Source organism: Pseudomonas sp. HLT2-19-2 (assembly GCF_054898005.1).
Genome location: NZ_CM142712.1, coordinates 4,352,136 through 4,409,004, shown reverse-complemented (window position 1 = coordinate 4,409,004; position 56,869 = coordinate 4,352,136). Strand labels below are relative to the sequence as shown.

Genomic DNA, 56,869 nt, shown 5'->3' with positions numbered 1-56,869 from the left:
CGGATATGTACCCAACCTAAGGTCTCTGATCACCCGTCGCGGGCAGCCTGGTTCATCGCCAGGTTGACCCGAATCCCTCGCGCTGCTGTCACATGCGCCAGCAAAGAAACTGTCATAAAACCAGTGTGTTAACGCAAACCGTTGATTTTGCTTGTGGTCTGTCGCATTGTGCGGTCAGCTTCACGGGTATAAACTTCGCAAACTTTACACAGAGGCCACTAACGGTTCCTTTGGAACTGTTCAGTCAGCATGAAACCGATTCAGCTGCCCCTAGGTGTGCGTCTGCGTGATGACGCTACCTTTATCAATTACTACCCAGGCGCCAATGCCGCTGCACTCGGCTATGTCGAGCGGCTATGCGAAGCCGACGCCGGCTGGACCGAAAGCCTGATTTATCTCTGGGGCAAGGACGGGGTAGGGCGTACGCACCTGTTGCAGGCGGCCTGCCTGCGCTTCGAACAACTGGGGGAGCCCGCGGTGTATTTGCCGTTGGCCGAGCTGCTTGATCGTGGCATCGCCATCCTCGACAACCTCGAACAGTATGAACTGGTCTGCCTGGATGATTTGCAGGCGGTAGCCGGTCGGGCGGATTGGGAGGAGGCGCTGTTCCATCTGTTCAATCGTCTGCGTGACAGCGGTCGACGCCTGCTGATCGCCGCTTCGACGTCCCCGCGCGAACTGCCGGTGAAGCTGGCGGACCTCAAATCCCGTCTGACGTTGGCGTTGATCTTTCAGATGCGTCCGCTCTCCGACGAAGATAAATTGCGTGCTTTGCAACTGCGCGCATCGCGTCGAGGTCTGCACTTGACCGATGAAGTCGGGCATTTCATTTTGACCCGCGGTACCCGCAGCATGAGCGCGCTTTTCGAGCTGCTTGAACGCCTCGATCAGGCCTCCCTTCAAGCTCAGCGCAAGCTGACGATCCCCTTTCTGAAAGAAACGTTAGGCTGGTAAAGCCCAAGCCTGTCGCGGGTTTTGGCATATTTCAGGCGTCAACAATTGCGCTTTCCTGCAGGGCTGCAGGCTGTGCGAACGTCTAAAACGGGCTTAAGCGCTTAGATGTAAACGAGAAACCGATAAGTCACATCAAGATCGATTGAATTTGCAAATGAGATTGATAGTGGGCATAGTCTCGCCTTCTTTAAAACTATCAGACACGGTCGTGCCCATGCTAAATCGCTTTGCACCCCTCGTGCCCCTCGCATTCGTCACCCTGTTGTTCGGTTGCGCTGCTCACTCTCCAGTGTCCCAGCAAGAGCAGCAACAGCAGGCTAAAAATTCTGTTTCTGCCCAATCTTCCGTTCTTTATCAGCAAGCGCTTGAACAGGAAGAGGCGGCCACCGAAAAAGAATTGGTAGACTTCGCCGGCGGCAAGTCGTACCAGCTTCCGGTTCTGGCCGACAGCATCCTCGAACGTGGCATGTCCCTGATCGGTACCCGTTACCGTTTCGGCGGCACCTCCGAAGCCGGCTTTGATTGCAGTGGCTTCATCGGTTACCTGTTTCGTGAAGAAGCCGGCCTGAACTTGCCACGCTCCACTCGCGAAATGATCAACGTGGACGCTCCGTTGGTTTCGCGCAGCAAACTGAAGCCTGGCGACTTGCTGTTTTTCGCCACCAATGGCCGTCGCGGCCGCGTCAGTCACGCCGGGATCTACCTGGGTGACAACCAGTTCATCCATTCCAGCAGCCGCCGCAGCGGTGGTGTCCGGATCGATAGCCTGGGCGACAGCTACTGGAGCAAGACCTTCATCGAAGCCAAGCGCGCACTGGCGATGACGCCAACTGCAGCCCCGTCTATCGTCACGGCACGCAAGTAAGCGGACATTTTGTAAGGTGAACTTAAAGTCTTACTTGAAGTTTGCCGCGTAGCCGCTAGAATCCTGATCTATTATTGATGGCAAACCGCCTGCGTCCTGCGCAGGCGGTTTTCTTTTCTGTCCTCCCGGCAGAAAAAGCCGCAGCCAGATCAGGATGTTCTGCATATGTCGACGTCGGCCCGCCTCGCAATCATGTTCTTCGCAGCGCTGCTCAGCGCCTGCGCCAGCCGTACACCGCCTCCTGCGCCGGTGGTTCGCGCGCCCATTGTTTTCGGTTCCTCCCAAGCATTCTCCCCTGAGGCAGAAGACGTGTTGTTCCGCGCGCTCGGCCTGGTGGGCACCCCGTACCGTTGGGGTGGCAACACGCCGGCTTCGGGTTTCGATTGCAGCGGGCTGATCGGTTACGTCTACCATGACGTCGCCGGCATTTCCCTGCCGCGTACCACCCGCGAGATGATCAGCATGCAGGCGGCCAGTGTGGGCAAGGAAGGTCTGCAAACTGGTGACCTGATCTTCTTCGCCACCAATGGCGGCTCCCAGGTCAGCCACGCCGGGATCTACGTCGGCGAAGGTCGCTTCGTCCATGCGCCCGCCACCGGCGGCACGGTGAAGCTCGACAGCTTGTCCAAAGCTTACTGGCAGAAAGCCTATCTGAGTGCCAAGCGCGTCTTGCAACCTGAGCACTTGGCACGCAACCCCTAAATTGCAGAGGTTGTCATGACCGCTCGCACACTCAATCTCGACGATTCCCTGTATCAATACCTGCTCGACGTTTCCCTGCGCGAAACGCTGCTGCTCAAGCGTTTGCGTGACGAAACCCAGGCGCTGCCCATGGCTCGCTGGCAAGTGGCGCCGGAGCAGGGCCAGTTCCTCGCGCTACTGGTGAAACTCACCGGCGCCAAGCGTCTCTTGGAAGTCGGCACCTTCACCGGTTACAGCGCCTTGTGCATGGCGGCTGCATTGCCGGATGACGGCTCGCTGATCTGCTGCGACATTCCTGGCGACTACAATGCCACCGCGCGCCGTTACTGGCAGGAGGCGGGGTTAACCGAACGAATTGACCTACGCTTGGCACCTGCGCTGGAAACCCTCGCTCAGATGGACCAGCAAGAGCCGTTCGACCTGATCTTCATCGATGCCGATAAAGCCAACTATCCACGCTATCTGGAGCACGCCCTGCGTCTGCTGCGAGTCGGCGGTCTGGCGGTGTTTGATAACACGCTGTGGAGCGCACGGGTGCTTGAGGGCAATCCCGAGAGCGAGGACACCCGAGCCATCCAGGCGCTCAATCGCGCCTTGAAAGATGACTCGCGTGTGGATCTGTCATTGTTGCCGTTGGGCGATGGATTGACGCTGTGCCGCAAGCGCTAAGCGCTTACTTGGTCGCCGATACGCGCCACACCTTGTTGCCCACGTCATCCGCCACCAACAAATCACCCTGCTGATCAATCACCACGCCTACCGGACGGCCCATGGCTTTTTCCTCGTCATTGAGGAAACCGGTGAGCACATCAACCGGCTGCCCGGTCGGTTTCCCTGCGCTGAACGGTACGAAAATCACTTTGTAGCCACTGTGCGGCTTACGGTTCCACGAGCCATGCTGGCCGATGAATGCGCCTTCCTTGAACTGCGCCGGCAGCGTGTTGCCCTCAGCGAACGTCAGGCCCAGCGATGCGGTATGCGGGCCGACCGCGTAGTCCGGAGCAATGGCCTTGGCCACGAGGTCGGGGTTTTGCGGTTCGACGCGAATGTCGACGTGTTGACCGTAATAACTGTAAGGCCAGCCGTAGAACCCGCCGTCTTTCACTGAAGTGATGTAGTCCGGCACCAGGTCGCTGCCGATTTCGTCGCGCTCGTTGACCGCCGTCCACAGTGCGCCGCTCTGAGGTTCCCAAGCCAGGCCGTTTGGATTACGAATCCCCGAGGCGAAGATTCGATGGTTGCCGGTGGCGCGATCTACTTCCCAAATCGCCGCGCGACCTTCTTCCTTGTCCATGCCGTTTTCGGCGACGTTGCTGTTGGAGCCCACCGTCACGTACAGCTTGTGGCCGTCCTTGCTGGCGATGACGTTTTTGGTCCAGTGGTGATTCAGCGTACCGCCCGGCAGGTCGATCACCTTCATTGGCTGTGATTTGATCGCCGTCTCGCCGTTTTCATAGTGGAAGCGCAGCAAGCGGTCGGTGTCGGCGACGTACAGGTCATTGCCGACCAGGGTCATGCCGAAGGGCGAGTTGAGGTTTTCCAGAAACACCGTGCGGGTTTCGGCGATGCCGTCGTGGTCCTTGTCCCGCAGCAGCGTGATGCGGTTCGGGCTCGGTACTGTGGCGCCGGCACGGCCCATGACTTTGCCCATGACCCAGCCACGAATGCCTTTGCCGTCATCGGGTTTGGGCGGTGCATTGGTTTCGGCGACCAGCACGTCGCCGTTGGGCAACACGTAGAGCCAGCGCGGGTGATCGAGACCTTCAGCAAAGGCCGCCACTTGAGTCCCTGTCGCAGCGATGGGTTTAGCGCCGTCCGGCCAGCCGATCGCCGGGGCGATGTTCACCGTCGGGATCAGGGTTTTGTTTGGTTCTGGCAGCTTGGGAGAGGGGCCGGTGCCGTCGGAGATTTGCAGCCTGGAGGTTTCACCACAGGCGGCAAGCCCTCCGGCGAGCACGATGACGAGAGCGAGCTGAGGCTTGCGCATGCTGATCTTCCCTATGAATGCATTGACCTAATCAATAGAGAAGCGCAGGTGCGCGATGGTTCAACCGGTCAACCGCGGGCTTCCTTGAACAGCACGGCGATGCCGGGGTGATAGTTGCCGGCTTCGTTGCGCAATTTGCGATAGGCATAGGGGAAATACCAGGCCACCGCGCAGGTGTGTTCCTTTTGCAGGTCGTCGACCATGTCCTGGAGTTCTTCCGGAGTAGCGCTTTGTTGGGCTTTTTGCGGCGCAACGAACAGGCAGCCGAGTTTCAGGTCGCTGGCGTAGCTGATGCGCTTGGCGTCGCTGGTGATGTCCTGCAATGCTTGAGTCAGGTTCAGGCTGTTGACGCGTGGCCAGCGCTGGGTCGCCTGAAGGTAAGCGCGTTCTTCACGGGTAGCGATAAACAGATCGGCGCGGCCATTGCGTTCGCCTTCTTCGGTCTGTTTACGGGTCGGCGTTTGTTGCAGCGTCACCATTTCCGCCATCCACGCAGCGGCGGACAGCAGGCTCAGGTTGGCTTTTTCATCGAACCAGTAAGGCGTGTCGTTATCGCCGCGCACGGCGTTGTAGCGGTCGATACAGTCAAACCAGCGTTCCAGCACCGGGCGCAGGAATTCCAGCTTCGGATTGCTGATGATCATGCCTTGCATGTGGCTCACCTTTTTATTGTGCTGTGAGATTGTGGCTCTTTGATATCACTGTCGTGAGTGTGGCACAAGATTGGCGTCAGATAATTGATCGACGGCAGTTATTCGCTCGCAGGCCGCCCGTCTTCAATTGACGCTCCATCCCCAACCCTCTAACCTTCGCGGCTTGTTTCAGGTGCTCTGTGACTGCGGTCGACAGAGTGAAACAGGGAAGCCGGTGAGCGATCTCTTCAATTGATGAAGGCTCACGATCCCGGCGCTGCCCCCGCAACGGTAAATGAGTGAAGACTGCGCCTTGAGCCACTGTGTCGAGTGTCGACATGGGAAGGCGCGCAGTCAGGCGAATCGCCGCTCATGAGCCCGGAGACCGGCCTGATCCATTCAGCGGCATCACGGTGGGCGATGCCAGGCTTTTTGCCGTCTATTCTTGTGCCTGCCCGCCGTTATCCAGCCTCAACGGAGAGCTCCCCATGACTGATACCCCCGATCGTGACGAACGTCATCTGGCGCGCATGCTGCGCAAAAAAGCCGTGATCGACGAACGCATCGCCAACTCCCCGAATGAATGCGGCCTGCTGCTGGTGCTGACCGGCAACGGCAAAGGCAAAAGCAGTTCGGCCTTCGGCATGCTCGCCCGGTCCATGGGCCACGGCATGCAGTGTGGCGTGGTGCAGTTCATCAAGGGGCGCAACAGCACCGGCGAAGAATTGTTCTTCCGGCGCTTCCCGGAACAGGTGCGTTTTCATGTGATGGGCGAGGGCTTCACCTGGGAAACCCAGGATCGCCAGCGTGACATCGCCGCCGCTGAAGCTGCGTGGGCGGTGTCCCGCGAATTGCTGCGTGATCCGTCGATTGGCCTGGTGGTGCTCGACGAATTGAACATTGCGCTCAAGCACGGCTACCTCGATCTGGATCAGGTGCTCAGCGATTTGCAGGCGCGTCCGCCGATGCAGCACGTGGTGGTCACCGGTCGCGGTGCCAAGCCGGAGATGATCGAACTGGCCGACACGGTCACCGAAATGGGAGTGATCAAACACGCGTTTCAGGCCGGGATCAAAGCGCAAAAAGGCGTCGAGCTGTGAATACTACTTTATGAAAATCAGCCGTCACTGCCCGGCGGTGCTGATTGCCGCGCCGGCTTCCGGTCAGGGCAAGACCACCGTCACCGCCGCGCTGGCCCGTTTGCATCGCAATCAGGGGCGCAAGGTTCGCGTATTCAAGTGCGGCCCGGACTTTCTCGACCCGATGATTCTCGAGCGCGCCAGCGGTGCGCCGGTGTATCAACTGGACATGTGGATGGTCGGCGAGCAGGAAAGTCGTCGTCTGTTGTGGGAAGCCGCCGGCGAAGCCGACCTGATCCTCATCGAAGGCGTCATGGGGCTGTTTGACGGTACGCCGTCCAGCGCTGATCTGGCGCGACACTTCGGTGTGCCGGTGCTGGGTGTGATCGACGGCACCGCCATGGCCCAGACCTTTGGCGCACTGGCGTTGGGGCTGGCGCGCTATCAGCCGGATTTGCCGTTTGCCGGTGTGTTGGCCAACCGCGTTGGCACAGTGCGTCACGCACAATTGCTCGAAGGCAGCCTGACCGAAGGCTTGCGCTGGTACGGCGCGTTGTCCCGGGAAACCGGGATCGAATTGCCGAGTCGTCATTTGGGTCTGGTTCAGGCCAGCGAGTTGAACGATCTCGACCTGCGCCTCGATGCAGCGGCCGATGCACTGGCCAGCAGTTGCGAGGTCGCGCTGCCACCGGCGGTGGAATTCGCGGTTCCTGATGTGATCGCTGCCGAGCCGTTGCTGGCCGGTGTGCGAATTGCCGTGGCCCGAGATGAAGCGTTTGCCTTCACCTACGGCGCAAGCCTGGATCTGCTGCGCGCCATGGGCGCCGAGTTGCTGTTTTTTTCGCCGATCCGTGATGCGCAACTGCCGGAGGCAGACAGTCTTTATCTGCCGGGTGGTTATCCCGAATTGCATCATGTGGCGCTGTCACAGAACACCACAATGCTGACTGCAATCCGCGCTCACCATGCGGCGGATAAACCGTTGTTGGCCGAATGTGGGGGCATGCTGTATCTGCTCGACTCGTTGACCGATGTCGAGGGCACTCGCGCTGAATTGGTCGGCTTGCTGGCAGGGGAGGCGGTGATGCAAAAACGTCTGGCCGCGTTGGCGTTGCAGGCGGTCGAATTGCCGGAAGGTTCGTTGCGCGGGCACACCTATCACCATTCGCTGACCAGTACCGAGCTTGAGCCAATCGCTCGTGGCCTGAGCCCTAACGGCGGGCGTGGGGCAGAGGCGATTTATCGTGAAGGGCGGATGACCGCCTCTTATGTGCACTTCTATTTTCCGTCCAATCCATCGGCGGTTGCCGCGCTATTTGCGCCTGACCAAAATCCTGTGGGAGCGGGCTTGCCCGCGAAGAGGCCATGACTGACAACGCCTTCTCCGAAGCCGAACGCGCAGCGGTCTACCGAGCCATCGCCGAACGCCGTGACATGCGCCATTTCAGCGGCGGCACCGTCGAGCCGCAATTACTGCGGCGCCTGCTCGAAGCGGCGCATCAGGCACCGAGTGTCGGCCTGATGCAGCCCTGGCGGTTCATCCGCATCAGCGATCGAGCCCTGCGCGGCAAGATCCAGCTACTGGTGGAAGAAGAACGCATCCGCACCGCCGAAGCCCTCGGCGAGCGCACCGACGAATTCATGAAGCTGAAAGTCGAAGGCATCAACGACTGCGCCGAAGTGTTGGTCGCCGCGCTGATGGACGATCGCGAGCGCCATATTTTCGGCCGTCGCACCTTGCCGGAAATGGACATGGCCTCGTTGTCCTGCGCGATTCAGAACCTTTGGCTGGCCTCCCGCGTCGAAGGACTGGGCATGGGCTGGGTGTCGTTGTTCGAGCCGCAAGCCCTGGCGGACCTGCTGGGTTTGCCGGCCGGCGCCAAACCCTTAGCCGTTCTTTGCCTGGGGCCGGTCAAGGAATTTTATCCGGCGCCGATGCTGGTACTCGAAGGCTGGGCGCAGGCGCGTCCGCTCAGTGAGCTGTTGTACGAAAATTATTGGGGAGTGAGTCAATGAGTGTGGCGTTGTTGAGTGTCGCCGCGGTTGCGCTGGATGCGCTGCTGGGTGAACCCAAACGCTGGCATCCGCTGGTGGCGTTCGGCCGTTTTGCCGATCGCATCGAGCAACGTTTCAACTCCGGCGGTCGCGGCTGGCGCAGTCATGGCGTCACTGCCTGGGTAATTGCAGTGTTGCCGCTGACGTTGCTGGCCACGGCGTTTTCCTGGGCGCCCTATGTCGGCTGGATCGTCGAAATTCTCGCGCTCTATTGCGCCCTCGGCCTGCGCAGCCTCGGTGAACACGTCGAACCGGTGGCCAAAGCCCTGCGCAGCGATGATCTGGACGAGGCGCGCAAACGCGTGGGTTATCTGGTCAGTCGCCAGACCAGCGAACTGGGTAAAACCGAAGTCGCCCGGGCTGCCACCGAATCGGTGCTGGAGAACGGCAGTGACGCGGTGTTTGCCGCGTTGTTCTGGTTTGCCGTGGCCGGCGCGCCCGGTGTGGTGCTCTACCGATTGAGCAACACCCTCGATGCGATGTGGGGTTACCGCAACCAACGCTTCGAGCGTTTCGGCTGGGCGGCGGCAAAGATCGACGACATCCTCAATTACATTCCTGCACGCCTGGTGGCGTTGACCTACGCGCTGCTGGGCAAAACCCGACTCGCTCTAAAGTGCTGGCGCACCCAAGGCCCGACCTGGGACAGCCCGAATGCTGGCCCAGTGATGGCGGCGGGTGCCGGTGCGCTCGGTGTCGAGTTGGGCGGGGCGGCGATTTATCACGGTGAACTGCATCAGCGTCCACAATTGGGCGAAGGCGTGCCGGCGGACGCCGACTCCATCGACCGTGGCTGGCAATTGGTCCAGCGCGGGGTATGGTTATGGTTGCTGATCCTCTGCGTGGGGGCTGAATTCTATGCTTGAGCACGGTGGTCGGTTACGCAAGGCGGCGCTCGAGTACGGCATCGCCGAAGCCGATTGGCTCGACCTGTCCAGCGGCCTCGCACCCTGGCCGTTTCCGGTCCCGGAGATCCCGTTGCGGGCCTGGGCGCGTTTGCCGGAAACCGATGACGGTCTGGAGCAGGCGGCCTGTGATTATTACGGTGCCGCACAGGTGTTGCCGGTGGCCGGTTCGCAAATGGCGATCCAGTTGCTGCCGCGTTTACGCCGGGCGGGCAAGGTCGGCGTGCTCTCGCCGTGTTACGCCGAACACGCCGAAGCGTGGCGACGCCATGGCTACATCGTGCGTGAAGTGCTGGAGCAGGAAGTCGACTTCTATCTCGACAGCCTCGACGTGCTGGTGGTGGTCAACCCGAACAATCCTACTGGCCTGAGCCTGACACCGAGGCGGTTGCTCGACTGGCACTCGCGGCTGGCCCAGCGCGGTGGCTGGCTGGTGGTGGACGAGGCGTTCATGGACAACACGCCGTCGCTGAGCCTCGCACCTTTTGCCCATCAGGTCGGGATGATCGTGCTGCGTTCCTTCGGCAAGTTTTTCGGTCTGGCGGGTGTGCGCCTGGGTTTCGTGCTGGCGGAGCGCAAGTTGCTCAAATTGCTGGCCGAGCAAGTGGGACCGTGGGCGGTCAGCGGGCCGACGCGGGTGCTGGGCCAGGCTTGTCTGCTGGATACCGAAGGGCATGCCCGGCAACGGGTTCGCGCTGAAGAGGCCAGTGAGCGTCTGGCGCTGCTGCTTGAACAGCACGGCTTCACACCCCAGGGCGGCTGCGCCTTGTTTCAATGGCTGATCACCGAACGCGCCGAAGCACTGCATGAGTTCATGGCCCGGCGCGGCATTCTGCTGCGTTTGTTCACGCACAACAGCAGCCTGCGTTTCGGTTTGCCCGCCGATGAAGCCGACTGGACACGTCTCGCGCAAGCGTTCGAAGCCTACGCTAGGGAAACCCAATGACTACGTTGAAGGTGCAAGGCGCCACATTAATGGTGCAAGGCACCACTTCCGACGCCGGTAAAAGCACGCTGGTGACGGCGTTGTGCCGCTGGGTCACGCGTCAGGGCGTGAGCGTCGTGCCGTTCAAGCCGCAGAACATGGCACTCAACAGTGCCGTGACCGCCGACGGTGGCGAGATCGGTCGCGCGCAAGCGGTGCAGGCTCAGGCGGCCAACCTTGAGCCGCACACCGACATGAACCCGGTGCTGCTCAAACCCAACAGCGATACCGGCGCCCAAGTGATCATCCATGGTCGTGCGGTCACGACGATGAACGCCGTTGCCTATCACGACTACAAAACCATCGCCATGCAAGCGGTGCTGGCCTCCCATGAGCGGCTGAGCGCGGCGTATCCGGTGGTCATGGTCGAAGGCGCGGGCTCGCCGGCCGAGATCAATCTGCGCGCTGGCGACATCGCCAACATGGGCTTTGCCGAGGCGGTGGATTGCCCGGTGGTTTTGATCGCCGACATCAATCGCGGCGGGGTTTTCGCGCATCTGGTGGGCACCCTGGAACTGCTGTCGCCCAGCGAGCAGGCGCGGGTCAAAGGCTTCATCATCAACCGTTTTCGCGGCGACATCGCCTTGCTGCAACCGGGCCTCGACTGGCTGGAAGAGCGTACCGGCAAACCGGTGATCGGCGTTCTGCCTTACGTGATGGACCTGCACCTGGAAGCCGAGGACGGCATCGACCAGCGTCAGACCGACAAGGCTGACCAGGTGCTGAAAGTGTTGGTGCCGGTACTGCCGCGCATCAGCAACCATACCGATTTCGATCCGCTGCGCTTGCACCCGCAGGTGGATCTGCAATTCATCGGCCCCGGCCAGGCGATTCCACCGGCCGACCTGATGATTCTCCCCGGTTCGAAAAGCGTGCGCAGCGACCTCGCGTATCTGCGGGCCAATGGCTGGGATACTGCGATCAGTCGTCATCTGCGTTATGGCGGCAAAGTGCTGGGCATCTGCGGTGGTCTGCAAATGCTCGGTGATCAGGTACACGACCCGCTGGGCCTCGAAGGTGCACCCGGTTCCAGCGTCGGTCTGGGTTTGCTGGCGTTCGAAACCCAGCTCGAAGAAGAGAAGCAATTGCGCAATGTGCGCGGGCGTCTGGCGCTGGAAGACGCGCCGGTCAGCGGCTATGAAATTCATGCCGGCGTGACCACCGGGCCGGCGTTGGAAAACGCCGCGGTGCAGCTGGAAGACGGTCGCTGCGACGGTGCGCAAAGCGAGGACGGGCAGATTTTCGGCACCTATCTGCATGGGCTGTTTGAATCGCCTGCAGCGTGCAGTGCGCTGTTGCGCTGGGCAGGTTTGCAGGCGGTGCAGGACGTGGATTATCACGCGTTGCGAGAGCGCGATATCGAGCGGCTGGCGGATCTGGTGGAAAAGCATCTGGATACCCGACTGCTGCGTGAGCTCTGCGGGTTTTGAGGTGTATTTTAGGACGCCTTCGCGGGCAAGCCTCGCTCCTACAGGATCAAGCGCGCTCAGGTCCTGTAGGAGCGAGGCTTGCCCGCGAAGAGGCCCGTCGCCACACCGACAATTTGAAGGAATGAACCATGCTGCAACTGATCCTCGGCGGCGCCCGTTCCGGCAAAAGTCGCCTGGCCGAAAAACTCGCCTCCGACAGCGCTCTGACGGTGACTTACATCGCCACCAGTCAACCGCTCGACGGTGAAATGAACGAACGGGTCGCCCATCACCGCGCCCGTCGTCCGGCCGAATGGGCGTTGATCGAAGAGCCTGTGGCGCTCGCCCGCGTCCTGCGCGAAACCGCCAGCGCCGATCGGTGCCTGCTGGTGGATTGCCTGACGTTGTGGATGACCAATCTGCTGATGCTCGACGACACCGAGCGTCTGTCAGCCGAACGTGATGCGTTGCTGGACTGCCTGGCGTCGCTGCCGGGTGAAATCATTTTTGTCAGCAACGAGACCGGCATGGGTGTCGTGCCGCTGGGCGAATTGACCCGCCGCTATGTCGATGAAGCCGGTTGGCTGCATCAAGCGTTGGCCGAGCGCTGTGAGCGAGTTGTCCTGACCGTCGCCGGCCTGCCCCTGACTTTGAAAGGAACTGCGTTATGACTCAATCCTGGTGGCTGAACCCCTGTAAGCCGATCGATGCTCAAGCGGTCGAGCAGGCACAGGCCCGTCAACAGCAGCTGACCAAGCCTGCCGGCTCCCTCGGTCGGCTTGAGTCGGTGGCCGTGCAATTGGCCGGGTTACAGGGGCAGGTCAAGCCGAGACTCGATCAGCTGTGGATCGCGATTTTTGCCGGTGACCACGGCGTGGTCGCGGAAGGGGTGTCGGCATTTCCTCAGGAAGTCACCGGGCAGATGCTGCACAACTTCGTCAGCGGTGGCGCGGCGATCAGCGTGTTGGCGCGGCAACTCGGGGCCCCCCTGGAAGTGGTCGACCTCGGGACCGTCACGCCGTCGTTGAATTTGCCGGGTGTGCGTCACTTGAACATCGGCCTGGGCACGGCGAATTTCGTCGAAGGATCGGCCATGACACCGGCTCAAGGCGAACTCGCTTTGCAGGCTGGCCGCGACAGCGTGCAGCGCGCCATCGCGGCCGGTGCGCAGTTGTTTATCGGTGGCGAGATGGGCATCGGCAATACCACCGCGGCCAGCGCGTTGGCCTGTGCCTTGCTCGATTGCCCGGTGGTGCATCTGGCCGGGCCGGGCACGGGTTTGAACGCCGCGGGTGTCAGCCATAAAGCTCTGGTTATCGAGCGCGCTTTGGCATTGCACAACGCTCAACGCGGCGATGCTCTGCGAACCCTGTACAACCTCGGCGGTTTTGAAATAGCTGCGCTGGTCGGCGCGTATCTGGCGTGTGCCCAGGATGGTGTCGCGGTGCTGGTGGACGGTTTCATTTGCAGCGTCGCGGCATTGGTGGCGGTGCAATTGAATCCTGAATGCCGTCAGTGGCTGTTGTTTGGTCATCGCGGCGCCGAGCCGGGTCATCGTCATGTCCTGGAAACCTTGAATGCCGAACCGCTGCTGGACCTCGGCCTGCGTCTGGGCGAGGGCAGTGGCGCGGCGTTGGCCGTGCCGTTGCTGCGTCTGGCGTGCGATCTTCACGGGCAGATGGCGACCTTCGCCGAGGCCGCCGTGGCGGACCGTCCGGCATGACCTTGCGCCTGGACCTGTTGCGCCACGGCGAAACCGAACTCGGCGGCGGCTTGCGCGGCAGCCTCGACGATGCGCTGACCGACAAGGGCTGGGCGCAGATGCGCGCAGCGGTGATCGAGCAGGGGCCATGGGATCGTTTGGTCAGCTCGCCGTTGCAGCGTTGTGCGCGATTTGCACAAGAACTCGGCGCGCAACTGGGTTTGCCGGTGCAGTTGGATAAAGACGTGCAGGAGCTGCACTTCGGCGCCTGGGAAGGGCAGAGCGCCGCGGCGCTGATGGAAACCGATGCCGAGGCGTTGGGAGTGTTCTGGGCCGACCCTTATGCGTTTACGCCGCCTGAGGGTGAGCCGGTCGTGGATTTTTCGACGCGGGTGTTGGCGGCCGTTGAGCGTTTGCATATCGCCTACGCCGGCGAGCGGGTGTTGCTGATCAGTCACGGCGGGGTCATGCGTTTGTTGCTGGCTCAGGCGCGGGGTTTGCCTCGTGAGCAGTTGCTCAACGTCGAAGTCGGGCATGGTGCGTTGTTTTCGCTGTCGGTCGAATCCGGCGTGTTGTTAAGGGAAGCGACCTGACCATGTTGCCGTTCTGGATCGCCCTGCAATTTTTGAGCAGTTTGCCGGTTCGTCTGCCGGGCATGCCGACGCCACAGGAGTCGGGACGGTCGCTGCTGTTTTACCCCCTCGTCGGCCTGCTGTTTGGCGGGATTTTATGGGCGTTCAACTGGCTGTTACTCGGCACCCCGTTGTTGCTCCATGCAGCGCTGTTGCTGAGCGTTTGGGTGTTGCTCAGTGGTGCCTTGCACCTCGACGGCCTGGCCGATAGCGCCGATGCGTGGCTCGGTGGGTTCGGTGATCGCGAGCGCACGTTGACGATCATGAAGGACCCGCGCAGCGGCCCGATTGCGGTCGTGACGCTGGTGTTGGTGTTGCTGCTCAAGTTCGCCGCGTTGCTGGCATTGATCGAGCAGCAACACGCCGTTGTCCTGATTATCGTTCCGATGATTGGGCGCAGCGCGATGCTGGGGTTATTCCTGACCACGTCATATGTGCGTGCCGGGGGGTTGGGGCAAGCGCTGGCCGATCATCTGCCACGTTTGGCGGGCAAGCAGGTGTTGGCGGTCAGTGCGTTGGCGTGTGTTTTGATCGCCGGGCTCAGCGGCGTGTTGGCAGTGGCGTTGGCGGCGTTGGTGTTTGTCTGGTTGCGACAAGTGATGCTGCGCCGATTGGGCGGCACGACGGGCGATACGGCGGGGGCGTTGCTGGAAATCCTGGAAATGACGGTGATCGTAGGGCTTGCATTAGTTTTGTAGGAGCGAGGCTTGCCCGCGAAGAACGCACCGTAGTCTTGCAGAAAAACCGCGCTTTCGTTCTTCGCGGGCAAGCCTCGCTCCTACAGGTAACATGTCTTAATAATTTGCATTCAGTTAACCGCGGGTATATACACGCACCATGCTCGACTCCCAATGTTTATGCATCAACCTGCGTCGCGCCGCCCGCGGCGTCAGCAGGCACTACGACGGCGCTCTCGACGGCTTCGGGATCAACGTTGCCCAGTATTCTCTGCTGTGTAATTTGCAGCGTCTGGATAAACCGAGTATTTCCACGTTGGCCGAGGCCATGGGGCTGGATCGCAGCACCTTGGGGCGCAATCTACGGGTGCTGGAAGGCGAAGGCCTGCTGATGCTGGTCGAGGGCGAAGACATGCGCAACCGCATCGTCATGCTCACCGAGACCGGTGTTGAACGGCTGACAGCGGCCTTGCCGGCGTGGGAAGCGGCGCAACAGCGGTTGATTGATCGCTTGGGTGCCGAGAAACGTGAAACCTTGCTGCGACTGCTGGACGAGCTGGCGTGATGCCGGTTTTTCCGATCTTAAGCGGGTATATACCCGCTACCGGAGAATAAGAATGACATCGATGTGGCGTACGTGCGGTTGGGTTCTGTTGGGGAGTGCGCTGATTCTCGCATTGTCCTTGGGCGTACGGCACGGCTTCGGGCTGTTTCTGGCACCGATGAGTGCCGAGTTCGGCTGGGGGCGCGAGACGTTTGCCTTCGCCATTGCCTTGCAGAACCTGATCTGGGGCCTGGCGCAGCCCTTCACTGGCGCGCTGGCCGACCGCTTTGGCGCCGCGAAAGTAGTGCTGGTCGGCGGTGTCCTGTACGCATTGGGTCTGGTGTTCATGGGCCTGTCGGATTCGGCCGTGACCTTGTCCCTGAGTGCCGGCTTGTTGATCGGTATTGGCCTGTCGGGCACTTCGTTCTCAGTGATCCTTGGCGTGGTCGGCCGCGCGGTGCCGCCAGAGAAACGCAGCATGGGCATGGGCATTGCCAGCGCCGCCGGTTCTTTCGGCCAGTTCGCCATGTTGCCCGGTACGCTGGGGTTGATCGGCTGGCTCGGCTGGTCTGCTGCGTTACTGGTGTTGGGCCTGTTGGTGGCGCTGATCGTGCCGCTGGTGAGCATGCTCAAGGACAAGCCGCTACCGGTGTTCGGCCATGAACAAACGCTCTCCGAAGCATTGCGCGAAGCCTGTTCCCATTCAGGGTTCTGGCTGCTGGCATTCGGCTTCTTTGTCTGCGGTTTCCAGGTGGTATTCATCGGCGTGCACTTGCCAGCTTATCTGGTGGATCAGCACCTCCCGGCGACTGTCGGCACTACGGTGCTGGCGTTGATCGGGCTGTTCAACATTTTCGGTACCTACACGGCGGGCTGGCTCGGCGGGCGGATGTCCAAGCCGCGTTTGCTCACCGGCCTGTACCTGCTGCGGGCAGTGGTGATTGGGTTGTTCCTGTGGGCGCCAGTCACGACGACCACCGCGTACCTGTTCGGCATGGCGATGGGGTTTCTGTGGCTGTCGACGGTGCCGTTGACCAACGGCACCGTCGCGACCTTGTTCGGCGTGCGAAATCTGTCCATGCTCGGTGGGATTGTTTTCCTGTTTCACCAGCTCGGATCGTTCCTCGGCGGCTGGTTGGGCGGGGTGGTGTACGACCGAACCGGAAGCTATGACTTGATCTGGCAGGTAGCGATTCTCTTGAGCCTGTTGGCCGCAGCCCTGAACTGGCCGGTGCGTGAGCGACCGGTGGCGCGTCTGCAAACACAGATGAGTGCGCTATGAACAGCCTCTGGCCGCGGATCGCTGTCATCGCTGTCTGCGCATTGCTGCTGGCCCTGTCGTGGTGGGGCTGGCATCAGGGCGGGCTGGCGTTGATGCAACTGGGCATGGGTACTTGCTAGCAGGAGGTGATGGCGAGTAACTTCGTTTTTGACGACTTCTCAAGGATGCACCGACATGCTGATGCGCTGGCTCGCAGTTCCCGCATTACTGGTAGCGTTTAGTGGATGGGTTCAAGCGGCAGAGTGCCCGGACCTTTTGCAAGGCTCGTTGCCCAAGCTGCGCGCCAAGGAATCCATCGACCTGTGCCAGCGCTTCGCCGGCAAACCGCTGGTGGTGGTCAATACCGCAAGCTTCTGTGGTTTTGCCCCGCAGTTCAAAAGCCTTGAGGCGCTGAATCAGCGTTACAAGGATCAGGGGCTGGAGGTGATCGGCGTTCCGTCCAACGACTTCAAGCAAGAGTCCAAGGATGGCGAAGAGACTGCCAAGGTCTGCTACGTGAACTACGGCGTGACGTTCACCATGACTGAACCGCAGAAAGTCCGCGGTGATGACGCGACTCACTTGTTCAAGATCATCGCCAAGCAGAGCACTGCGCCGAAGTGGAACTTCTACAAATATGTGGTCGATCGCAAGGGTAAGGTGATCGCCAACTTCTCCAGCCTGACCACGCCTGACGATCCTGAGTTCATCCAGGCCGTGGAGAAAGCCCTGGCCTCGAAACCCTGATCGACGCCCGTTAAAAAGCCCCGCCTCTGTACAAGAGAGCGGGGCTTTTTTGATTCATGCGGCGAGTGGTTCAGGCTCGCCGGGAATCATCAGAAGCGGTAGGTCGCACCGACACCGAAACCGTTCGCCGAGTTTTCATACTTGGCGCTATAGGTCTGGCGGCCGTTGCTGTTGTTGACCTTGACCGACTCTTCGACCAGGTACGAGTACGCTACGTCGATGGTCAGGTCGTCGGTCGGGCTCCAACCAGCGCCCAGGCTGAAAATCTTGCGATCGCCAGTCGGGATGCGTGGGGAACGGTTTTCGTTATTGGTCGGTGCCTGGTCAACCGACAAACCGGTACGCAGGACCCATTGTTTGTTCAGCTTGTAGGAAGCGCCGATGGCGTGAGCCCAGGTGTCGTGCCAGTTCTGTTCTTCAGTGATGGTGCCAAAGCCGCGTGCGGCCAGAGCGGCAGGAACGCCTTCGTTCTCGACGGAGATTTCTTTCAGGCGGCTCCAGCGAGTCCAGGTGCTGCCTGCGTAGAGAGTCCATTGGTCGTCCAGCTGGTGAGTAACCGAGAAATCGACCGACTCAGGCGTGGTGATGTCCAGCGACGCGTCGTACTTCTGGCTTGGGTTCTGACCCAGTGCGCCGAGCAGGCTGTAATTGACCTTGGTATCGCCCTCAAGCTTGTACTTCACTTTCGAGTGGTAGGTCAGGCCGACGCGAGTGCTGTCGGTGGCTTGAACCAGGACACCGATGTTGTAGCCCAGCGCAGTGTCGTCGCCCTTGATCTTGACGTTGCCTTCCGTTCGCGGCACCAGCGACACGTTCGATTCCAGCTTGCCGTCAATGCGGTTGATGGTCGGCCCGAAACCGATCGACACCTTGTCGTTGAAGGCGTAGCTGACGGTTGGCTGCAGGGTTACGATTTTTACTTCGCTCTTGCTGCCGAAATAACGGCCGGCAAAGCCGTTTTCATAATCGGTCACCAGACCGAATGGCGCGTACATGCCCACACCGAATGCCCAATGCTCGTCGATTGGCTTGACGTAGTAGCCCATCGGCACGGCGATGAATGGAACCATATCGCCGTCGTTGGTGCCACCGTTCGGACGGGAACTGGCATCACTGATATCGGTGTGTGCGTCGAGGAATGCGGCGCCGCCGGTCACTTGTTCGCGCTTGAGACGCGACATGCCGGCAGGGTTGCCAAAAATAGTGCTTGCGTCGTCGGCAGATGAAGATCGCCCGGCAAAACCTGTACCCATCCCGCTGATGCTCTGTTCGTTGATGGCGAAGCCACTTGCAAAGATCTGGGTGGATGCCAGGGCAACGGCGAGGCTAAGGGTAGTTTTGAGCATTACTTTTTTCATTATTAGAACTCCTGGTGATCACCGGGGCGAAAATTACCAACATTTTCGTCCCAGCGCTATAGGCTGTATCGCTTGATTTAGAGCGGTTTTGTAGGACAATCCAACCAAATTCGCAGCATTTACGCGATCTTGTGGAAATAGCGGATTAGCAGGCGACCTGATTCAGCGGTGATACACAGGTTCGCCAGGCGCAGGTGAAGTCTCTCAGGCGTCCTTGAGGCTGGAAGGTCTGGCGCCAGATACGGGCCATTCCCAGCAGGTCGTCTGCTTCGGGGAGCGGGGTGTTCTGTTCTTCTACCAGCAGCCAGGCGATGGCAGTGGCGTAACGCAGGTTGACGGTCAATTCGAGGTGCGGACCACTCAGGAAAGCATGTTGGCTGGCCAAACCGCGAACCAGGCTTGCGCGTTCCGGGTCCAGTGCCAGGTAGTGGTCCCAAAGTGCCTGATGGCGGGGTTCGGCGATTCGGTACAGGCCGTGTCCACGGCGGTCATGCAGGGCAGTACCCAGAGCTGACTGGCTGGCGGCGATGCCCAGCAGCAGGGATTCGGCAGTTGCGCTATGACGCCCGAGATAAATCAACGTCGGGCGGATCACATATCGGCACAGTTCGCTGGCAGCGATACCCATAAAGCCCTCGAAACTTGAAAGGGTCGGCGATACCTGAAGGGAGCGTTGGCAGCGGGTGAATCGACTCAGGCTCGCCGGAAGCGGATGAATCCGCTTGAGTTGAAGTGTAGTGTCATATTCGCGCCGTAAAGGCCTGTTTTTAAAATATTTCCGGCTCCGAGTTATAACCGTTATATCGGTTAGTGCTTAAGCGGTGACAGCGAAAAGAGAAATTTCGTGCAATAAAAAGCCCCGCTTTTTGAGCAGGGCTTTTGAGGTTTTCAGTCTTTCTGGCGTGTCAGGCAATCAGTGCCTGACGGGTACGATCGATCACGGCCTGCAGCGGCTCAGCGCTGGAGTATTGATCGGGGTACAGGCGTTCGCTGTGACGAGCGATGCCGTGTTCGTTGACCAGAGTAAAGCTGAAGCAGCCTTTGCGAGCAGCCATGATCAGGCAGTTCATTGGTGCAAAAGCGTTGGTCAGGGTGCGGATGGCATCCTGGGTGTGGATTTGAGTAGACATAGTCATTGGGTGTTCCTACAAGCGACACGGATAAGAACCGTGCAAAGTTAAAACGTTCCAGTGACGTCGACCACCATTGGTCGAACGAAGAACCCGACTGGAACAAAGCAGCCAGTTTGAAGCGCTGATAAATTGGCGCGCTTGGGCTGGCAGGTAGGTACTTAGGAGGGCAGGCAACACATCAAGGGCAAAGGTTCTGGGCCCGGGGTGAAGATCCTGATCAATTTGCAGGTTGGTTCGGTCAGAGTAAGTGAGCTTCGCAACACCCTTTGCTTTCGATTCAAAGGCTGTGTTGGCGCAAGGTTTACCTGGAAACCATCGAGGTGGTCGATCCCGCTTTGTCGGTGGAGGCTTCTTTGGGGAAGGCTGACCGGGGGGATTTGTTCGACCAGAATTGACTTTCAGCTTGGTACTAACGCCGCGGATACTAACGGATTGAATTGGCAAAGGGAAGTGTGTTTGCGAAAAAAGTTCTTTAACCCCCCTCATTCAACGTCAAGCTTGGCGCTCGGAAACGTCACTATCCGCAGAAGCGCCCTGTAATAGCACAGATTCCGGCGGTTGGTAGTCGAGGTTCAATGGTCCAGGATCAGCCTGGGTCGCGGGTTTGCCAAGGTTTATACCCAGGGTTAACGCTCAAATGCGCCGAAAAAGCGCATCGATATAACTGCCTCGAAGGGACTTGTGCACATTTGTCACGCACGTTGTCACGCCGCTGTCATTTTCTCTTCAAACGCAGTGGGTGCCTGTAACCAAAATTTAAGTCAATGAAAAACATCGCTTTTTTTTGCTGGTGAAAAAATCGTCAGTTTGACTGCGGGCCCCATTCCATAGGGCTTTGCGAGAGTTCAAAGGCGGTTGTCCACTGAGTTATCCACAGCTTCTGTGGATTGTCCCGAGCGCTTGCTCTAGGACGGTCGTGCAGGGTTTTTTAGGCTTTACCTGTAAGAAAAAAAGAGTAGAGTGGCGCGCCTTCCGATCTGCCCCACAGTGCTTTATGAAGTTTCGTTCAGTATCAGTTTCTGCAACCTCGACACCTCCCAGCGTTACCCCGCCCAAACGATTTTCGATGCGGGTGGCTGAGTGGTTGCTGGACAGCCCGCGTCTGGGCGAAAACCCCAACGTCAAACATTTCGCCGGACGTTTGCTCAAACTGCCGGCCAGCAGGAGCTTGGTCTGATCGAAGACTGAGCTGTCCAAGACCTGACGCCTTGGTTAACCTTCAAGCTTTATTCAATTGGCAGGAGTGGCTATGGTTATGGACTTGACCAGCGCATTGCTCGGTCTGGCGGGCGCTGCGCTGCCGTTATTGGTACTGGCCTGGCAACTTCAACGTCGAGCGAGCGCCACGCAGTCAGAGGTTGCGCTGCTGGAAGAGCGCCTGGCCACGGCCCATCTGGCCAAGGACGGATTGAACGCCCAACTCGAAGCCTGTCGCGATGAACTCGGTGATCTGGGCCAGGCCAACGCCGCCAAACAGGCAGACCTGGCCGCCGTGCGCCGTGAAGTCGAACTGCTGCAGATCGAACGTGACGATGCCCGCGATGCCGCCCACGCCTGGAATCTGGAACGCGCCGGCAAAGAAGCCGAGTTACGTCGTCTGGACGCCCAAACCGCCTCGCTCAACGCCGAGCTGCGTGAGCAGCAGGAAAGCCATCAGCAGCGCCTGAACGACCTGCAGGGCTCGCGAGACGAACTGCGAGCGCAGTTCGCGGAGCTTGCCGGCAAGATCTTCGACGAGCGCGAGCAGCGCTTTGCCGAAACCAGTCAGCAACGCCTCGGTCAGTTGCTCGATCCGTTGAAAGAACGCATCCAGTCCTTCGAAAAGCGCGTCGAGGAAAGCTATCAGGCTGAAGCCCGCGAACGTTTTTCCCTGGCCAAGGAACTGGAGCGGCTGCAACAGCTGAACCTGCGCCTGAGCGACGAAGCCACCAACCTGACCCGCGCCTTGAAAGGCCAGAAAACCCAGGGCAACTGGGGTGAGCTGATTCTTGAGCGGGTGCTTGAACACGCGGGCCTGGAAAAGGGGCGCGAGTATCAGACCCAGGTCAACCTCAAAGGCCCTGACGGTGAGCGTTATCAGCCGGACGTGATCATTTATCTGCCAGGCGACAAGCAGGTGGTGGTCGATTCCAAGGTCAGCCTCACGGCCTATCAGCAATACGTCGCGGCCGAAGACGATGCCATCGGCCAGATCGCGATCAAGCAGCATGTGCTGTCCTTGCGTAATCACGTCAAAGGACTGGCCGGCAAGGATTACAAGCGTCTCGATGGCTTGCACAGCCTGGATTTCGTCCTGCTTTTCGTACCGATCGAAGCGGCGTTTTCCGCCGCATTGCAGGCTGAGCCGACGCTGTTTCAGGAGGCCTTCGACCGTAACATCGTGATTGTCAGTCCGACCACTTTGCTGGCGACCCTGCGTGTTATCGACAGCCTGTGGAAGCAGGAGCGCCAAAGCCAGAACGCCCGGGAAATCGCCGAGCGCGCCGGGTGGCTGTACGACAAGTTCGTGTTGTTCATCCAGGATCTGGATGAAGTCGGTAATCGCTTACAGCAGTTGGATAAGGCCTACAGCTCTGCGCGCAATAAACTGACGGAAGGCCGCGGCAATCTGGTCAGCCGTAGCGAGCAGCTCAAGTTGCTTGGCGCGCGGGCGAGCAAGAGCCTGCCGGCAGACTTGCTGGAGCGGGCGATGACCGATGTGGATGGCTTGGTCGAGTTGCCGGAGTAAATGATCGTTCCCACGCAGAGCATGGGAACGATCTGAGACACAACCTGCCGCGCTACAACGGCAAATGCCGACTCAGCAACGCCCGCAACGCCGCCGGTTTTACCGGTTTTGCCAGGTAATCCAGTCCCGCTGCATGCACCTGGGCCACCATCTCCGGTCGCCCATCGGCGCTGATCACTACCCCTGGCAGCGGTTCACCCAGTTGGGTGCGTAACCACGCCATCAACTCGGTTCCGGTCTCGCCATGGTCCAGGTGGTAATCCACCAGCGCCAATTGCGGCCTCACGCCGTCACTGAGCAGCGCCGCGCATTCATCGCGGTTACGGGCGGTCCAGACCTGACAACCCCAGCGGGTGAGCAAGCTGTTCATGCCGATCAGGATGCTGTCTTCGTTATCGATGCACAGCACCTGCGCGCCGCTCGGCAATTTGCCGTTGAGTTCGGCGATTTTGGTCGGCAGGGCGGTTTGAGCGCTAGCCAACGGCACACTGACGCTGAACACGCTGCCGCGCCCCGGCCAGGAGCGTACGCGCAAGGTATGACCCAGTACGCGACACAGTCCGTCAGCAATGGCCAGGCCCAGCCCCAGGCCTTTTTCCGCACGGGTCTGGTGGCTGTCGAGGCGTTTGAATTCCTCGAAAATGACCCGCTGCTTATCCTCTGGAATGCCCGGACCACGGTCCCAGACCTCCAGGCACAGCTCGCCCTTGCGCCGGCGAACGCCCAGCAGCACCGGGCCTTTGGCGTAGCGGAAGGCATTGGTCAGGAAATTCTGCAAGATTCGTCGCAACAGTTTGATGTCGCTGTCGATTCGCAACGTACTGCCCCTGACACGGAATTTCAGCCCCTGGTCCCGGGCCAGCGCCTTGAACTCGGTACCGAGGATGTCGAACAGTTCGTTGAGCACAAAAGGCTTGGGATCAGGGTTGATCATGCCGTTTTCCAGGCGGGAAATGTCCAGCAAGTCGCTGATCAAGTCCTCGGCCGAGCGCAGTGAACTGTCCAGGTGATGGACCAGTTTCTGCGCCTCGCCGGATAAGCCGTCGTCTTGGTGGGAAAGGGCGGCGGAGAACAGTCGCGCGGCGTTCAACGGTTGCATCAAGTCATGGCTGACCGCCGCCAGGAAACGGGTTTTCGACTGGTTGGCCGACTCCGCGGTGCCTTTGGCGTCGGTCAGGGCAACGTTGAGTTGCGACAGTTCGTGGGTCCGCTCGGTAACCCGTCGCTCCAGGCCTTCGTTGGCCTCGGTCAGCGCCTGCTCCGACTCGCGGAACGCGGTGATGTCGGTGAAACTCATGACGAAACCGCCGCCCGGCATCGGGTTGCCGATCAGCTCGATCACACGGCCATTGGGGAAAAGTCTTTCAGAGGTGTGGGCGCGGCCCTGACGCATCCAGTGCAAGCGGCGGGCGACGTGCACTTCGGCTTCGCCGGGGCCGCACAGGCCGCGCTCGGCGTTGTAGCGAATGATGTCGGCAATCGGTCGGCCAAGCCTGATCAGCCCATCAGGGTAATTGAACAACTCCAGATAGCGCCGGTTCCAGGCCACCAGTTTCAACGACTGGTCGACCACGCTGATGCCCTGGGTGATGTTCTCGATCGCGCCTTGCAGCAGTGCGCGGTTGAATTGCAGCACCTCCGAGGCTTCATCGGCGATTCGGACGACGTCCTCAAGTTGCATCTCCCGACCTTCGATGGCGGCTTTTACCACTGCCCGGGTCGAAGAAGCGCCGAGCACACCGGCCAGCAAGCGTTCGGTATGGGCGATCCATTCACCGTCGGCGTTCTGGTTCGGGTTGAAGCCTTTGCCTTGGCGGTAGGCGAAGCGGATAAAACTCTGACGGGCGCGTTCTTCACCGACGAAGCGAGCCGCCAACTGCAACAAATCGTCGATCTGCACCGACAGCATCGAACGGGCGCTGGGGCGGGCACTGATTTCCTGACCGATAAAGCGACCCGCCTGCCAGTGTTCCGAAACCCTCGTACGGGACAGCACCGAAACCCAGGCGAACAGCGTGAAGTTGCCCGCAAGAGACAGCACCACGCCCTGCGTCAGCGGGGTAATCGGCAGGTTCAATGGGTTGCTGTGTAACCAGGCCAAGCCGGGAAAACTGCTCAAGGACAAGCCGAGGCTGTTGGCGGCAATCGGCAGGATCAAGGTGTAGAACCACAGGAACGTCCCGGCAGCGAGACCGGCGAACACACCGCGACGATTGGCCTGTTTCCAGTACAGCGCGCCGAGCATGGCCGGGGCCAATTGGGTCACGGCGGCGAAGGCGATCTGGCCGATGGTCGCCAGGCTCGCCTTCGAGCCGAGCAGGCGATAACTGACGTAGGCCAGCAGCAGAATCACCACGATGCTCACTCGGCGCACCGAGAGCATCCACTGGCGGAACACTTCGAACGGCCGTTCGGCGTTGTTGCGCCGCAGCAACCATGGCAACAGCATGTCGTTGGAGACCATGGTCGACAGCGCCACGCTGGCGACAATCACCATGCCGGTTGCCGCCGAGGCGCCACCGATAAACGCCAGCATCGCCAGGGCAGGATGGGATTGGGCCAGCGGCAGGCTGATGACAAAAGAATCCGGCAGTACCGAGCTCGGCAGCAGCATCTGGCCGGCGAGGGCGATGGGAACGACAAACAGTGCCGCCAGCGCCAGATAGGCGGGAAACACCCATTTGGCCAGGCGCAGATCCTGAGGGTCAATGTTTTCCACCACGGTCACGTGGAACTGTCGGGGCAGGCAGATGATTGCCATCATTGCCACGCCGGTTTGCACCACCATCGACGGCCAGTTGATGGTTTCCTTCCAATATTCTTCGAGGCGCGGTGCGAGCATGGCCTGGTCGAACAGGTCGTCGAAACCGTCGTACAGGCCGTAAGTCACAAACGCGCCGACCGCGAGAAAAGCGAACAGCTTGACCAGCGATTCGAACGCAATCGCCAGCACCATGCCGCGATGGTGTTCCGTGGCGTCGAGGTTGCGGGTACCGAAGACGATGGTGAACAGCGCCAGCACTAGCGACACGATCAACGCGGTGTCCTGGGCGCGAGTGCCCATGGCGTCGGCACCGGCGCCGATCAGCAAGTTCACCCCGAGCACGATGCCCTTCAGTTGCAACGCGATATAGGGCAACACGCCGACCAGGCAGATCAGCGCCACCACCACCGCCAGCGACTGGGATTTGCCATAGCGCGCGGCGATGAAGTCGGCGATGGAGGTGATGTTCTCCTGCTTGCTGATCATCACCATTTTTTGCAGGACCCACGGCGCGCACACCAGCAGCAGGATCGGCCCGAGGTAAATCGGCAGGAAAGACCAGAGCTGTTCGGCGGCCTGGCCCACGGCGCCAAAGAAGGTCCAGCTGGTGCAATAGACGGCCAGCGACAGGCTGTACACCCAAGCGCGCACCCGCGGCGGCAACGGCGTGCTGCGACGGTCGCCGTAGAAGGCGATGGCGAACAAGATGGCCATATAGGCCAGGGCGACGGCGGCGATCAGCCCGCTGGACAGCGACATGGGAACTCCCGACAAAAGACACCCGGGACTCCCGCCCGGACAGACAGTCTCGCACGATGTCAGGGGTTAGTCAGTGTCGACCAAGGTCGCGGCGCGGCGGGGTGCCGCAGGGTGTTTGTCAGTTGGATCTTTGGCGCCTAAGCGGGCCTCTTTCGCGGGCAAGCCTCGCTCCCACAGGTTTCGTGTCGTATCTGAATCATGCGGTCAACACGAAACCTGTGGGAGCGAGGCTTGCCCGCGAAGCTTCTTTGGCACCGTCTCTGGTTCGCACGGCCACCGGATCGACCTCAAATCTGATTGGCGGTGCGACGGTGGCTGTGTTGACGGTGACTGGCGCGTTGATGGTCGCCGGATGTGGTTTCGGCGCCGGTTTCCTGGGTGCGTTGCGCAGTGTCGTGCCGCTGGCCTTGCCCCATGAGCGGGCAGGGTTGATGTCGGCTTTCTATGTACTCAGTTACTTTCTGCTTGCCGTCGTTGCTGGCCGGAAACTTGACCCGGACCTGGACTGGTGGCAACCACCGATGGTTACGGCGCGGTGCTGATTATTCTCTCGGTCGGCGCTCAACTCGCATTGATGCGTAAGCGGTCCATGAAAGTCTGTGGCGTCGATGTGCGATGACCGCTAGCCTTGGCACCGCCATTCATTTCGACGGACCGACGCATGAAAATCATCCGCAGCAAATCCTTCACCGCTGACCGTGCCTGGGGCGCTTTGGATATCGCCAACATGAACGGCATCACAACGCGTTTGCACTGGACTGATCAGCCCTATAAATGGCACGTCAATGATGGGCAAGAAGTGTTCGTGGTGCTGGATGGAGTCGTGCAGATGCGTTATCGCGAAGACGGTCAGGAGAAACAAGTGGTGTTGGGTGTAGGGGATATCTTTTATGCCGATGTCGGCACCGAACACGTTGCCCATCCGCAGGGGGTGGCGCGAATTCTGGTGATCGAGACTGAAGGCAGCGTCTGACGCTATATCTGCAAAACAGATAACAGTTAGAGATATTACCCGTTATATCGATATTCAATTTAGATCTACCATGGGCGCCACCTCAACTGAGGACAGGAGTTCACCATGACATGCCCCAACACCGCTCCATCCGGTTTCAGACCTTTCAGTCATTTACAGCACCCGCGCGAAGTTATCCGCCAGTTCACGCCGAACTGGTTCGCCGCCACCATGGGCACCGGCGTGCTGGCGTTGGCGCTGGCGCAACTGCCTACGGCAAATCCCGTTTTGCACGCGATTGCCGAAGCCCTTTGGCTGTTTAATATCGTGCTGTTCGTTTTGTTTACGGCGCTATACGCGGCGCGTTGGGTGCTGTTTTTTGATGAGGCGCGGCGGATTTTCGGCCACTCCACGGTTTCGATGTTTTTTGGCACCATCCCCATGGGCCTGGCGACCATCATTAATGGCCTTCTGTTGTTCGGTTTGCCGCGTTGGGGTGAGGGCGTGATTCATGTCGCCGAGGTGCTGTGGTGGCTGGATGTGGCGATGTCTCTGGCGTGCGGCGTGCTGATTCCCTACATGATGTTTACCCGCCAGGAACACAGCATCGACCAGATGACTGCCGTCTGGCTGTTGCCGGTGGTGGCGGCGGAAGTGGCGGCCGCCAGCGGTGGTCTGTTGGCGCCGCACCTGGCGGATGCCCATTCGCAACTGGTGGTGCTGGTGACGAGCTACGTGCTTTGGGCCTTTTCCTTACCGGTGGCGTTCAGCATTCTGACCATTCTGTTGCTGCGCATGGCGTTGCATAAATTGCCCCACGAAAACATGGCCGCCTCCAGCTGGCTGGCGTTGGGCCCGATCGGCACCGGAGCGCTGGGCATGTTGCTGCTGGGGGCCGATGCGCCGGCCATCTTTGCGGCCAACGGTCTGCCGGGCATCGGTGAAATCGCCGCAGGGCTGGGGTTGGTGGCCGGGATCACCCTGTGGGGTTTTGGTTTGTGGTGGATGCTGATCGCGGTGCTGATCACCCTGCGGTACCTGCGCGCCGGTATTCCTTTCAATCTCGGCTGGTGGGGTTTTACCTTCCCGTTGGGCGTCTATTCTCTGGCGACGTTGAAACTGGCCAGCACCTTGAACCTGACGTTTTTCAGTGCTTTCGGCTGCGTGCTGGTGGTGTTGCTGGCGGTGATGTGGCTGATCGTCGCCAAACGTACGGTGCTAGGGGCGTGGCGGGGCGAGTTATTTGTCTCGCCGTGCATAGCCGGATTAAAGAAATAACCGGCGAAGATAGGTAATGTGTGGCCTGGATCGTCGTTCGATATTCCAATAACGGTATCCACGCCACTCTCTACCCAACATCAGGGACACATGGAAGATGAGTCACCCCTCACAGTTCACCTTGCTTCGCACCCGGCGCTTCCTGCCATTCTTCGTCACGCAGTCGCTCGGGGCGTTCAACGACAACATCTTCAAGCAGTCGCTGATCCTCGCCATTTTGTACAAGCTGACTATCGAGGGCGATCGCTCGATTTGGGTCAACCTGTGTGCGCTGCTGTTCATCCTGCCGTTTTTTCTGTTCTCGGCACTGGCCGGGCAGTTCGGTGAAAAGTTTGCCAAGGACGCGTTGATCCGTCTGATCAAACTCGGGGAGATCGCCATCATGGCGGTCGGCGCGGTCGGTTTCATGTTCGATCACCTGTCGCTGATGCTGGTGGCGCTGTTTGCCATGGGCACTCACTCAGCGCTGTTCGGGCCGGTGAAATACTCGATCCTGCCGCAGGCCTTGCGTGACGAAGAGCTGGTGGGTGGCAACGGCCTTGTGGAAATGGGCACCTTCCTGGCGATCCTCGCCGGGACCATCGGCGCCGGGATCATGATGTCGTCCAGTCATTACGCGCCGATCGTCTCCACCGCGATCATCGGTATTGCGGTGCTCGGCTATCTGGCCAGTCGCAGCATTCCACGGGCGGCGGCCGCCTCACCTGAAATGCGTCTGAACTGGAACATTTTCAGCCAGTCCTGGGCCACGTTGAAACTGGGCTTGGGGCAGACCCCAGCGGTGTCGCGTTCGATTGTCGGCAACTCGTGGTTCTGGTTTGTCGGGGCGGTTTATCTGACGCAGATCCCGGCGTACGCCAAGGAGTGGATGCACGGCGATGAAACCGTGGTGACGTTGATTCTTACCGTGTTCTCGGTCGGTATCGCACTCGGTTCGATGCTCTGCGAAAAACTGTCCGGACGCAAAGTCGAGATCGGTCTGGTGCCGTTCGGCTCGTTCGGTCTGACCGTGTTTGGTCTGCTGCTGTGGTGGCATTCCGGTGGAATACCGGACAGCGTTACCGGTCATGGCTGGATCGAAGTCCTGAGTTTTGGCCATGCCTGGCTGGTGTTGATCGACATTCTGGGGCTTGGCGTGTTCGGCGGTTTCTACATCGTGCCGCTGTACGCGCTGATTCAGTCACGTACCCCCGAGAACGAGCGGGCGCGGGTGATTGCCGCCAACAATATTCTCAACGCGCTGTTCATGGTGATCTCGGCGATTGTCTCGATTGTCTTGCTGAGCATGGTCAAGCTGTCGATCCCGCAGTTGTTCCTGGTGGTGTCGCTGCTGAACATCGGCGTCAACGCCTACATCTTCAGCATCGTCCCCGAGTTCAGCATGCGCTTCATGATCTGGCTGCTCAGCCATTCCATGTACCGCGTGGAACATCGCAATCTGCAGCTGATTCCCGATGAAGGCGCGGCGTTGCTGGTGTGCAATCACGTGTCCTTCGTCGATGCCTTGCTGATTGGCGGCGCGGTGCGTCGGCCGATTCGCTTTGTGATGTATTACAAGATCTACAACATGCCGGTGCTCAATTTTATCTTTCGCACGGCCGGGACCATTCCGATCGCGGGGCGGCAGGAAGACATTCAGATCTACGAAAAAGCGTTCACGCGCATTGCTCAGTATCTGAAGGACGGCGAGTTGGTGTGCATCTTCCCTGAGGGCAAATTAACCGCCGATGGCGAGATCAATGAGTTCAAGGGCGGGCTGACGCGGATTCTCGAACAGACGCCGGTGCCGGTGATTCCATTGGCACTGCGGGGTTTGTGGGGGAGTTTCTTCAGCCGCGACCCGCAAAAGGGTGTGTTTCGTCGGTTGTGGTCGCGGGTGACGCTGGTGGCAGGGCCTGCGGTGTCGGTTGAATCGGCAGAACCCTCCCGGTTGCAAGGGTTGGTGGGGGATTTGCGCGGTACTAGTCGCTAATACCTGTCCATACGGACCGCTGCACCAGCGAGCCCGCTCTGGCGGATGTTCAGCCCGCCATCGCCAATCGGTTGCGCCCCTCGCGCTTTGCTACATACAACGCACTGTCGGCCCGTCGCAACAGGCTATCGGCAGACTCGCCGGGCATTAGGGTCGAGCAGCCAAGGCTGACCGTCAGCTCGACCCTATTACCATCGGCAGCATAATCTTCAGCCTGCGCGGCAAACCGCAGTCGCTCGCCGACCAGGGCTGCCGCTTCCCGGTTGGTGTTGGACAGCAGAATCAGGAACTCCTCGCCGCCAAACCGGAAAACCATGTCCACGTTGCGCAACTGGCTTTTGATCGAGGCTGCGACGGCCTTGAGCACGTCATCGCCGGCGCTGTGTCCGTGGTTGTCGTTGATGTGTTTGAAGTGATCGATGTCCAGCATCAGCAGCGACAAGGGTTGCAGATGCCGACGCGCCATCTCGATTTCCCGCTGCAGGGTCTGATCCATGGCGATGCGGTTGCCGGTGTCCGTGAGCGGATCGCGCAAGGCACTTTGGGTGGCGGCGCGGTAGAGCAGGGCATTGCGCATCGGATACATCAATGCGGACAGCAGCGACTCGAGGTTGCCTTGTTCCTGCTCACTGAAGCGCTGATTGCGACGAAATATCAGATCACCCAGGTGCTCGCCTTCATGGCTGAGGCTGTAGCTGATCGAGTGATGGCCGCGCAGGCCGAACTCTAGGCGCAAGTCGCTGGCCTTGTGCTGATAGATCAAGGTGTCGAGCGGTACAAGTCGCTGAATTTCACGAAAGAAGAGCCCGAGAATGCGTTGCGGCTCAAGACTGGTTTGCAGCTGCAGGCTCAGCTTCTGACGCAGTTGCGCAAGGCTGACTGGCCTCTCCCGAAGGGAAGACTGTTGACCAAGGCCCAGGCGTTGCAATTTGGCAACATCGAAGTCAATGGCGTTGGTCTGGGAAGGTGATTTCATTTGGCGTCCGCCCGTTTGCTTTCACACTGCGTGTCTGAGCAAATTTAGAGCGAAAGTCGTGCCATTCAGTTCCTTCAAATAAAATACGTTATAAATCAATCACTTGGTGATTGTTTTAAAATTTTTCCCGAATGCGGTGGCAGTTGTTTGACTTGCCATTGGTGTGTGGTTGCGCCGCACTTTGAGGGCCGCGACGGGAAGCCGTCGCGGCCCAAAAGCGACGCGCGGGCGTTACTGAGCGTTGAACGCCTGGCCGTTGACGCCGGTGCTGTCCGGACCCATCAGGTAGAGGTAGACCGGCATGATCTCCTCGGGCGTCGGGTTGTTCAGCGGGTTTTCACCCGGGTAGGCCTGGGCGCGCATGCTGGTGCGGGTAGCGCCCGGGTTAATGCTGTTGGAGCGCATCGGTGCCACGGTATCGACTTCGTCCGCCAGGGTTTGCATCAAGCCTTCGGTGGCGAACTTTGAGACGCCGTAAGCGCCCCAATACGCGCGCCCTTTGCGACCGACGCTGCTGGAAGTGAACACCACCGAGGCGTCCTGAGACAGCTTGAGCAGCGGCAGCAGGGTGCTGGTGAGCATGAACATGGCGTTGACGTTGACGTGCATGACGCGCATGAAGTTTTCGCCAGATAGCTGCTCGATCGGCGTACGCGGGCCAATGATCGACGCGTTGTGCAGCAAACCGTCGAGATGGCCGAATTCGGTTTCGATCATCGCTGCCAGCTCATCGTATTGATGGGGCAGGGCGGTTTCCAGGTTGAACGGGATCACGGCCGGTTGTGGATGGCCGGCGGCTTCGATTTCGTCATAGACCTGAGTCAGGTTGGCTTCGGTCTTGCCCAGCAACAGCACGGTGGCACCGTGCGCGGCGAAGGTTTTCGCGGCGGCAGCGCCGATGCCACGGCCAGCGCCGGTGACCAGGATGACCCGGTCCTTGAGCAAATCTGGGCGGGCGGAATAATCAAACATAAAAATCCTCACAACAATTCAGTAGGCACGCATAGATCGTTCCCACGCTCCGCGTGGGAATGCAGGCAGTGACGCTCCGCATCGCCACTCAGCAACCACACAAAGCGCTGTCCAGCACCTTGCGCAACTCCAGCGGATGATCCACCACCACATCCGCGCCCCAATGCCGCGGGTTATCGTCCGGATGAATGTAGCCATAGGTCACGGCAGCCGTTCTGGTGCCGGCATCGCGACCGGACTCGATATCGCGCAAGTCATCACCCACAAACAGCACGCAGGCCGGGTCTAGGTCGAGCATCTTGCACGCCAGAATCAACGGCTCGGGGTCCGGTTTGCTGTTTTTCACGTGGTCCGGGCAGATCAACAGCGCCGAGCGCTCGGCCAATCCAAGCTGCTGCATGATTGGCTCGGCAAACCGCAGCGGCTTGTTGGTGACGACGCCCCAGATCAGGTTGGCCTTCTCGATGTCGGCCAGCAGTTCGCCCATGCCGTCAAAGAGTTTGCTGTGAACCGCGCAACCGGCGAGGTAGCGCTCCAGGAACTCCAGGCGCAATTCCTCGAAACCCGGTGATTCCGGGTCCATGGAGAAGGTCACGGCGACCATCGCCTTGGCGCCGCCGGAGATCTCGTCGCGAATGTGCTGGTCGTTCATCGGCGGCAGGCCGCGGTCGGCACGCATCGCCTGACAGATCGCAATGAAGTCCGGCGCGGTGTCGAGCAGCGTGCCGTCCATGTCGAAAAGAACTGCTCTGATACGCATCGGCTTACTCCTCGCGCAGGGTCTGGATCATGTAGTTGACGTCCACGTCGGAGGCCAGTTTGTAGTGCTTGGTCAGCGGGTTGTAGGTCAAGCCGATGATGTCTTTGACGGTCAGGCCGGCCATGCGGCTCCAGGCGCCGAGCTCGGACGGGCGAATGAATTTCTTGAAGTCGTGGGTGCCGCGCGGCAGCAGCTTCATGATGTATTCCGCGCCGACGATGGCGAACAGGTACGCCTTCGGGTTGCGATTGATGGTGGAGAAGAACACCTGGCCGCCGGGTTTGACCATGCGGAAACAGGCGCGGATCACCGAGGAGGGGTCCGGCACGTGTTCAAGCATTTCCAGGCAGGTGACCACGTCGAACTGCTCAGGCATTTCTTCGGCCAGCCCTTCGGCGGTGATCTGCCGGTATTCGACACTCACGCCGGATTCCAGTTGATGCAGTTGCGCGACCGCCAGCGGCGCTTCGCCCATGTCGATGCCCATGACGGTAGCGCCGCGCTGGGCCATGGCTTCGCTGAGGATGCCGCCGCCGCAACCGACGTCGAGGACTTTCTTGCCGGCCAGACTGACGCGTTCGTCAATCCAGTTGACCCGCAGCGGGTTGATGTCGTGCAGCGGTTTGAACTCGCTCTCGCGGTCCCACCAGCGATGGGCCAGGGCTTCGAATTTGGCGATTTCGGCGTAGTCGACGTTGCTCATGGTTAAGTCCTCTAAAACTTGAAAAATCCTGTTGCCCCGGTGGTAGGTCCGGGGTGCTTACGATTCGGTATGGCCACTGATGCGCTGGCCCCAGGCCTTGGCGGTGGCGCAGAGCTGTTCTTCATCCAGGCGAGTCAGGCGACGGTCGTCGAGCAGTTGCTTGCCGGCGACCCAAAGGTGTTTCACGCAGTCGCGGCCGGTGGCATATATAAGCTGCGAAACCGGGTCGTACACCGGTTGCTGCGCCAGGCCGGAGAGGTCGAACGCGACGATGTCTGCCGCTTTGCCGACTTCCAGCGAACCGACGTCAGCCTCGATCCCAAGCGCACGGGCGCCGTTGAGCGTGGCCATGCGCAGGGCGCGATGGGCGTCGAGCGCGGTGGCCGAGCCGGCGACGGCTTTGGCCAGCAACGCGGCCGTGCGGGTTTCGCCGAGCAGGTCCAGGTCATTGTTGCTGGCCGCGCCATCGGTGCCGACAGCCACATTGACGCCAGCCTGCCACAAGCGCTCCACCGGGCAGAACCCGCTGGCCAGCTTCAGGTTCGACTCCGGGCAATGAATCACGCTGGTATTACTTTCTACCAGCAACACCAGGTCTTCATCGCTGATCTGAGTCATGTGAACCGCCTGAAAGCGCGGCCCCAGCAAACCCAGGCGCCCGAGGCGGGCCAATGGGCGTTCGCCGCGCTGCTCGACGGACTGCTGCACTTCATAAGCCGTTTCATGCACGTGCATATGGATCGAGGCGTCCAGTTCTTCGGCGATCACCCGGATTTTCTCCAGGGTCTCGTCGCCCACGGTGTAGGGTGCGTGAGGGCCGAAGGTCACTTTGATGCGCTCGTGGAGCTTGAGATCGCCGAACAATTCGACGCCCTGACGAATGGCTTCGTCCACCGTACTGGCACCCGGGATCGGGAAGTCGAGGATCGGAATCGCGATTTGCCCGCGAATGCCGCTGATATGGACGCGCTCGCTGGCAACCTTCGGGAAGAAATACAGGTCAGAAAAGCAGGTGATGCCACCTTTGATCTGCTCGGCGATCGCCAGGTCAGTGCCGTCACGTACGAACGCTTCATCGACCCACTTGGCTTCGGCCGGCCAGATGTGGTTTTCCAGCCAGGTCATCAGCGGCAAATCATCGGCCAGACCACGGAACAGCGTCATCGCCGCATGCCCGTGGGCATTGATCAAGCCAGGGCAAAGCAACATGTCCGGCAATTCGCGGACTTCGGTTGCGTTAAGCTTCAGTGCTGCGGCGCGCGGGCCGATAAAGACAATGCGCCCGTCACGGATGCCGAGGGCGTGCTCTTTGAGGACAACGCCAGCGGGTTCGACCGGTACCAGCCAGGTCGGCAGTAATAACAGGTCGAGCGCAGCAGAGTTCGGCATCGAGAGTCGGTTCCAGAGCTTTTGTAAAGGATGGCGAAGTATACCCGAGCGTCTTCGCAGGGGGATCGCTATAATCGACGGCTTTTGTTCATGAGTGCGGGGTGAGGGATGCGCGATCGACTGTTGGCTGCGGAGAAGGTGAAGGCCATCGATTGGCGTGATGGCGCCCTGTACCTGCTGGATCAGCGTATTTTACCGTTTGAGGAAACGTGGATCGCCTACACCAGCGCCGCTGGCGTGGCCGAGGCCATTCGTTCGATGGTGGTGCGCGGCGCGCCGGCGATTGGCATCAGTGCCGCCTATGGTGTTGTGCTGGCGGCCCGCGCGCGGTTTGCCCAGGGCGGCGACTGGCAGGCGGCGCTGGAAGAGGATTTCGCGCTGCTCGCCGATTCCCGTCCTACCGCGGTTAACCTGTTCTGGGCGCTGGGCCGCATGCGCGACCGACTTGAGCGTCTGAAGCATCACGCCGATCCGCTGGCGGTGCTGGAAGCGGAGGCTATCGCCATTCATGAGAGTGATCGCGAAGCCAACCTGACCATGGCGCAACTGGGTGTGGACTTGATCCGCAAGCATCAGGGCAACGCCCAGGCGATTCTGACCCACTGCAATACCGGCGCACTGGCGACCGGCGGCTTCGGTACGGCACTTGGCGTCATTCGTGGGGCGTTCATCGAGGGCATGGTCGAGCGCGTCTATGCCGACGAAACCCGTCCCTGGCTGCAAGGTTCGCGGCTGACCGCATGGGAATTGGCCAACGAAGGCATTCCCGTGACGGTCAATGCCGACTCCGCCGCTGCGCACATCATGAAGACCAAAGGCATTACCTGGGTGATCGTCGGCGCTGACCGGATCACCGCCAATGGCGACGTGGCCAACAAGATCGGCACCTATCAGCTGGCGGTGAACGCCATGCACCACGGCGTGCGCTTCATGGTGGTGGCGCCGAGTTCGACCATCGACATGAACCTGGCCAGCGGTGATGACATCCCGATTGAAGAGCGCGACGGTCGCGAGTTGCTGGAAGTCGGCGGCACGCGGGTCGGCGCTGATGTCGATGCGTTCAACCCGGTGTTCGACGTGACGCCGGCTGACTTGATCGATGTGATCGTCACCGAAAAAGGCATCGTCGAGCGCCCGGACACCGCGAAAATGACGCAGTTGATGTGCCGCAAGCGCCTGCATTAAAGATATCTGGCGTCTGATAAATCGTCTTCGCGGGCAAGCCTCGCTCCTACAGGATCGCGCGATCTGTAGGAGCGAGGCTTGCCCGCGAAGAACGATGACTCGGTCTCCCGCTCCTGATGCCCCAAATTTGCTTGCGAATCTTGGGTTGTGACGGCTCTAAGCCTCTCTCGTCCCCTTCAAGCCTGCCACCAGTCAACTAACTACACTCCATGCGCATCAGGGGGATAGGTGCGTGGCGGCTCTTGTGATAATATCCGGCGGTTTCCAAGGTAGCCCGATGTGGCTGCCTTTACTGCGCAGATCCATGGCATAACTCGTTGATTTGTCGTAAGTCGTTGCATGGCACTCAGCCTGCAGCGGCGAGCTTCGTTCGTCCCATATGGATGTGACGAGGTTTCACCAGAAAAAGGAATCAGGCTTCTCATGGGCGAACTGGCCAAAGAAATCCTCCCGGTCAATATCGAAGACGAGCTGAAGCAGTCCTACCTCGACTACGCGATGAGCGTAATTGTCGGGCGGGCACTGCCGGATGCGCGCGATGGCTTGAAGCCCGTGCACCGGCGTGTGCTATTCGCGATGAGCGAGCTGGGCAACGACTTCAACAAGCCGTACAAGAAATCTGCCCGTGTTGTCGGTGACGTGATCGGTAAGTATCACCCTCACGGTGATACCGCGGTGTACGACACCATCGTTCGGATGGCGCAGCCATTCTCGCTGCGCTACCTGCTGGTAGACGGTCAAGGCAACTTCGGTTCCGTGGACGGCGACAACGCCGCCGCCATGCGATACACCGAAGTGCGCATGACCAAGCTGGCGCACGAGCTGCTGGCTGACCTGCACAAAGAAACCGTGGACTGGGTGCCGAACTACGACGGCACCGAAATGATCCCGGCGGTCATGCCGACCCGTATTCCCAACCTGTTGGTCAACGGCTCCAGCGGTATCGCCGTGGGCATGGCGACCAACATTCCGCCGCACAACCTCGGTGAAGTCATCGACGGTTGCCTGGCACTCATCGACAACCCCGAGTTGACCATCGATGAGCTGATGCAATACATCCCTGGTCCGGACTTCCCGACCGCCGCGATCATCAACGGTCGCGCCGGCATCATCGAAGCCTACCGCACCGGTCGTGGCCGCATTTACATGCGCGCCCGCTCGATGATCGAAGACATCGACAAGGTCGGTGGCCGTCAGCAGATCGTCATCACCGAACTCCCTTACCAGTTGAACAAGGCCCGTCTGATCGAGAAGATCGCCGAGCTGGTAAAAGAGAAGAAGCTCGAAGGCATCACCGAACTGCGCGACGAGTCCGACAAGGACGGTATGCGCGTTGTGATCGAGCTGCGTCGCGGCGAAGTGCCTGAGGTGATCCTCAACAACCTCTACGCCCAGACCCAGCTGCAAGCGGTGTTCGGTATCAACATCGTCGCGCTGATCGACGGCCGTCCGCGGATCCTGAACCTCAAGGACCTGCTGGAAGCCTTCGTTCGCCACCGTCGCGAAGTCGTTACCCGCCGTACCGTGTTCGAACTGCGTAAAGCCCGCGAACGTGGTCACATTCTGGAAGGTCAAGCGGTTGCACTGTCGAACATCGACCCGGTCATCGCCCTGATCAAAGCTTCGCCGACGCCGTCGGAAGCCAAGGAAGCGCTGATCAAGACTGCGTGGGAATCTTCCGCCGTGGTTGCGATGGTTGAACGTGCCGGCGCCGATTCGTGCCGTCCAGAGACTCTGGACCCGCAATACGGTCTGCGCGAAGGCAAGTACTTCCTGTCGCCGGAACAGGCGCAAGCCATTCTGGAGCTGCGTCTGCACCGTCTGACCGGTCTGGAACACGAAAAGCTGCTGGCCGAGTATCAAGAGATCCTCAACCAGATCGGCGAACTGATCCGCATCCTCAGCAGCGCCACGCGCCTGATGGAAGTGATCCGCGAAGAGCTGGAAGTGATCCGCGCCGAATACGGCGATGTGCGTCGCACCGAGATTCTTGATGCCCGTCTCGACCTGACCCTGGGTGACATGATCCCGGAAGAAGAGCGCGTCGTGACCATTTCCCACGGCGGCTACGCCAAGACCCAGCCGTTGGCTGCGTACCAGGCTCAGCGTCGTGGCGGTAAAGGCAAATCGGCTACCGGCGTCAAGGATGAGGACTACATCGCTCACCTGCTGGTCGCCAACAGCCACACCACGCTGCTGCTGTTCTCCAGCAAAGGCAAAGTGTACTGGCTGAAAACCTACGAAATTCCGGAAGCGTCTCGCGCTGCCCGTGGTCGTCCGTTGGTCAACCTGCTGCCGCTGGGCGAGGGTGAATACATCACCACCATGCTGCCGGTCGATGAGTACACCGAAGGTCACTTCATCTTCATGGCCACCGCCAACGGCACCGTGAAGAAGACCCCGCTGGAATCCTTCAGCCGTCAGCGCAGCGTTGGCCTGATCGCGCTGGAACTGGACGAAGGCGACGTGCTGATTTCTGCCTCCATTACCGATGGCGAGCGCGAAGTCATGCTGTTCTCCGACGGCGGCAAGGTCACTCGCTTCAAGGAAACCGACGTTCGCGCCATGGGCCGTACCGCTCGCGGTGTACGCGGCATGCGCCTGCCGGAAGGCCAGAAGCTGATTTCGATGCTGATCCCGGAAGAAGGCAGCCAGATCCTCACCGCTTCGGCGCGAGGTTACGGCAAGCGTACGGCGATCACCGAGTTCCCTGAGTACAAACGTGGCGGTCAGGGCGTTATCGCCATGGTCAGCAACGACCGTAACGGCCGACTGGTCGGTGCAGTCCAGGTGCTCGACGGTGAGGAAATCATGCTGATTTCCGACCAGGGCACCCTGGTGCGTACGCGTGTTGACGAAGTCTCCAGTCTGGGTCGTAACACCCAGGGCGTGACCCTGATCAAACTGGCCAGCGATGAAAAACTGGTAGGTCTTGAGCGGGTTCAAGAGCCGTCGGAAGTCGAAGGTGAAGAGCTGGAAGGTGAAGAGGGTGCAGTGTTCGACGGTGAAGTCGTGATTGACGACGTTGCCGAAGACCAGCAACTCGACGCCGCAGCCGACGAAGAACCGCAGGAATAAGCGGGCAAGCAGGGGGCGGATGAAAATTCGCCCCCTTGTTGTTTGTCCCTGTTGAAAATATCGACACCCACGAAGATCCTGTGTGAAAGGGCTTTTGTGGGAGCCGGGCTTGCCCGCGATGCAGGCGCTGCGGTGTGTCTTGTGCACCGCGGTGATGCAATCGCAGGCAAGCCAGCTCCCACAAAAGCTTGTTCCAAATAAGGTCTGTGTCGCTGATTATTTATTGCGTGATACCACCAAATCAGAGCGAGATTGGATGTGAGCAAGAGAGCCTATAACTTCTGTGCCGGTCCTGCGGCGCTTCCTGAAGCTGTTCTGAAGCGCGCTCAGGGTGAACTCCTTGATTGGCACGGCAAAGGCCTGTCGGTCATGGAAATGAGTCATCGCAGTGATGAATTCGTGTCCATCGCCACCAAGGCCGAGCAGGATCTGCGTGATCTGCTGAACATCCCCTCGAACTATAAAGTGCTGTTTCTGCAAGGTGGCGCCAGCCAGCAATTTGCTCAGATCCCTCTGAACCTGTTGCCGGAAAGCGGGACCGCCGACTATATCGACACCGGTATCTGGTCGCAGAAAGCCATCGAAGAAGCCTCGCGTTACGGCCACGTCAACGTTGCCGCAACCGCCAAGCCTTACGACTATTTCGCTATTCCCGGCCAGAACGAATGGAACCTGTCCAAAGACGCGGCCTACGTTCACTACGCGCCGAACGAAACCATTGGCGGCCTTGAGTTCCAGTGGATCCCGGAAACCGGTGATGTCCCTCTGGTCGCCGACATGTCCTCGGACATTCTTTCGCGTCCGATGGATGTCTCGCGCTTCGGCATGATCTACGCCGGTGCCCAGAAAAACATCGGCCCGAGCGGCATCGTCGTGAACATCGTTCGCGAAGACCTGCTGGGTCACGCCCGTTCCCTGTGCCCGACCATGCTCAACTACAAGGTCGCGGCCGACAACGGCTCGATGTACAACACCCCGCCAACCCTGGCCTGGTACCTCTCGGGTCTGGTATTCGAGTGGATGAAGGAGCAGGGTGGTGTTGAAGCCATCGGCAAGCTCAACGACGTTAAACAGCGCACGCTGTACGCCTTCATCGACGCCAGCGGTTTGTACAGCAACCCGATCAACAAGTCGGATCGCTCGTGGATGAACGTGCCGTTCCGCCTGGCGGACGACCGTCTCGACAAGCCATTCCTGGCCGGTGCCGAAGAACGTGGCCTGTTGAACCTCAAGGGTCACCGTTCCGTGGGTGGCATGCGTGCCTCCATCTATAACGCCGTCGACATCGTTGCGGTCAACGCACTGATTTCGTACATGGCAGAGTTCGAGAAGGAACACGGTTAATGTCTGAGCAAGAACTCAAGGCACTGCGCGTTCGCATTGATGCTCTGGACACCAAGGTCATGGAGCTGATCAGTGAGCGCGCACGCTGCGCCCAGGAAGTTGCGCGCGTAAAGATGGCCTCGCTGGCCGAAGGCGAAGTGCCGGTGTTCTATCGTCCTGAGCGTGAAGCTCAGGTGCTCAAGCGTGTGATGGAGCGTAACCAGGGGCCGCTGGGCAATGAAGAGATGGCGCGTTTGTTCCGCGAAATCATGTCCTCGTGCCTGGCTCTCGAGCAACCGCTGAAAGTGGCGTACCTCGGCCCTGAAGGCACCTTCACCCAAGCGGCGGCCATGAAGCACTTCGGCCACGCGGTGATCAGCAAGCCGATGGCGGCGATCGACGAAGTGTTCCGCGAAGTAGCGGCCGGTGCGGTTAACTTTGGCGTGGTCCCGGTGGAGAACTCCACCGAAGGCGCGGTCAACCACACCCTCGACAGCTTCCTCGAACACGACATGGTGATCTGTGGTGAAGTCGAGCTGCGGATTCACCACCACCTGTTGGTCGGTGAAAACACCAAGACCGACAGCATCAGCCGCATCTATTCCCACGCCCAGTCCCTGGCCCAGTGCCGTAAATGGCTGGACGCGCATTACCCGAATGTCGAGCGCGTGGCGGTGTCCAGCAACGCCGAAGCGGCCAAGCGGGTCAAGGGTGAGTGGAATTCGGCGGCGATTGCCGGCGACATGGCCGCAGGCTTGTACGGGCTGACCCGTCTGGCCGAGAAAATCGAGGATCGCCCGGACAACTCCACGCGATTCCTGATGATCGGCAGCCAGGAAGTGCCACCGACCGGCGACGACAAGACCTCGATCATCGTCTCCATGAGCAACAAGCCCGGCGCACTTCACGAGTTGCTGGTGCCGTTCCACGACAACGGCATCGACCTGACGCGAATCGAGACGCGTCCGTCGCGTAGCGGTAAATGGACTTACGTGTTCTTCATCGACTTTGTCGGCCACCACCGCGATCCGCTGATAAAAGGTGTGCTGGAAAAGATCAGTCAGGAAGCAGTGGCACTCAAAGTGCTGGGTTCCTACCCGAAAGCAGTTCTCTAAGGGCGGTAGCAAATGAGTGGTGACTTCCTCGCTCTGGCACAGCCGGGCGTGCAACAACTTTCGCCTTACGTTCCCGGCAAGCCCGGGGACGAACTGGCGCGCGAGCTGAACATCGATCCGGCCAGCATCGTCAAACTGGCCAGCAACGAAAATCCGTTGGGCGCCAGTCCCAAGGCGCTGGCAGCCATTCACGAAGCGCTGGCCGAGCTGACCCGTTATCCGGATGGCAACGGTTTTGCGCTCAAGACCCTGCTGGCCGATCAGTGCCGCGTCGAACTCAATCAGGTGACGTTGGGCAACGGTTCCAACGACCTTCTGGAACTGGTTGCGCGTGCCTATCTGGCGCCGGGTTTGAATGCCGTGTTCAGCGAGCACGCGTTTGCGGTCTATCCGATCGTGACCCAAGCCGTTGGCGCCCAGGCAAAAGTGATCCCGGCCAAAGACTGGGGCCATGATCTGTCGGCCATGCTGGCCGCGATCGATGCCAATACCCGTGTGGTGTTCATCGCCAACCCGAACAACCCGACCGGGACTTGGTTCGACGCCGAGGCGCTGGACGAATTCCTGCAGGATGTACCGGAACACGTGCTGGTGGTGCTGGACGAGGCCTACATCGAATACGCCGAAGGCAGCGACTTGCCGGATGGTCTGGACTACCTCGCGGCCTATCCGAACCTTCTGGTTTCGCGCACGTTCTCCAAGGCCTACGGCCTGGCGGCGTTGCGGGTCGGTTATGGCTTGTCCACTGCGGTGGTCGCGGACGTGCTGAACCGTGTGCGTCAGCCGTTCAACGTCAACAGCCTGGCCCTGGCCGCTGCGTGCGCTGCGCTGCAAGACACCGAGTACCTGGCTGAAAGCCGTCGCCTGAACGAATCCGGCATGCAGCAACTGCAAGCGGGTTTTCGTGAGCTGGGGTTAAGCTGGATTCCGTCCAAGGGCAACTTCATCTGCGTCGATCTGGGGCAAGTGGCGGCGCCGGTCTTCCAGGGTTTGCTGCGCGAAGGCGTAATCGTGCGTCCGGTGGCCAACTACGGCATGCCGAACCACTTGCGCATCACCATCGGTCTGCCGGCAGAAAACAGCCGCTTCCTCGAAGCGCTGACCAAGGTTCTGGCTCGTGGTTGATGTCACTGCACTGCCATCTGCTGAACCTATGATCGGTCGCCTGGTGGTGGTTGGTCTGGGGCTGATCGGCGGTTCGTTTGCCAAGGGTTTGCGTGAAAGCGGCCTGTGCCGCGAAGTGATCGGGGTCGATCTCGACCCGCAGTCGCGCAAGCTGGCGGTTGAGTTGGGCGTGGTGGATCGCTGCGAAGAAGACCTGGCCGTTGCTTGCCAGGGCGCCGACGTCATTCAACTCGCCGTGCCAATCCTTGCCATGGAAAAAATGCTCGGCCGATTGGCCGCCATGGACCTGGGGCAAGCGATTCTGACCGACGTCGGCAGCGCCAAGGGCAATGTGGTGCGTGCGGCAACCGAAGCGTTTGGCGGCATGCCTTCGCGTTTCGTGCCGGGGCATCCGATTGCCGGTTCAGAGCAGAGCGGGGTGGAAGCCTCCAACGCCGAGCTGTTCCGCCGCCATAAAGTGATCCTGACGCCGCTGGATCAAACTGATCCGGCAGCGCTGGCAGTGGTCGACCGTTTGTGGCGCGAATTGGGCGCCGATGTCGAGCACATGCAGGTTGAACGTCACGACGAAGTGTTGGCGGCGACCAGCCATTTGCCGCACTTGTTGGCGTTCGGTTTGGTCGATTCGTTGGCCAAGCGCAATGAAAACCTTGAGATCTTCCGGTACGCTGCGGGCGGTTTCCGCGATTTCACAAGAATTGCGGGTAGCGACCCGGTCATGTGGCACGACATCTTCCTCGCCAATCGCGAAGCTGTCCTGCGCACACTCGATACATTTCGCAGCGACCTCGACGCCTTGCGCGACGCGGTCGATGCAGGGGATGGGCACCAATTGTTGGGCGTGTTCACTCGCGCCCGGGTTGCCCGCGAGCATTTCAGTAAAATCCTGGCCCGCCGGGCCTATGTGGACGCTATGAACTCCAACGACCTGATTTTCCTGGCACAACCTGGTGGCCGCCTGACTGGGCGGATTCGTGTACCGGGCGACAAATCGATTTCCCACCGTTCGATCATGCTCGGCTCCCTGGCTGAAGGCGTCACCGAAGTGGAAGGTTTCCTCGAGGGCGAAGATGCCCTGGCAACCTTGCAAGCCTTCCGTGACATGGGCGTCGTGATCGAAGGTCCGCACCACGGTCGGGTGACCATTCACGGCGTCGGCCTGCATGGCTTGAAGCCTGCGCCGGGCCCGATCTATCTGGGCAACTCCGGCACGTCGATGCGTCTGCTGTCTGGCCTGTTGGCTGCGCAGAACTTCGACAGCACGCTGACGGGCGATGCTTCGCTGTCCAAGCGTCCGATGAATCGCGTGGCCAATCCGCTGCGTGAAATGGGCGCCGTGATCGAGACCGCTGCTGAAGGTCGTCCACCGATGACCATTCGTGGCGGCAATAAGCTCAAAGGCCTGACCTACACCATGCCTATGGCCAGCGCTCAGGTTAAGTCCTGCCTGCTGCTGGCGGGTTTGTACGCCGAAGGCAAGACCACCGTCACCGAGCCGGCGCCAACCCGCGACCACACCGAGCGCATGCTGCGTGGCTTCGGCTACCCGGTCACCGTCAACGGTGCGACCGCTTCGGTCGAGTCCGGCCACAAACTGACCGCGACCCACATTGAAGTGCCGGGTGACATTTCGTCGTCGGCGTTCTTCCTGGTGGCCGCATCGATCGCCGAAGGTTCGGAGTTGGTGCTCGAGCACGTCGGCATCAACCCGACCCGTACCGGCGTGATCGACATTCTGCGTCTGATGGGCGCTGACATCACCCTGGAAAACCAGCGTGAAGTCGGCGGCGAGCCGGTGGCGGATCTGCGCGTACGTGCAGCTAAACTCAAGGGTATCGAGATTCCCGAAGCGCTGGTTCCGCTGGCCATCGACGAATTCCCGGTGCTGTTCGTGGCCGCCGCTTGTGCCGAAGGGCGCACCATCCTGCGTGGCGCTGAAGAGCTGCGGGTCAAGGAGTCGGACCGGATTCAGGTCATGGCTGACGGCTTGCTGGCACTAGGCGTCAAATGCGAACCGACCCCGGACGGCATCATTATCGACGGCGGCCAGATCGGCGGCGGCGAAGTGCATGGCCACGGCGATCACCGGATTGCGATGGCCTTCAGCGTTGCTTCGCTGCGCGCCACTGCACCGATCCGCATCCATGATTGCGCCAACGTCGCGACGTCGTTCCCGAACTTCCTCGCGCTGTGCGCGCAGGTCGGTATCCGTGTTGCACAAGAGGCTCAGTCGTGATTATCAAGCCACCGGTCATCACCATCGACGGGCCTAGCGGTTCGGGCAAGGGCACTATTGCCGGGATTCTGGCCAAGCGTCTGGGCTGGTGCCTGCTGGATTCCGGTGCGCTGTACCGTCTGCTGGCATTCGCGGCGCGTAACCATGGGGTCGATCTGACCAATGAAGAGTCGCTGAAGCTGCTGGCCGCTCATCTGGACGTGCAGTTCGTCGGCGCGACCGAAGGTCATCCGCAACGAATCATTCTCGAAGGTGACGATGTCACTGATGATTTGCGCAATGAACAAGTCGGTGCATGGGCCTCGCAAGTGGCCGCTCTGCCGGCGGTGCGCGACGCCTTGCTGCAGCGCCAGCGGGCGTTTCAGGAGCCGCCGGGTCTGGTAGCCGATGGTCGCGACATGGGCACGGTGGTTTTCCCCGATGCGCCGCTGAAGATATTCCTGACTGCCAGTGCCGAGGAGCGTGCTCGCCGTCGATACTTGCAGTTGAAGGGCAAAGTCGATGGTGTTAGTCTGTCGAGTCTGCTAGATGAGATACGTGCACGCGATGAGCGTGACACCCAGCGAGCGGTAGCCCCGCTCAAACCGGCGGCTGACGCCATACAGCTGGATTCCACGGAATTATCCATCGATCAGGTGCTGGAACGCATCATGAGTGAGATCGCCATTCGCGATATCGCCGGGTGACCAAGAAGCGCCACAGGGGACCAGTCATAGTCTTGCGGTGCTTCTTCTAATGAACATAACCCACGTCGTCTGGGATGTGGAGATGGGCGTATCCTTCGCCCTTATTCAACAGGAATTAAAATGAGCGAAAGCTTTGCGGAACTCTTTGAAGAAAGCCTAAAAACCCTGAACCTTCAGGCAGGCTCCATCATCACCGGTGTTATCGTTGATATCGATTACCAAGCTCGCTGGGTAACCGTTCACGCTGGCCTGAAGTCTGAAGCACTCATCCCGCTTGAGCAGTTCTACAACGATGCTGGCGAACTGACTATCAACGTCGGTGACGAAGTTCACGTTGCTCTGGACTCGGTTGAAGACGGCTTTGGTGAAACCAAGCTGTCCCGTGAAAAAGCCAAGCGCGCTGAATGCTGGATTGTTCTGGAAGCAGCCTTCGCAGCCGAAGAAGTGGTCAAGGGCGTTATCAACGGTAAGGTTAAAGGCGGCTTCACTGTCGACGTTAACGGCATCCGTGCGTTCCTGCCAGGTTCTCTGGTTGACGTTCGTCCAGTGCGCGACACCACGCACCTGGAAGGCAAAGAGCTGGAATTCAAGGTCATCAAGCTTGACCAGAAACGCAACAACGTTGTCGTTTCCCGTCGTAGCGTCCTCGAAGCCGAGAACTCCGCTGAGCGTGAAGCTCTGCTGGAATCCCTGCAGGAAGGCCAACAAGTCAAAGGTATCGTCAAGAACCTCACCGATTACGGCGCATTCGTCGATCTGGGTGGCGTCGATGGCCTGCTGCACATTACCGACATGGCTTGGAAGCGTATCAAGCATCCTTCCGAAATCGTCAACGTTGGCGACGAGATCGATGTCAAGGTTCTGAAGTACGATCGCGAACGCAATCGTGTTTCCCTGGGCCTCAAGCAACTGGGCGAAGATCCATGGGTTGCTATCAAAGCCCGTTACCCAGAAAGCACCCGCGTTACCGCTCGTGTAACCAACCTGACCGACTACGGCTGCTTCGCTGAGCTGGAAGAAGGCGTTGAAGGCCTGGTACACGTTTCCGAAATGGACTGGACCAACAAGAACATCCACCCTTCGAAAGTCGTACAAGTCGGCGACGAAGTGGAAGTTATGGTTCTGGACATCGACGAAGAGCGTCGTCGTATCTCCCTCGGCATCAAGCAGTGCAAATCTAACCCATGGGAAGATTTCTCTGGCCAGTTCAACAAGGGCGATAAAATCTCCGGCACCATCAAGTCGATCACCGATTTCGGTATCTTCATTGGTCTGGACGGCGGCATCGACGGTCTGGTTCACCTGTCCGACATCTCCTGGAACGAAGTGGGCGAAGAAGCCGTTCGCCGCTTCAAGAAGGGCGACGAGCTGGACACCGTTATCCTGTCGGTTGACCCAGAGCGCGAGCGTATCTCCCTGGGTATCAAGCAACTGGAAAGCGATCCGTTCTCCGAGTACGTTCAAGAGAACGACAAAGGCGCAATCGTTAAAGGCATCGTGAAAGAAGTTGACGCTAAAGGCGCCATCATCACTCTGGCCGACGATATCGAAGCGACTCTGAAAGCCTCCGAAATCAGCCGTGACCGCGTTGAAGACGCGCGCAACGTTCTGAAAGAAGGCGAAGAAGTAGAAGCCAAGATCATCAGCGTTGACCGCAAGAGCCGTGTAATCCAGCTCTCCATCAAGTCGAAAGACGTTGAAGAAGAGAAAGAAGCAATCCAAAGCCTGCGCGACAAGCCAGCTTCGGATGCTCCTGCTGCTGGTCCTACCACTCTGGGCGACCTGTTGCGTGCACAAATGGAAAAACAGAACTAAGTTCTGTCAGACCATAGAAAAAGGGCGACTTCGGTCGCCCTTTTTTTTGTGGGCGGAATTCGGCGAACGCACCGCTCAGGACATACATGATCACTTGTAGGAGCTGCCGAAGGCTGCGATCTTTTGATCTTGATTTTTTGCTACCTCACATCCAACGATGAACCATTGTTCCTCCCTAACTGTCTCTTTCTTTAACAGGATCAATCGTTTATTTACAGCTAGTCTCTAGCCTGAAGCGAACGACAGTCGGGCGGCGTGCCCGGCCTAAGGAAGCGAATGAACAAGCTCATTGTCGTAATAGCAGTACTGGCATTGGCGGGTTGCACTACTAGTGCCAAGACTCGCGCGGTGCGTGGGGTCAGTGGCATCGAGATCGATTGTTCCGGACTGGGATCGGGATGGGAGAAGTGTCACAAGCGAGCGAACAAGGAGTGCAAGGCGGCGGGCTACAAAGTTGTGGTCAGGTCCGATGATGCCAAAGACGAGGATGAGTACCCCTTTGGCTTCAATCCTGCGGGCTATCTGACGCGCACCATGCTGGTTATCTGTAGATGAGTGCGTGAGTGCACGATCAGTGTTCCGCTGCTCTGGAAGAGGGCATCTCATTGCGGGTGGAGTATGTCAAAAACTCGGGCTGTTCAAATTCATCCGGGCGTGCTAAAACCTTTGAAGCGCTGATCTAGCTGCTTGAAAAAGAAGGGAAAAATATGACGAAGTCGGAGTTGATCGAACGAATTGTCACCCATCAAGGGCTGCTCTCATCCAAGGATGTGGAGCTGGCCATCAAGACCATGCTTGAACAAATGTCCCAATGTCTGGCCACCGGTGATCGCATCGAGATCCGTGGGTTTGGCAGCTTCTCTTTGCACTATCGCGCGCCGCGCGTAGGTCGCAATCCAAAAACCGGTCAGTCCGTCAGCCTCGACGGCAAATTCGTGCCGCATTTCAAGCCAGGCAAAGAATTGCGCGATCGTGTGAACGAGGACGAGGAGGAAGGGCTTTGACGGCCGCCGCAGTTCAAGGAACCGCTCATGCGTAACCTCAAGCGCGTACTGCTCGCCGTATTCGTCCTGTTGCTGGTTTTGGCAATCCTCGCGTTCGTTCTCGAGAATCAACAATCGGTTTCCCTACTGTTCCTGGGTTGGACGGGGCCGCAACTACCGGTATCGCTGATCATAGTTGTTGCATTGTTGATTGGGATGGTTATCGGGCCGATTCTTGGCTGGTTTCTGGGGCGTACGTCCAGAGTCTCACGCAAGCGCCTTGTCTGATTGCGACATGACGCGCAAGGCGCACTAAACTTTAGCCACGGCTTGTCTATATCCATTAGTAAAACCGTCATTAAGCTGTAAAATGCTGCGCTTGTCCGATAGTGGCATATGCCCACGTCGGTTCAAACTGACTCTGTCAGAGGCCTCAGCTGACTTGATGGCTTCTGCATTCATGGATTAGACAGTGCTCGGTTGGCGGCCCTGTCAGTAGCTCAAGGGTATGGCTTCGCGTGAGAATTCTAGTAACCGGCGGCGCCGGGTTTATCGGCTCGGCGGTCATCCGTCATATCATCTCCAACACTGCCGATGCTGTCGTTAACGTCGATAAGCTTACTTACGCCGGTAACCTTGAGTCATTGGCCGAAGTTAGCCAAAACTCGCGGTATGTGTTCGAGCGCGTCGACATCTGCGACCGCGATCAGGTCGACCGTGTCCTGCGTGAACACCAACCGGATGCGATCATGCACCTGGCCGCAGAGTCCCACGTTGATCGCTCGATCTCTGGCCCGTCTGAATTCATCCAGACCAACATCATCGGCACTTACACCCTGCTGGAAGCTGCACGCCACTATTGGGCGGCGCTGGATGGTGCGCGTAAAGCCACCTTCCGCTTTCACCATATTTCGACTGACGAAGTTTACGGAGACCTCGAAGGTCCGGAAGACCTCTTCACCGAAACCACGCCGTATCAGCCAAGCTCGCCATACTCCGCCAGCAAAGCCAGTTCCGATCACCTGGTTCGCGCCTGGAGCCGTACTTACGGCTTGCCGACCTTGGTCACCAACTGCTCGAACAACTACGGTCCGTGCCACTTCCCCGAGAAGTTGATCCCGCTGATCATTCTCAATGCTCTGGAAGGCAAGCCGCTGCCGGTCTACGGCAAAGGTAATCAGGTCCGCGACTGGCTCTACGTCGAAGATCACGCCCGCGCACTGTACAAAGTCGTGACCGAAGGCGTTCTCGGCGAGACGTACAACATCGGTGGCCATAACGAAAAGCAAAACATCGAAGTGGTGCATACCCTGTGCGCGCTGCTCGACGAACTGCGTCCCGATTCTGCTCACCGTCCACATGCCAGCCTGATCACCTATGTTCAGGATCGCCCGGGCCATGACCAGCGCTACGCGATCGACGCCAGCAAAATCCAGCGTGAACTGGGTTGGACGCCGGAAGAAACCTTTGAAACCGGCATCCGCAAAACGGTCGAGTGGTACCTCGCCAATACTGAATGGGTCGCTCACGTGAAGAGCGGCAGCTATCAGCAGTGGATCGATCAGAACTACGCAGATCGTTCGAACAAAGCATGAAAATCCTGCTGCTTGGAAAAAACGGCCAAGTGGGCTGGGAGCTGCAGCGCTCCCTCGCACCGCTTGGCGAGTTGATCGCGTTGGACCGACATGTTGTCGATGGTTTGTGTGGCGATCTGTCCGATCTCGACGCCTTGCGCGCGACGATCCGCCAGGTCAAACCTGACGTCATCGTCAACGCTGCGGCCTACACCGCCGTCGATAAAGCCGAGTCCGAGACTGGATTGGCTGACCGTGTGAACGGTCAGGCAAGCCGAGTCATGGCCGAGGAGGCCACGACCCTGGGTGCGTGGCTGATTCACTACTCGACCGACTACGTCTTCAGCGGCCTGGGTTCAGCGCCGTGGCGAGAGTCAGATGCAGTCGCCCCGGTGAATCACTACGGCACCAGCAAACTGGCTGGTGAGCGGGCTATTACCGCGTCGGGCTGCAAGCATCTGATCTTCCGTACCAGTTGGGTCTATGGCGCCCGCGGCAAAAACTTCGCCAAGACCATGCTGCATCTGGCCAAGGATCGCGAAACCTTTAGCGTCATCGCCGACCAGATCGGAGCCCCGACGGGTGCAGACCTGATTGCCGATGTGACCGCGTTGGCCATTCAGCAAGTTCTGCAACGTCCCGAGCTGTCGGGCTTGTATCACTTGGCGGCCAGTGGCGAAGTGTCCTGGCACGGCTATGCTAGCCATGTGATCGACTTCGCTCAAGCCAACGGTGAGCAGCTTGCCGTCACGGCGATCAATCCGATTGAAACGATCGCTTATCCAACACCGGCGCGCCGCCCTTTGAATTCGCGTTTGAATACTCAGAAGCTGCGTGACAATTTTTCTCTACACTTGCCGGATTGGCAAAGTGGCGTAACCCGAATGCTTAGGGAGGTTCTGAATAAATGACCACGACCAATCGTAAAGGCATCATCCTCGCCGGTGGTTCGGGTACGCGCTTGCATCCGTTAACCCTCGGTGTGTCCAAGCAGATGCTGCCGATCTACGACAAGCCGATGATCTTTTATCCGCTTTCAGTGCTGATGCTTGCGGGCATGCGTGAAGTCCTGATTATCTCCACGCCTGAAGACTTGCCATGTTTCCGCAAGTTGCTGGGTGACGGCAGCCTGTACGGCATCAAGCTGACCTACGCCGAACAACCTAGCCCGGATGGTTTGGCGCAAGCCTTCATCATTGGTGAAGAGTTCATCGGCGAGAATCCTTGCTGTCTGATCCTCGGTGACAACATCTTCTACGGTCAGCACTTCTCGGATAACCTGCGTTCCGCCAGCTCTCAACAGCATGGCGCTACTGTATTTGGCTACCACGTTTCCGATCCGGAGCGCTTCGGTGTTGTTGAGTTCGACAAAGCCGGTCGTGCACTGAGCATTGAAGAGAAACCGTTGAAGCCAAAATCCAACTACGTGGTGACTGGCCTTTACTTCTACGACAACAAGGTCGTTGAGATCGCCAAGAGCATCAAGCCGTCCCCACGCGGCGAGCTGGAAATTACTGACGTCAACCGCGCCTATCTTGACCAGAATGCTCTGAACGTCGAAATTCTTGGTCGCGGTTTCGCCTGGCTCGACACCGGTACTCATGAGTCTTTACTTGAAGCCAGTCACTTTGTGCGCACTATCGAACAGCGTCAGGGACTGAAAGTGGCTTGCCTGGAAGAGATTGCTTACAACAATGGCTGGATTACCCCAGAGCAATTGGGTGCTCAGGCAGAGCGTCTCAAGAAGACTGGCTATGGTCAGTACCTGCAGAGGTTGTTGGGCTAGTGTTTCCACTGACCTGTGAGCGTCCTCTTTTCGATTTGAAGTGTTAAACCAATGCAAGCAGGATTGGCATGCCAGTAAAATATCCACAGGTAGCAGTTTTGCTGGCTGCGTACAATGGAATGCGGTGGATCGAAGAGCAGATCGCCTCGATCCTAAGTCAGTCAGCGGTAGATGTTACCGTCTATATAAGTGTTGATCCTTCGACAGACGGCACCGAAGCCTGGTGCGCTAGCTTCTTCGCTGAACGCAGCGATGTGGTTTTGCTACCGGCTGCCGGCAATTTCGGTGGCGCAGCACGCAATTTCTTCCGTCTCATTCGTGATGTCGATTTCGAGGGTTATGACTTCATCGCGTTCTCTGATCAGGATGACATTTGGCACTCGGACAAGCTCGAGCGGGCCACCCAGGCTTTGCTGACACGTGAATTTGATGCGTATTCAAGTAATGTAACGGCTTTCTGGTCGGACGGTAAAACACATTTGTTGGACAAGGCGCAACCGCAAGTTACCTGGGATTTTTTGTTTGAGGCTGCTGGGCCGGGTTGTACTTATGTGTTGAGCAAGAGATTGGCGGACTCGCTGAAGGACTCCATGCTTGCCAATTGGCAGCGATTACAGGAAGTCAGTTTGCATGACTGGTACTGTTACGCCTTTGCCCGAAGTCACCAATACAAATGGTTCATCGACCCGGTTCCATCCATGCTGTATCGCCAGCATGATAGTAATCAAGTAGGGGCTAATACTGGATTGGCTCCTTTGATTGCCCGATATAAAACGATTCATGACGGCTGGTGGTTTACTCAAGTGCGATTGATTGCTTCATTGGTGGGCCAGAGCAGAGAACCTTTTGTTGAAACCTGGCTGGAATTAGGACACAGGCAGTTATTGAAGCTTGCCTTTAGCGCCTGGATATGCCGGCGACGGTTCCGCGATAAAGTGTTCTTCTTTTTTATCTGTTGTACCACTGCAGTTGTTGGAAAGAGGACTAAATGAAAGGCCCACAAGTTTTGGTGACGGGGGCGAACGGGTTCGTTGGTGAGGCATTGGTCTTCCGGCTTTTACTCGATAAAAAATTCACCCCGGTTGCCGCCGTGCGCAGTGTTACACGATTGCTTGGTTTGTGCCGGGTAGTCCCTTTCGACCTTACTGACACAGCTGCATCGCCGGCCCTGAATGACGTTCAAGTAGTGATCCATGCCGCGGCTCGAGTGCATGTGATGAACGAAACCTCAACGGACTCTCTTTCGGAATTTCGCAAAGTTAATGTGGACGGAACCGTTAGGCTCGCCCAGAAAGCTGCCGAGTCAGGGGTGAAACGATTCATTTTTATCAGCTCAATCAAGGTTAATGGCGAAAGTACCGCACCACGGAGTTCTTTTAAGGCTGACGATCCTCCAGCACCTGTAGATCCGTACGGAGTCTCGAAACAAGAAGCTGAAGATGCTTTGAAGCAGATTGGCCTGAGCACAGAAATGGAGGTTGTTATTATCAGACCGCCACTCGTGTATGGCCCGGGGGTGAAAGCCAATTTTTTATGCATGATGAGTTGGCTGCACCGAAACATACCGTTGCCATTGGGGGCCATTAATAATCAACGCAGTCTGGTGGCGCTTGAGAACCTTGTGGATCTCATTGTGACCTGTATCGATCATCCTTCGGCGGCGAATAATATCTTTCTGGTTAGTGATGGTGAGGACCTATCTACAACTTTGTTGCTTCGGCGCATGGCTCACGCCTTAGGCACGAAAGCATGGCTGCTCCCGATACCTGATTTTGTATTGAGTTTAAGTGCTTCACTCCTGGGTAAAAAAGCAGTTGTTCAGCGTTTGTGCAGCTCGTTGCAGGTTGATATTAGCAAGACATGTGATGTTTTGAATTGGCGTCCTTCGGTAAGTGTGGATAAAGCTTTACGCAAAACCGCCGACCATTATCTGGATAAGTTAACGAAATGACTTTTTGGTTGTTGCTATCTGCTGTGCTCGCAAGTTCCTGGTTGCTGACCTATGTCTTACGTCGTTATGCCTTGGCCAAGAGTTTAATGGACATACCAAACGAGCGCAGTTCCCATACTGTACCTACGCCTCGCGGAGGCGGGGTGGCTATTGTGGTGGCATTTGCAGGGGCGCTGCCGATGTTGGCTGCTCTGGGTCTGCTTGGTATGCCTTTGCTTACAGGATTACTGGGCTCGGGAGTTTTGGTCGCGCTTATAGGCTTCGCCGATGATCATGGTCATATTGCTGCTAGATGGCGGCTCTTGGGGCATTTCATTGCAGCTGGCTGGGCGCTGTACTGGCTTAATGGCCTCGCATCCATTTCATTTTTTGGTACGGCGATTGACTTGGGCTGGTTTGGCAATGTTCTCGCGCTGATTTACCTTGTCTGGATGCTGAACCTCTACAATTTTATGGACGGGATTGATGGCTTGGCCAGCGCTGAGGCCATATGTGTATGTCTGGGGGCATGTGCGTTGTATTGGCTTGGTGGTTACGCCAACCTGATATGGGTTCCGTTCGTTTTGGCTGGAGCGGTGGCCGGGTTTCTATGCTGGAATTTTCCTCCCGCGCGCATCTTTATGGGAGATGCGGGCAGTGGATTTCTAGGCTTCATTCTCGGTGGTTTAGCGCTCCATGCGGCTTGGACTGCGCCGGAGTTGCTTTGGAGTTGGTTGATTCTGCTCGGAGTTTTCATTGTTGATGCTACCTGGACGTTGCTGCGACGTTTGATGCGTGGAGACAAAGTTTCTCAGGCGCATCGCAGCCACGCCTATCAGTATGCATCCCGTCGTTTCAAGAGCCATCGAGTCGTAACGCTTGGGGTTGTCGTCATTAATCTTGTTTGGTTGGTGCCAATTTCGATTTTTGTTGGGCTGGGATTGCTGAACGAAATGCTCGGAATATTACTTGCGTACACTCCGCTCATCTTTATAGCCTGTTTATTTAATGCGGGAGCGTTGGAGGAAAAGGCTGATTCTTGAGTAGTAAGGCTCTCCATTTGCCACGTTAGGAAATATATTTCGTAAGCGCTCCATCGTGCCAAGTGAGAGTTTATTGCGGTGCAGAGAATAAAAACATACTTCCGTTTGGTTTTAATGTGGCTGCCATTTAAACTATTGGGAAGTTCGGGTGCCAGTTGGTGAAAGATAATTCGTTGTAAGGTTAGCCAAAGCCGTGTTGGGAAATGGCTTTTGCAAGTTCCCATTTTACGAATGAGTCACCCACAACAAATAGCCGGGGCTCTGAAGGTAAACAGAGAACGTTGCAAAACAGAGCTCCACAGGCGATGTAGTCCCTGGCTGATGACGTTACTGGCGACATTTTATTGATCCGTTTTTTAGATCTTGAATCTTATCATTTGTTGAAAGTCGCCTACCAGAAAGGAGGTGAAGAGGCCTTTCTGGAATCTCCAGACGAGTTTTGGACATCAGTCGACTTCGACGTATGCCCTTGGCTGATGTGAGTGGCAGGTGGTGTTGGCCCGGAGATGGGGTAGAATCAGCATTTTTACTCTTGGCGGCATCACAAAGCCTCCTCCTGTGATCGCTTGATTTTTGTTTAAAGGGATTGTGAATGGCCTTCTTTCCGTGCTTTTTGTCTGTGGTTTTTGTCGTTCGCAATCAGTCGCAAGGAATCGAAAAAATACTGGCAGACGCGGCTTCTGCTGTCGCCCTGACCGTCAGCGATTACGAGTTGATCGTTATCGATAACGCGTCTGACGACGATAGTATTTCGCTCCTCAAGCGACTGGCAGGCGAGAGCGGGCTCGCCAACTTGCAGGTCTACGCGCTGACCAAAGAGGTCGACACTGATACCGCGTCGTGGGTTGGTCTGGAAAACGCGCTGGGTGACTTCGTGGCCGTGATCGATCCGCTGTCCGATGACATTGGCTTTATCCCTGAAATGCTTGAGCAGGCGGTTCGCGGTGCTGATGTGGTGTTTGCGAACAACCAGCAGAAACCCGCGCAAAGCAGAGCCTATCGTAGCGCTTACGCGGTGTTCCATTGGCTCTATAACTGGTTCAATGGTGTTCACCTTGCCAGGGAAGCGCCGCAGTACCGCATTATCAGCAAGCGAGTCATCAACTTCATCCTTCAGCATCCTCAGCCAGCCATGACCTACCGGCACCTTCCCGCAACGGGCGGCTTTGCCCGTGCTTACCTGAGCTACAGCGCAAAACCGAAGGCCTGTGGCCCGAAGCGACTGGGGGACAGCATCGACCGTGGCATGCGACTGCTGGTATCGACCACCCGAGCCCCCATGCGGCTAGTGACTTCGCTGTCGTTGTTCGGTGCCGTAGCCAATCTGCTATACAGCGTCTACGTGCTTGCGATCGGTTTGTTCAAAACGGATGTAGCCCCAGGCTGGGTCAGTTTTTCGCTGCAACAATCGGGTATGTTCTTCCTGATCTCTCTGGTTCTCCTGGTACTAGGGGAGTACATCTTGAACATGGCGAGCTTGTCGAACGAAGGACCGCAGTATCATGTCGGTCAGGAGTTCACCAGTGCCCGCATGACTCGCCATGAAAAGCTCAACATCGAAGAGGTCCGTTCGCCTACGGTTGATAGCGACACGATGCCACGCGAGCAAAACGTCTGATGTTGGGCGTCACCACAGATTTTGATGCCGTTGTGATTGGTGGTGGGTTTTATGGCGCCGCCATTTCGATCTATCTCGCCAGACAGCGTGGGCTCAAACGTGTCCTGTTGCTTGAGAGTGAGCCTGCACTGTTGAGGCGTGCTTCTTATAGCAATCAGGCACGGGTACATAACGGCTATCACTATCCGCGCAGTTTCACGACGGCTTATCGCAGCAGGGTCAACCTGCCGAAGTTCGTGCGAGACTGGCCTGATGCGGTCAAGCAAGACTTTACCAAGCTCTATGCCATTGCCCGACGCAACTCCAAGGTCACCGCCAGGCAGTTTGAACGGTTCTGCCGGGAGATAGGCGCGGCTTTTCAGCCGGCAGATGCGTCGTTGCGAGGGCTCTTTGAGCCGAGGCTGATCGAAGAAGTGTTTCTGGTTGAAGAGTACGCGTTTGACTCGACGAAACTAGCCGGCTGGGCCGAGCGGGAGTTGAAAGAGAGCCGGG

Annotated in this window: 52 protein-coding genes, 2 pseudogenes and 1 riboswitch (1 of these 55 running past the window's edge); of the genes and pseudogenes, 43 read left to right on the top strand and 11 right to left on the bottom strand. The window is 58.8% G+C overall.

Translation table 11 applies throughout. The features are described from left to right. The first annotated feature begins 249 nt into the window (after window positions 1-249). The 4 genes from hda to ACYZTU_RS20445 all read left to right on the top strand — a co-directional run bounded on the left by hda (window position 250) and on the right by ACYZTU_RS20445 (window position 3,190). The gene (gene hda, locus ACYZTU_RS20460; protein ID WP_008148645.1) at window positions 250-954 is read left to right on the top strand and encodes a DnaA regulatory inactivator Hda; all 705 of its coding nucleotides are present in this window, start codon (window positions 250-252) and stop codon (window positions 952-954) included. Window positions 955-1,168: 214 nt separating this feature from the next. Further along, window positions 1,169-1,819 carry a C40 family peptidase gene (locus ACYZTU_RS20455; RefSeq protein ID WP_461965058.1) on the top strand — a complete coding sequence of 217 codons (651 nt, stop codon included), beginning with the start codon at window positions 1,169-1,171 and terminating at the stop codon, window positions 1,817-1,819. 165 nt (window positions 1,820-1,984) lie between these two features. After that, entirely contained in the window at window positions 1,985-2,521 is a 537-nt protein-coding gene (locus ACYZTU_RS20450) for a C40 family peptidase (RefSeq protein WP_282377572.1), read from the top strand. Window positions 2,522-2,536: 15 nt separating this feature from the next. After that, complete coding sequence (locus ACYZTU_RS20445) at window positions 2,537-3,190, top strand: O-methyltransferase (protein WP_461965056.1); 654 nt, start codon at window positions 2,537-2,539, stop codon at window positions 3,188-3,190. Between the two features lie 4 nt (window positions 3,191-3,194). On the opposite strand, the gene ACYZTU_RS20440 is transcribed toward ACYZTU_RS20445, so the two are convergent. After that, a complete protein-coding gene (locus tag ACYZTU_RS20440; RefSeq protein WP_461965054.1) occupies window positions 3,195-4,508 on the bottom strand; it encodes a PQQ-dependent sugar dehydrogenase in 1,314 nt (437 codons plus the stop codon). Between the two features lie 68 nt (window positions 4,509-4,576). After that, a complete protein-coding gene (locus ACYZTU_RS20435) occupies window positions 4,577-5,161 on the bottom strand; it encodes a hypothetical protein (protein ID WP_449645672.1) in 585 nt (194 codons plus the stop codon). 153 nt (window positions 5,162-5,314) lie between these two features. After that, window positions 5,315-5,548, top strand: a riboswitch (cobalamin riboswitch). An 80-nt stretch (window positions 5,549-5,628) separates the two neighbouring features. Between ACYZTU_RS20435 and cobO the strand changes: the two genes are divergently transcribed. From cobO to ACYZTU_RS20365, 14 genes are all read left to right on the top strand, one after another. Further along, window positions 5,629-6,240, top strand: a complete 612-nt coding sequence (cobO, locus tag ACYZTU_RS20430; protein WP_074874701.1) for a cob(I)yrinic acid a,c-diamide adenosyltransferase — start codon at window positions 5,629-5,631, stop codon at window positions 6,238-6,240. Window positions 6,241-6,250: 10 nt separating this feature from the next. After that, complete coding sequence (locus ACYZTU_RS20425; protein ID WP_461965052.1) at window positions 6,251-7,588, top strand: cobyrinate a,c-diamide synthase; 1,338 nt, start codon at window positions 6,251-6,253, stop codon at window positions 7,586-7,588. Beyond that, window positions 7,585-8,235 carry a 5,6-dimethylbenzimidazole synthase gene (gene bluB / locus ACYZTU_RS20420; RefSeq protein WP_461965050.1) on the top strand — a complete coding sequence of 217 codons (651 nt, stop codon included), beginning with the start codon at window positions 7,585-7,587 and terminating at the stop codon, window positions 8,233-8,235. Before ACYZTU_RS20425 ends, bluB begins: the two co-directional genes overlap by 4 nt. After that, the gene (gene cbiB / locus ACYZTU_RS20415; RefSeq protein ID WP_461965048.1) at window positions 8,232-9,140 is read left to right on the top strand and encodes an adenosylcobinamide-phosphate synthase CbiB; all 909 of its coding nucleotides are present in this window, start codon (window positions 8,232-8,234) and stop codon (window positions 9,138-9,140) included. The genes bluB and cbiB overlap by 4 nt, the downstream gene beginning before the upstream one ends. Next, entirely contained in the window at window positions 9,133-10,125 is a 993-nt protein-coding gene (gene cobD / locus ACYZTU_RS20410) for a threonine-phosphate decarboxylase CobD (RefSeq protein WP_461965047.1), read from the top strand. The genes cbiB and cobD overlap by 8 nt, the downstream gene beginning before the upstream one ends. Beyond that, the gene (locus ACYZTU_RS20405; RefSeq protein ID WP_461965045.1) at window positions 10,122-11,594 is read left to right on the top strand and encodes a cobyric acid synthase; all 1,473 of its coding nucleotides are present in this window, start codon (window positions 10,122-10,124) and stop codon (window positions 11,592-11,594) included. Before cobD ends, ACYZTU_RS20405 begins: the two co-directional genes overlap by 4 nt. A gap of 128 nt (window positions 11,595-11,722) precedes the next feature. Continuing rightward, window positions 11,723-12,244: a bifunctional adenosylcobinamide kinase/adenosylcobinamide-phosphate guanylyltransferase gene (gene cobU / locus ACYZTU_RS20400; RefSeq protein ID WP_461965043.1), complete on the top strand. Its 522-nt coding sequence runs from the start codon at window positions 11,723-11,725 to the stop codon at window positions 12,242-12,244. After that, complete coding sequence (cobT, locus tag ACYZTU_RS20395) at window positions 12,241-13,296, top strand: nicotinate-nucleotide--dimethylbenzimidazole phosphoribosyltransferase (RefSeq protein ID WP_461965041.1); 1,056 nt, start codon at window positions 12,241-12,243, stop codon at window positions 13,294-13,296. The genes cobU and cobT overlap by 4 nt, the downstream gene beginning before the upstream one ends. After that, window positions 13,293-13,868: an alpha-ribazole phosphatase family protein gene (gene cobC / locus ACYZTU_RS20390; protein WP_461965039.1), complete on the top strand. Its 576-nt coding sequence runs from the start codon at window positions 13,293-13,295 to the stop codon at window positions 13,866-13,868. The genes cobT and cobC overlap by 4 nt, the downstream gene beginning before the upstream one ends. A 2-nt stretch (window positions 13,869-13,870) precedes the next feature. Then, window positions 13,871-14,605, top strand: a complete 735-nt coding sequence (locus tag ACYZTU_RS20385; protein WP_461965036.1) for an adenosylcobinamide-GDP ribazoletransferase — start codon at window positions 13,871-13,873, stop codon at window positions 14,603-14,605. Window positions 14,606-14,744: 139 nt separating this feature from the next. Beyond that, a complete protein-coding gene (locus tag ACYZTU_RS20380) occupies window positions 14,745-15,149 on the top strand; it encodes a MarR family winged helix-turn-helix transcriptional regulator (RefSeq protein WP_461965034.1) in 405 nt (134 codons plus the stop codon). 52 nt (window positions 15,150-15,201) lie between these two features. Beyond that, complete coding sequence (locus ACYZTU_RS20375) at window positions 15,202-16,410, top strand: MFS transporter (protein WP_461965032.1); 1,209 nt, start codon at window positions 15,202-15,204, stop codon at window positions 16,408-16,410. Next, the gene (locus tag ACYZTU_RS20370) at window positions 16,407-16,529 is read left to right on the top strand and encodes a hypothetical protein (protein ID WP_461965030.1); all 123 of its coding nucleotides are present in this window, start codon (window positions 16,407-16,409) and stop codon (window positions 16,527-16,529) included. The genes ACYZTU_RS20375 and ACYZTU_RS20370 overlap by 4 nt, the downstream gene beginning before the upstream one ends. A gap of 55 nt (window positions 16,530-16,584) precedes the next feature. Then, complete coding sequence (locus tag ACYZTU_RS20365; RefSeq protein WP_461965028.1) at window positions 16,585-17,136, top strand: glutathione peroxidase; 552 nt, start codon at window positions 16,585-16,587, stop codon at window positions 17,134-17,136. 89 nt (window positions 17,137-17,225) lie between these two features. Here the strand turns inward: ACYZTU_RS20365 and ACYZTU_RS20360 are convergent, their stop codons facing one another. The 3 genes from ACYZTU_RS20360 to ACYZTU_RS20350 all read right to left on the bottom strand — a co-directional run bounded on the left by ACYZTU_RS20360 (window position 17,226) and on the right by ACYZTU_RS20350 (window position 19,624). Beyond that, entirely contained in the window at window positions 17,226-18,494 is a 1,269-nt protein-coding gene (locus ACYZTU_RS20360; protein WP_461965025.1) for an OmpP1/FadL family transporter, read from the bottom strand. Window positions 18,495-18,639: 145 nt separating this feature from the next. Next, window positions 18,640-19,122 (bottom strand): hypothetical protein, encoded by a 483-nt coding sequence (locus tag ACYZTU_RS20355; RefSeq protein ID WP_449645686.1) that lies wholly within the window; start codon window positions 19,120-19,122, stop codon window positions 18,640-18,642. A gap of 277 nt (window positions 19,123-19,399) precedes the next feature. Further along, entirely contained in the window at window positions 19,400-19,624 is a 225-nt protein-coding gene (locus ACYZTU_RS20350; RefSeq protein WP_034156218.1) for a hypothetical protein, read from the bottom strand. Between the two features lie 997 nt (window positions 19,625-20,621). Between ACYZTU_RS20350 and ACYZTU_RS20345 the strand changes: the two are divergent. Further along, window positions 20,622-20,801 (top strand): annotated as a pseudogene (locus ACYZTU_RS20345) (sel1 repeat family protein); the annotation flags it as partial. 189 nt (window positions 20,802-20,990) lie between these two features. Then, window positions 20,991-22,355, top strand: a complete 1,365-nt coding sequence (locus ACYZTU_RS20340) for a DNA recombination protein RmuC (protein ID WP_461971120.1) — start codon at window positions 20,991-20,993, stop codon at window positions 22,353-22,355. A 52-nt stretch (window positions 22,356-22,407) separates the two neighbouring features. Here the strand turns inward: ACYZTU_RS20340 and ACYZTU_RS20335 are convergent, their stop codons facing one another. Then, window positions 22,408-25,878 (bottom strand): hybrid sensor histidine kinase/response regulator, encoded by a 3,471-nt coding sequence (locus tag ACYZTU_RS20335; protein WP_461965023.1) that lies wholly within the window; start codon window positions 25,876-25,878, stop codon window positions 22,408-22,410. A gap of 245 nt (window positions 25,879-26,123) precedes the next feature. Between ACYZTU_RS20335 and ACYZTU_RS20330 the strand changes: the two are divergent. The 4 genes and pseudogenes from ACYZTU_RS20330 to ACYZTU_RS20315 all read left to right on the top strand — a co-directional run. After that, window positions 26,124-26,497: pseudogene (locus tag ACYZTU_RS20330) on the top strand (MFS transporter); the annotation flags it as partial. 42 nt (window positions 26,498-26,539) lie between these two features. Continuing rightward, the gene (locus ACYZTU_RS20325) at window positions 26,540-26,851 is read left to right on the top strand and encodes a cupin domain-containing protein (protein ID WP_461965021.1); all 312 of its coding nucleotides are present in this window, start codon (window positions 26,540-26,542) and stop codon (window positions 26,849-26,851) included. 105 nt (window positions 26,852-26,956) lie between these two features. Then, window positions 26,957-28,108, top strand: coding sequence for a TDT family transporter (locus ACYZTU_RS20320; protein WP_461965019.1), 1,152 nt, complete (start codon window positions 26,957-26,959; stop codon window positions 28,106-28,108). Between the two features lie 97 nt (window positions 28,109-28,205). Next, a complete protein-coding gene (locus ACYZTU_RS20315; protein WP_461965017.1) occupies window positions 28,206-30,080 on the top strand; it encodes an MFS transporter in 1,875 nt (624 codons plus the stop codon). A gap of 49 nt (window positions 30,081-30,129) precedes the next feature. Here ACYZTU_RS20315 and ACYZTU_RS20310 read toward each other — a convergent pair whose 3' ends face one another. From ACYZTU_RS20310 to ACYZTU_RS20290, 5 genes are all read right to left on the bottom strand, one after another. Then, complete coding sequence (locus tag ACYZTU_RS20310; protein WP_461965015.1) at window positions 30,130-31,056, bottom strand: GGDEF domain-containing protein; 927 nt, start codon at window positions 31,054-31,056, stop codon at window positions 30,130-30,132. Window positions 31,057-31,287: 231 nt separating this feature from the next. Further along, window positions 31,288-32,028, bottom strand: a complete 741-nt coding sequence (locus tag ACYZTU_RS20305) for a YciK family oxidoreductase (RefSeq protein ID WP_461965013.1) — start codon at window positions 32,026-32,028, stop codon at window positions 31,288-31,290. Between the two features lie 88 nt (window positions 32,029-32,116). Beyond that, the gene (gene mupP / locus ACYZTU_RS20300; protein WP_461965011.1) at window positions 32,117-32,788 is read right to left on the bottom strand and encodes an N-acetylmuramic acid 6-phosphate phosphatase MupP; all 672 of its coding nucleotides are present in this window, start codon (window positions 32,786-32,788) and stop codon (window positions 32,117-32,119) included. Window positions 32,789-32,792: 4 nt separating this feature from the next. Then, complete coding sequence (gene ubiG, locus ACYZTU_RS20295; protein ID WP_449645694.1) at window positions 32,793-33,491, bottom strand: bifunctional 2-polyprenyl-6-hydroxyphenol methylase/3-demethylubiquinol 3-O-methyltransferase UbiG; 699 nt, start codon at window positions 33,489-33,491, stop codon at window positions 32,793-32,795. Window positions 33,492-33,548: 57 nt separating this feature from the next. After that, window positions 33,549-34,880: a TRZ/ATZ family hydrolase gene (locus ACYZTU_RS20290; protein ID WP_461965009.1), complete on the bottom strand. Its 1,332-nt coding sequence runs from the start codon at window positions 34,878-34,880 to the stop codon at window positions 33,549-33,551. A 108-nt stretch (window positions 34,881-34,988) separates the two neighbouring features. On the opposite strand from ACYZTU_RS20290, the gene mtnA reads away from it, so the two are divergent. From mtnA to ACYZTU_RS20195, 19 genes are all read left to right on the top strand, one after another. Beyond that, a complete protein-coding gene (mtnA, locus tag ACYZTU_RS20285) occupies window positions 34,989-36,065 on the top strand; it encodes an S-methyl-5-thioribose-1-phosphate isomerase (protein ID WP_461965007.1) in 1,077 nt (358 codons plus the stop codon). A gap of 423 nt (window positions 36,066-36,488) precedes the next feature. Beyond that, a complete protein-coding gene (gene gyrA, locus ACYZTU_RS20280) occupies window positions 36,489-39,143 on the top strand; it encodes a DNA gyrase subunit A (protein ID WP_449645697.1) in 2,655 nt (884 codons plus the stop codon). A 258-nt stretch (window positions 39,144-39,401) separates the two neighbouring features. Next, complete coding sequence (serC, locus tag ACYZTU_RS20275; protein WP_461965005.1) at window positions 39,402-40,487, top strand: 3-phosphoserine/phosphohydroxythreonine transaminase; 1,086 nt, start codon at window positions 39,402-39,404, stop codon at window positions 40,485-40,487. Continuing rightward, window positions 40,487-41,581: a prephenate dehydratase gene (gene pheA / locus ACYZTU_RS20270; protein ID WP_045060590.1), complete on the top strand. Its 1,095-nt coding sequence runs from the start codon at window positions 40,487-40,489 to the stop codon at window positions 41,579-41,581. Before serC ends, pheA begins: the two co-directional genes overlap by 1 nt. Before the next feature lie 12 nt (window positions 41,582-41,593). Further along, entirely contained in the window at window positions 41,594-42,706 is a 1,113-nt protein-coding gene (gene hisC, locus ACYZTU_RS20265) for a histidinol-phosphate transaminase (protein ID WP_461965003.1), read from the top strand. A gap of 28 nt (window positions 42,707-42,734) precedes the next feature. Next, window positions 42,735-44,942 carry a bifunctional prephenate dehydrogenase/3-phosphoshikimate 1-carboxyvinyltransferase gene (locus ACYZTU_RS20260; protein ID WP_461971118.1) on the top strand — a complete coding sequence of 736 codons (2,208 nt, stop codon included), beginning with the start codon at window positions 42,735-42,737 and terminating at the stop codon, window positions 44,940-44,942. Then, window positions 44,939-45,628: a (d)CMP kinase gene (gene cmk, locus ACYZTU_RS20255; RefSeq protein ID WP_059406801.1), complete on the top strand. Its 690-nt coding sequence runs from the start codon at window positions 44,939-44,941 to the stop codon at window positions 45,626-45,628. Before ACYZTU_RS20260 ends, cmk begins: the two co-directional genes overlap by 4 nt. Before the next feature lie 120 nt (window positions 45,629-45,748). Next, a complete protein-coding gene (rpsA, locus tag ACYZTU_RS20250) occupies window positions 45,749-47,443 on the top strand; it encodes a 30S ribosomal protein S1 (protein ID WP_213939899.1) in 1,695 nt (564 codons plus the stop codon). Between the two features lie 276 nt (window positions 47,444-47,719). After that, complete coding sequence (locus ACYZTU_RS20245) at window positions 47,720-47,998, top strand: hypothetical protein (protein ID WP_461965001.1); 279 nt, start codon at window positions 47,720-47,722, stop codon at window positions 47,996-47,998. Window positions 47,999-48,150: 152 nt separating this feature from the next. Continuing rightward, window positions 48,151-48,447, top strand: a complete 297-nt coding sequence (gene ihfB, locus ACYZTU_RS20240; protein ID WP_003369729.1) for an integration host factor subunit beta — start codon at window positions 48,151-48,153, stop codon at window positions 48,445-48,447. Between the two features lie 27 nt (window positions 48,448-48,474). Beyond that, window positions 48,475-48,714, top strand: coding sequence for a LapA family protein (locus ACYZTU_RS20235; protein WP_461964999.1), 240 nt, complete (start codon window positions 48,475-48,477; stop codon window positions 48,712-48,714). Window positions 48,715-48,944: 230 nt separating this feature from the next. After that, complete coding sequence (gene rfbB / locus ACYZTU_RS20230) at window positions 48,945-50,021, top strand: dTDP-glucose 4,6-dehydratase (protein ID WP_461964997.1); 1,077 nt, start codon at window positions 48,945-48,947, stop codon at window positions 50,019-50,021. Next, a complete protein-coding gene (gene rfbD, locus ACYZTU_RS20225; protein ID WP_461964995.1) occupies window positions 50,018-50,911 on the top strand; it encodes a dTDP-4-dehydrorhamnose reductase in 894 nt (297 codons plus the stop codon). The genes rfbB and rfbD overlap by 4 nt, the downstream gene beginning before the upstream one ends. Then, entirely contained in the window at window positions 50,908-51,786 is an 879-nt protein-coding gene (rfbA, locus tag ACYZTU_RS20220) for a glucose-1-phosphate thymidylyltransferase RfbA (protein ID WP_461964993.1), read from the top strand. The genes rfbD and rfbA overlap by 4 nt, the downstream gene beginning before the upstream one ends. A 68-nt stretch (window positions 51,787-51,854) precedes the next feature. Further along, on the top strand, window positions 51,855-52,778 hold the full coding sequence (locus tag ACYZTU_RS20215; protein ID WP_461964991.1) for a glycosyltransferase: 924 nt from the start codon (window positions 51,855-51,857) through the stop codon (window positions 52,776-52,778). Continuing rightward, the gene (locus ACYZTU_RS20210) at window positions 52,775-53,737 is read left to right on the top strand and encodes a UDP-glucose 4-epimerase family protein (RefSeq protein WP_461964989.1); all 963 of its coding nucleotides are present in this window, start codon (window positions 52,775-52,777) and stop codon (window positions 53,735-53,737) included. Before ACYZTU_RS20215 ends, ACYZTU_RS20210 begins: the two co-directional genes overlap by 4 nt. Beyond that, window positions 53,734-54,759 (top strand): MraY family glycosyltransferase, encoded by a 1,026-nt coding sequence (locus ACYZTU_RS20205; RefSeq protein ID WP_461964987.1) that lies wholly within the window; start codon window positions 53,734-53,736, stop codon window positions 54,757-54,759. The genes ACYZTU_RS20210 and ACYZTU_RS20205 overlap by 4 nt, the downstream gene beginning before the upstream one ends. Window positions 54,760-55,351: 592 nt before the next feature. Beyond that, window positions 55,352-56,377 (top strand): glycosyltransferase, encoded by a 1,026-nt coding sequence (locus tag ACYZTU_RS20200; RefSeq protein WP_461964985.1) that lies wholly within the window; start codon window positions 55,352-55,354, stop codon window positions 56,375-56,377. Further along, window positions 56,377-56,869, top strand: partial view of an FAD-dependent oxidoreductase gene (locus ACYZTU_RS20195; protein WP_461964983.1) — the beginning only. Its footprint extends 680 nt past the window's final position; only the first 493 of its 1,173 coding nucleotides appear in the window; its start codon is at window positions 56,377-56,379; the stop codon falls past the right edge of the window. Before ACYZTU_RS20200 ends, ACYZTU_RS20195 begins: the two co-directional genes overlap by 1 nt.

Bases quoted from the DNA above. Each gene is read 5' to 3' on its own strand.
- cobC (WP_461965039.1), top strand. From the start codon at position 13,293: ATGACCTTGCGCCTGGACCTGTTGCGCCACGGCGAAACCGAACTCGGC.
- ihfB (WP_003369729.1), top strand. From the start codon at position 48,151: ATGACGAAGTCGGAGTTGATCGAACGAATTGTCACCCATCAAGGGCTG.
- ACYZTU_RS20425 (WP_461965052.1), top strand. From the start codon at position 6,251: ATGAAAATCAGCCGTCACTGCCCGGCGGTGCTGATTGCCGCGCCGGCT.
- cobU (WP_461965043.1), top strand. From the start codon at position 11,723: ATGCTGCAACTGATCCTCGGCGGCGCCCGTTCCGGCAAAAGTCGCCTG.
- ACYZTU_RS20440 (WP_461965054.1), bottom strand. From the start codon at position 4,508: ATGCGCAAGCCTCAGCTCGCTCTCGTCATCGTGCTCGCCGGAGGGCTT.
- ACYZTU_RS20320 (WP_461965019.1), top strand. From the start codon at position 26,957: ATGACATGCCCCAACACCGCTCCATCCGGTTTCAGACCTTTCAGTCAT.
- mtnA (WP_461965007.1), top strand. From the start codon at position 34,989: ATGCGCGATCGACTGTTGGCTGCGGAGAAGGTGAAGGCCATCGATTGG.
- ACYZTU_RS20235 (WP_461964999.1), top strand. From the start codon at position 48,475: ATGCGTAACCTCAAGCGCGTACTGCTCGCCGTATTCGTCCTGTTGCTG.
- ACYZTU_RS20210 (WP_461964989.1), top strand. From the start codon at position 52,775: ATGAAAGGCCCACAAGTTTTGGTGACGGGGGCGAACGGGTTCGTTGGT.
- ubiG (WP_449645694.1), bottom strand. From the start codon at position 33,491: ATGAGCAACGTCGACTACGCCGAAATCGCCAAATTCGAAGCCCTGGCC.
- ACYZTU_RS20315 (WP_461965017.1), top strand. From the start codon at position 28,206: ATGAGTCACCCCTCACAGTTCACCTTGCTTCGCACCCGGCGCTTCCTG.
- ACYZTU_RS20205 (WP_461964987.1), top strand. From the start codon at position 53,734: ATGACTTTTTGGTTGTTGCTATCTGCTGTGCTCGCAAGTTCCTGGTTG.
- rfbD (WP_461964995.1), top strand. From the start codon at position 50,018: ATGAAAATCCTGCTGCTTGGAAAAAACGGCCAAGTGGGCTGGGAGCTG.
- cbiB (WP_461965048.1), top strand. From the start codon at position 8,232: ATGAGTGTGGCGTTGTTGAGTGTCGCCGCGGTTGCGCTGGATGCGCTG.
- ACYZTU_RS20260 (WP_461971118.1), top strand. From the start codon at position 42,735: ATGATCGGTCGCCTGGTGGTGGTTGGTCTGGGGCTGATCGGCGGTTCG.
- ACYZTU_RS20245 (WP_461965001.1), top strand. From the start codon at position 47,720: ATGAACAAGCTCATTGTCGTAATAGCAGTACTGGCATTGGCGGGTTGC.
- ACYZTU_RS20215 (WP_461964991.1), top strand. From the start codon at position 51,855: ATGCCAGTAAAATATCCACAGGTAGCAGTTTTGCTGGCTGCGTACAAT.
- cobT (WP_461965041.1), top strand. From the start codon at position 12,241: ATGACTCAATCCTGGTGGCTGAACCCCTGTAAGCCGATCGATGCTCAA.
- ACYZTU_RS20445 (WP_461965056.1), top strand. From the start codon at position 2,537: ATGACCGCTCGCACACTCAATCTCGACGATTCCCTGTATCAATACCTG.
- ACYZTU_RS20305 (WP_461965013.1), bottom strand. From the start codon at position 32,028: ATGTTTGATTATTCCGCCCGCCCAGATTTGCTCAAGGACCGGGTCATC.
- hisC (WP_461965003.1), top strand. From the start codon at position 41,594: ATGAGTGGTGACTTCCTCGCTCTGGCACAGCCGGGCGTGCAACAACTT.
- ACYZTU_RS20375 (WP_461965032.1), top strand. From the start codon at position 15,202: ATGACATCGATGTGGCGTACGTGCGGTTGGGTTCTGTTGGGGAGTGCG.
- cobO (WP_074874701.1), top strand. From the start codon at position 5,629: ATGACTGATACCCCCGATCGTGACGAACGTCATCTGGCGCGCATGCTG.
- rpsA (WP_213939899.1), top strand. From the start codon at position 45,749: ATGAGCGAAAGCTTTGCGGAACTCTTTGAAGAAAGCCTAAAAACCCTG.
- ACYZTU_RS20350 (WP_034156218.1), bottom strand. From the start codon at position 19,624: ATGTCTACTCAAATCCACACCCAGGATGCCATCCGCACCCTGACCAAC.
- ACYZTU_RS20200 (WP_461964985.1), top strand. From the start codon at position 55,352: ATGGCCTTCTTTCCGTGCTTTTTGTCTGTGGTTTTTGTCGTTCGCAAT.
- bluB (WP_461965050.1), top strand. From the start codon at position 7,585: ATGACTGACAACGCCTTCTCCGAAGCCGAACGCGCAGCGGTCTACCGA.
- ACYZTU_RS20290 (WP_461965009.1), bottom strand. From the start codon at position 34,880: ATGCCGAACTCTGCTGCGCTCGACCTGTTATTACTGCCGACCTGGCTG.
- ACYZTU_RS20335 (WP_461965023.1), bottom strand. From the start codon at position 25,878: ATGTCGCTGTCCAGCGGGCTGATCGCCGCCGTCGCCCTGGCCTATATG.
- ACYZTU_RS20365 (WP_461965028.1), top strand. From the start codon at position 16,585: ATGCTGATGCGCTGGCTCGCAGTTCCCGCATTACTGGTAGCGTTTAGT.
- ACYZTU_RS20355 (WP_449645686.1), bottom strand. From the start codon at position 19,122: ATGGGTATCGCTGCCAGCGAACTGTGCCGATATGTGATCCGCCCGACG.
- ACYZTU_RS20435 (WP_449645672.1), bottom strand. From the start codon at position 5,161: ATGCAAGGCATGATCATCAGCAATCCGAAGCTGGAATTCCTGCGCCCG.
- gyrA (WP_449645697.1), top strand. From the start codon at position 36,489: ATGGGCGAACTGGCCAAAGAAATCCTCCCGGTCAATATCGAAGACGAG.
- pheA (WP_045060590.1), top strand. From the start codon at position 40,487: ATGTCTGAGCAAGAACTCAAGGCACTGCGCGTTCGCATTGATGCTCTG.
- cobD (WP_461965047.1), top strand. From the start codon at position 9,133: ATGCTTGAGCACGGTGGTCGGTTACGCAAGGCGGCGCTCGAGTACGGC.
- ACYZTU_RS20450 (WP_282377572.1), top strand. From the start codon at position 1,985: ATGTCGACGTCGGCCCGCCTCGCAATCATGTTCTTCGCAGCGCTGCTC.
- mupP (WP_461965011.1), bottom strand. From the start codon at position 32,788: ATGCGTATCAGAGCAGTTCTTTTCGACATGGACGGCACGCTGCTCGAC.
- rfbA (WP_461964993.1), top strand. From the start codon at position 50,908: ATGACCACGACCAATCGTAAAGGCATCATCCTCGCCGGTGGTTCGGGT.
- ACYZTU_RS20370 (WP_461965030.1), top strand. From the start codon at position 16,407: ATGAACAGCCTCTGGCCGCGGATCGCTGTCATCGCTGTCTGCGCATTG.
- ACYZTU_RS20385 (WP_461965036.1), top strand. From the start codon at position 13,871: ATGTTGCCGTTCTGGATCGCCCTGCAATTTTTGAGCAGTTTGCCGGTT.
- hda (WP_008148645.1), top strand. From the start codon at position 250: ATGAAACCGATTCAGCTGCCCCTAGGTGTGCGTCTGCGTGATGACGCT.
- ACYZTU_RS20405 (WP_461965045.1), top strand. From the start codon at position 10,122: ATGACTACGTTGAAGGTGCAAGGCGCCACATTAATGGTGCAAGGCACC.
- ACYZTU_RS20455 (WP_461965058.1), top strand. From the start codon at position 1,169: ATGCTAAATCGCTTTGCACCCCTCGTGCCCCTCGCATTCGTCACCCTG.
- ACYZTU_RS20380 (WP_461965034.1), top strand. From the start codon at position 14,745: ATGCTCGACTCCCAATGTTTATGCATCAACCTGCGTCGCGCCGCCCGC.
- ACYZTU_RS20325 (WP_461965021.1), top strand. From the start codon at position 26,540: ATGAAAATCATCCGCAGCAAATCCTTCACCGCTGACCGTGCCTGGGGC.
- ACYZTU_RS20360 (WP_461965025.1), bottom strand. From the start codon at position 18,494: ATGAAAAAAGTAATGCTCAAAACTACCCTTAGCCTCGCCGTTGCCCTG.
- ACYZTU_RS20310 (WP_461965015.1), bottom strand. From the start codon at position 31,056: ATGAAATCACCTTCCCAGACCAACGCCATTGACTTCGATGTTGCCAAA.